Here is a 57,671-nt window from a genome sequence, read left to right as displayed (position 1 = left end):
ACTCGGGCCCATGCGGGCGGTGGGTCCGGGGTGTAGTCGGGATCGGATTCGCGCCATGACGTGGTGCACTGCCGACGAAACAGTCCCACCACGGTTCGGCAGGGTGGTCGTCTGGTGGGCCAGGGGGTCTGGCCGTCGGTCAGGATGACGAGGGCATCGGGACCTGGTTGGGTTCGCAGCGCCTTGGTTATGCCCGTACGCAGGTCCGTTCCCCCACCGCCGAGCAATGGTATTCCCTCGGCGCGGCACAGTGGGTGCACGATTCTGGCTGCCGCGTCACAGGACACTACGGTGACCAGGTCGCGGCGGCCGCCTACGGCACGGACGATAGCGGCCATTTCGAGCAGCGCGCTGCCCAGTTCGGTGTCACTGACCGAACCGGATGTGTCGATGAGCACCGCGACCCTTGGTGGCGTTCGCCGCAGACTCGCCAGCACCACACCGGGCACCCCGGCCGAGCGCCGGGCCGGTCGGCCATAGCGGTAGTCCTCGCCCGCACCGGCGCTGCAGACCGCCGAGCGGATGGCGGCGCCCAGTAGATTTCGCCATGGCTGTGGTGGGTGGAATACCTCTTCCGCCCAGCGCTTCCACCCTTCGGGGGTATCCCCAGGACGGCCGATGATGCCTTGCGCCACCCGGAAGCGGACGGCGTCGCGTTCCTGTTTGCTGAGTCCGTTCGCGTGGTCGGGTCCCAGCTCCCATTCGCGGTGCGATCCGTCGGCCCCGCTGCCGCAGTCGAGCCAGGCTATGTCCTGTGTATGCGGGCCAAGCCGGAACTGGCGCAGATAATCCTCCATGAGCTCGCCGTCGGGCAACCCCAGCGACTCGGGTGTGACAGCCCCGTCGGGCCGAGCCAAGCCGGCACCGAATATGTCGTCGTTGATTTCGCAGTCGGCGGCGATGTTCATCCGCAACCGTTCCGCCGGGTCGATCAGGCCGTGTCGCCGGGCGAATCGGTCACTGCGACTGTGATGGTCGCGCAGCAGATGTGATACTTCGTGCACCCATACTCCGGCCAGGTCCTCCACCGGGGTCCGGTCCACGAACGCAGGCGACACGTAGCACCGCCAGTACCGGTCGACACCCATCGTCGGTACTCGGCGCGATTCGACGACATACAGGGCGAACAGCGCGCTCGCCAGATAGGGCCGGACCCTGACTGCGTGTAGTCGGGCGGCGAAGAGCTTGTCGCGGTCCAGGGTCCCCGGTGTGTACGCGCTCATCGGCCTACCTTCGCGGCGGCACGATCGGCTACCCGGTCGGCTTCCTTGGACACCGAGATCACCCCGGCGAGTTCCTCGATCGCCACCGGCACGTCCCAGTCTTCCCGGCGCAGTGTGGCGAGAGTTGTTGCGGGAACGACGACCACATCCGGGGCTCCGGTTTCCATAGCTTTGACCAAAAGTGCCCATGCCGCATCCCAGCGGGATTTCTCCGGGTTTTTGCGGACTGCCGCCACAACGCCGTCGAGCACGGCTTGGCGCAGATCCCCGCGTTCGGGCAAGGCGGCGCCTTCCGGATCGGCGAGCAGCACTTCCGGATCCGGGAGGTCCATCCGACCCAAACTGGCGAGCAGTTCGAAGCCGGGACCATCACCTACAGCACCCCGGACCAGTAGGGAAAGCACATCTCGGGATGAACCGGCCGCAGTGGCGAAGGCGATCAGCCGCAGTGCCATCTCCCAGCTTCGCGGCGACGGCCAAGGACCACCTCGGCGTGTTTCCGTGCTCGGCAGTCGATGGACAAGAGCGGGACGAGCCGCGAGGAGCACACATACCGCGCGACGCGCGAAAGATACTGCCTCGCTCAGCTTCTCCGGAGCCAACCGCGGCAGTGTCGCGTGCGGCCAGATCCCGCTGAGGCCACGAACCACGACATCGTGATCGTGGGTCCATTGCAGATGCACGAACCGGTTGGCCAGCGGCGGGCTCAGCTCCCAGCCATCGGCGGCCGAGGACGGCGGGTTGGCCGCGGCCACGATCCGGACACCTGGTGGCAGCTGGATGGCGCCGATCCGCCGTTCCAGAACCAGACGGAGCAGGGCGGCTTGTACTGCGGGTGGCGCGGTGGACAGCTCGTCCAGGAACAGCAGTCCGCGCCCTGCCCGGACGAGTCGTACAGCCCAGTCCGGCGGAGCCATCGGGACTCCGTGTTCCGCGGGATCATCTCCGATGATGGGAAGGCCGGAGAAGTCCGATGGTTCATGCACACTCGCGATAACCGTGGTCAGTGGAAGGTCGAGGTCGGCGGCGAGCTGAGTCAGAGCCGCGGTTTTCCCGATTCCCGGTTCACCCCACAGCAGCACCGGCAGATCGGCGGCCACGGCCAGCGCCAAGGCCTCCAGCTGGGTATCGGGGCGTGGTTCGGTGGTTACCTCGCGCAGTAGAGTCAGCAACTCGCCTGCGACGTCGAGTTGGGACGGATGGGCTGGATCGGCGGACGTGCGGACAGCAGTAAGCATGGATGATCACCTCGAGGGGTTAGGATGGGCGACGAAGATCGCCGGGTCAGCGTGCGGTCGCGTTGCGTGGATGCGCGCGATGGTCGCGGGAACGCCGCACCGGAGGGATGCGGCCGATTCCTGGATCGGACAGGCCTGCTCGGAACAGTCCATAGATGATTCGCCGTCGCGTGGACGCGATGAGTTCGTCGCGCAGAGCACCGTCTCGAAGTAATGCGTCAGGACCGAGCAGATCACTGACGATTGCCATCGCGCCTGCGGTGTCACCATGGTTCAAACGTTCCCTGACACCGGTGAGGCAGTCCGGATGGCGGTGCGCCTCATCGATAGCCTGCAGGCAAGGCAACGGCGTACCGGTCAGGGCGGCCAGCAGTTCCTCCCGCCGGATCTCGGCCTGGTCGTGGTCCAGCGCGACCAGAACCCCGTCGACCACACCGATCCGGTGTTGCTCTCCCCTGCACTGCACGAGATGCGGTTGGCCCGCCGAGTCCTGGATGCGAGACGCGGCGGTCGGCCGGTGACCGGGTATCAGAGCCGAGGCAACCAGGGGATGTAGCCGATCGGCCGTTATCGCGCCTGCGCGGATCAGTTCCAGATCGGGCAGCACCCAGGTCGCCGCGTCGGGCAGAATCGGCAGCGCGGAGACGCCGCCGACCGGGTATCCGGACGCGATCCGCACCGTGGGCGGACCGGCACCGTTACCGTCCAGGTCGAGAACCAACCGTTGCCCTCCCCCCGGCCGCACGACAAACGCACTGCTACCTCGTGCCTCGGCATGGCACAGTATCTCCGCCTCGGCCGCCCATCGGTCGACAGCGCAACCCTGTGGCACCGTGGCGAGCAACTCGGGGTCCAGCCGCGAGTGGCTCGCTGCGTGTTGTTCAGCCCCACAACGTATCCCAAGCTCATCGGCCCTGCGTGCATCCCACAAGTGGCGATGCAGATCGAGGCGGAAACGTCGGTTGGGGCGAGGATGCGGATGGGGGCCTGCTCCGGCGGTGGCTCTGTCCCACAATGCGAGGCCGACCCGCTGACCAGCGTCCGCCCACGCAGGCGCGGTCCGAACGACAAGGTGCATAGGACGTGCGCCCCCACGCTTGTCCGGCGCCACATCGTACCGCGCCAAGGCAATGGTCAGCCCTGGTCGCAACAATCCGTCGGGAGCAACCCTAGGCAGATGCCAGCGCAGCAGGTCAGGAGCCAGATAGCGGAGATCGTCCCGGATTCGGGCCGCGAGTTCGTGCCCGTGGTTGCGTGCCACCGACCGCATACTGAAATCGACGTCGAAGCCTGCCGCGGCGCACGCGCCTGCCCAGTCCCCCGCGCGACGGCGGGCGGTAGCAGTTTCGATCATGGAAGGCGGCACGGCGAATTCACGCACACGCAGCCAGAAGGAAAGGCGGGAGTCGTCCCGATTCGCGATGTGAGTGATCATCAGCACTCACCTTGCACGAATCGAACCCCCAATCTTTGAACAGAATGAGTTGACATCGCCATGAGCATAGCGTCCCACACAGATATCGGCCAAGCGGGCGAGTCCGGCGGGTCTTCTCCGAGCCGCCGAGAGCGGCCGAGCTTGGTCACCACGAGTTGGTCTGTGGGACAGTACGGTCGAACGCCGACGACGAGAGCTGAGATCTGCAACTGGATCGAACCAACGCGGCGCAGCACTGCGATCAGTATTCGTCGGAGTAGCCCGTTGTGAATGCAGGGTCGATCCAGCCGACGCCGCCAGAAAGCGGCGACCATTGCCTCTTCGGCGGCAGCCCTCGCGCGAGTTCGCTGCTACGAAGGCAGTGGGTCGGATTCGGAATCTCGCTTTCATGGGGCCGATGAATTCGACACGATGATGGATGTGATGGGAAGGATGATTGCGAACCTAGAGAATCAGGTGTGACCATCGCATCCTGGGACTATCCGAGACGCAACGGGTTTCGTCCCCGACCAAGGTCCGGTGCGTTTGCACCCCCCGACCGAGAATAGCGGTCGGCTACCGCGAGAGCTTCGTCGAGAACACTCAGGCCATGACGGACGTCGTCGTCGCTGATGATGATCAGCGGCGGGCAGACATGCACCCGGTTGCCTACGACGAGCACTGCCACCCCCCGATCGAGGCACAGGCGCTCGAGTTCCTGCATAGGGTTCGCGTTTCCGCTCGGTGCGGACGAAGGTCCGAGCGGCGTCCGGCTCACGCGGTCCTCGACCAGTTCCAGTACCCAGAAACAGCCGATGCCGCGCACGTCGCCCACCGAAGGGTGGCGCTGTCCGAGTGTCCGTAACCCGGGTCCGATCACCTCGTCCCCGAGCCGACGGACATGCGCCAGGATCCCTTCGTCCTCGAAGGCGTGAATCGAAGCGACTGCCGTGGCGCACGCGAGAGGGTGTCCGTAGTACGTGCCGCCACCTCGGAGGGTGCCTCGGATCTCGGACGAGTCACCGGACTGCTCGAGCTCCGCGAAGCACCATACGTCCCCGTCGTCCGAAATGGATCCGTGGCACACGACTGCACCGATGCGCACCGGCAGCACTAGCTGCGAGCCGATCGACGACGGCTCGACGGCGGCACCCAAGACCTGCAGCGCCGAGTCGAGCACGCCCGGGTAGACAACATGGCCCGCCGGCGCACCTCGCGTATCGATACGGGCAAGTGCAGCGCGCTCGCCCCGGTAGAGTTCGCGAATCCTGCGAAACTCGGGACCGTACTCCAGACCTCGTTCATGCGCACCCCGGTAGAAGTCCTCGACGTCCACTGCACAGCTACATCGCGCACGGAGTTCTTCCAGGCCCTCGATCGGTGGTGAGATTTCGGACGCGACATCCACATGCATCCGAGCGTGCCGTCTCCACGCCGTACGCTCGTCTGCGGCGTCGCGGCGTCCGACGAACAGTTCGTCGCCGCATTGCGTCGACTGCACTTCGACCGCGTCGGTCAAGACCAGCGGAGCCTCGAACTGGATGTCCCGGAGGGCGATTGTCGCATCGTGCTCGGTGCCGTCGGAGTCCCCGTCGAGGCTTGCCGCGTGCAGGGCGAGTTCCACATAGCCGACTGCCGGAAAGATCGGTGCGCCCTCGACGCGGTGATCTGCCAGGTAGCTCGGCCGACCTGCGAAGATCACGTTCTCCCAGACCCGGCCGGGCGCCGCTGCCAGCGAATGTTCCACACCGAGCAACGGGTGCACGGTGGGGGCGCTACCTCGCGGGTCGTAGGTGCGCAGCCCACGAGGGCGGCTCGACCAACACCGCTGCTGCTCCCATGGATAGGAAGGGAGCGAGGTGAGGTGCCGCCCCTCCGGGAAGACCGTGTCCCAGTGCAGGTCTGCTCCGGCTTCGTAGAGCGCGGCTTGGCAGTCGCGGAGCGCGTGGAGCTCGTCGCCCCGGCGTATCGATGTGATCACCGCCCGCCGACCCGCGCGCGTGGGGTGTTCGACGATCTGGTGCATAGACGCAGTGAGCACGGGATGAGGAGCGATCTCCAGGAAAGTGTGGTATCCGAGCTCGAGCATCCGCTCGATGGTCGGGTGAAAACGCACCGGCTCCCTTAGATTGCGCCCCCAATAGTCGGGATCGAGCCTCTGCCCACCGAGCTCGTCGGCATCCACAGTGGAGAAGAAGGGAAGCGAGCCGGTAGCTGGAGTGAGTCCTTCGAGGAAGTCGACCAGCTCGTGCGCATAGGGTTCGACCTGAGCACAGTGCCCGGCGACGTCGACCTTCAGCCGCCTGAAGAAGAGCTCATCGGCCAGAACGTCGGCGCCGAGCCGGTCGAGCGCCGACACGTCGCCCGACACGATCGTCTCCTTCGGGCCGTTCACAGCCGCGATCGATAGACGCGACCCGTAGGGAGCGATCCGGCGGGTGGCGTCGGCGACCGATAGCTCCAAAGATGCCATGCCCCCGAGTCCCTTGGTCGCGTCGATGAGCTGACTGCGTCTGCAGATGATGCGCACCGCGTCGTCCAACTCGAGCGCTCCGGCAATATGCGCAGCTGCGATCTCGCCCATGCTGTGGCCGACGACTGCTGCGGCCTCGATCCCCCAACTCTGAATGAGCTTCGCCAACGCGATCTGGTAAGCGAACAGTACCGGCTGCACCACCGAGGTGACCTGCTCTAGTCGGACTCCACTCTCGACCGACAGTTCATCGAACAGCGACCAGCCCGCATGGCGCTCGATTGCGGCCGCGCACGCTTCCAGATGGTGGCCGAAGCCCGGCACACATTCCGCGAGTCGCCGCCCCATGCCCGCCCATTGGGAGCCCTGTCCGGAGAAGACGAACGCGATTCGCGGCGACCTGCCGACATCGACCGCCGCGCACTGCGTCGCATCATCGTTCAACCGGTGAAGCGCATCGAGCAAGCCGGCCTTCGAGCTGAACGGGACGGCGACCCGACAGGCGTGGTGGCTTCGCCGCGCGCCGGCGGTATAGCAGAGGTCGTCGGTGGCGATGCCCGGGTTCGCTTCCAGATACTCGCGATACCGTCCAGCCAGCGTGCGCAGGCCTTCTCTGGAGCGTGCAGACAGCGGCAACACCCCGGTGGCGGCTGGGCTGACACCATTCGGGAGGGATCGGATCTCACGGGACATGGGGTACTCCGACACCACGAGATGGGCGTTGGTGCCCCCGAATCCGAACGAGCTCACGCCGGCGATGCGAGGTCGATCCGATGACACCCAGTCGGCGTGCTGCGCCTGCACAACCAAACCGAGTGCCTCGAAATCTATGTGGGGGTTGGGAGATTCGAAATGCAGGCTTGCCGGGAGTTCGTGCCGATCGAGCGCGAGGACGAGCTTGATCAAGCCGGCCACCCCGGCTGCAGCCTCCAAGTGACCGAGGTTCGTCTTCACCGAGCCCAGCCGGCATCGGTCACCTGCCGGCCTCCCCTTCGACAGCACGCGACCGAGCGCCTCGCATTCGATCGGATCGCCGAGGGGGGTGCCCGTGCCATGCGCCTCGACGTAGCTGACATCCGCCGGAGACACGCCGGCATCACGATACGCGGCCTCGAGCACCGCGACCTGCGAACCGAGGCGTGGCGCGGTCAATCCGTTGGACCGCCCGTCTTGGTTGGTCGCCCCACCACGAACAAGTGCGTACACATGGTCGCCGTGTTCTATTGCGCGCGAGAGTGGTTCGAGCACCACGACACCGACCCCCTCGGAACGCACAATGCCGTTTGCTCGGGAGTCGAAAGCCTTGCAGCGGCCGTCGGGCGAAGTGATACCGGCACGAGAGAACGATGTGTTCACCGTCGGCGAGAGGATCACATTGACCCCCGCGGCGAGTGCGAGCTCGGATTCGCCGTGATGCAGGCTCTTACAGGCGAGATGCACCGCCACCAACGACGAGGAGCAGGCGGTGTCGACGGCCACGCTCGGTCCGACGAAATCGAGGAAGTACGACAGCCGGTTGGCGGCAATGCTTCCGGCATTGCCAGTGGCCACATAGGGGCTGTCGGCATCGCCCGTCATCGACAGCAGCAGCGCATAGTCATAACTCGAGATCCCCACGAAGACCCCTGTGGCCGACCGACTCAGTGACCGCGGAGGGATTCCAGCGTTGTCCAGCGCCTCCCAGCTCGTCTGTAAGAGCAGACGCTGTTGGGGGTCCATCTGCTCGGCTTCCCGCGGCGAGATACCGAAGAACTCGCGGTCGAATCGATCGACATCGGGGATGAAGCCACCCCATTTCGTATTCATCGCCCCTGGACGCCGACCTTCCGGATCGTAGAGCGCGTCGGCGTCCCACCGGTCCGACGGAACCTCCGAGATGGCATCCCCGCCGTCCCGCAGCAGCGTCCAAAACGCGTGCAGTCCGTCCGCGCCCGGAAACCGGCACGCCATCCCGACGACTGCAATGGGTTCGTCGGTCCCGATCATGCGCGCATTCGTCAGCTTCTGGGGCGCAGGGAGTTTCACGCTACCCACGTGTGTGGCAAGTTCGGCGATGCTCGGGAACTCGTAGGCGATCGTCGGCCGCAACTCGGTGCCGACGAAGGCGCTGAGGGCGGCAGCGAGTTCGACGGCGCGTATGGAATCCACGCCGTAATAGGCGAACGGCTGGCCCGGGTCGATCTCGCCGACAGCGATCCGAAGCTCACCGGCCAGGTACGACATCAGCCAGGCCTCGAGCTCACCGACCGTTGGCCGGGCAGCGGCCGGCCGACTCGCAGGCGGCACCGTTCCCGTCTCCCACGATTGTGGACGCGACCAGCCGGCGACCACCTCGTGTGTGCCGGCGACGAACTTCTCCCGGCAGGCGAAACGCTGCACCTTGCCGCTGGATGTGCTCGGCAGGCGGTAGGCACCCACGAGTAGCACGTCCGAGACGGCGACCTCGTACTCCTGCATAACGGTGGTCGCGACCTCTGCACATACCGAGATGAGGTCGGTGTCCGGTGGGACGTCTCGATCGACTTCCTGCACGATGACAAGATGCTCGCCGTCCGCGGCATCGACGGAGAACGCGGCGCCACGCCCACGCAGCAGCACCCGATGGATGCCCTGGACGGTTGCTTCGATATCGTCGGGGTAGAGGTTGCGCCCGCGAATGATGATGAGGTCTTTGAGGCGTGCAACGACGAACAGCTCATCGCCTTCGAGAAACCCGAGATCGCCGGTCCGTAGGTACTGTGCGCCGGTACCACCATCGATAGTTGCCTCGAAGGCGGCGGTCGTCGCGACGTCATTGTTCCAATACCCTTGGGCTACAGCATCACTGGTGATCCATATCTCGCCTACGACCCCGGCTGGGCACGGCCGTCGCGTATCAGGGTCCACGATGATCAGCGTGGTACCAGGCTGTGCGTGCCCGCAGGCGACCATCGCCGTAGCACTGTCGTCGTCCGGGTTCACCTCGACCACTCGGCGTTCATGAAGGTCGCGACGGCGCAACCACTTCGACAACGGTCCACCCGATCTCGCAGATCCGGTTACCAGCAGTGTGGCTTCGGCCAGGCCATACACCGGTCGAAGCGCGTCGGGGTCGAAACCGTTGGGCGCGAACACTTCGACGAACCGTTTCATGGTGTCGGGACGCACGAACTCCGCACCGCAGAGCGCAGCGCGCCATCCCGATAGGTCGAGCTCCGCGCGCTGTTGGGCAGTGGTGGCATCGATGCACAAATCGAAGGCGAAGTTCGGCGCCGAAGTGCAGACGTTGCGCCTGCTCGAGATGAGCTGCAACCACCGAATGGGTTGTAGCACAAACGATGCGGGCGACATCAAGTCCGCACTACCCCCGAAATAGACGGTGGCCAGCGCCACTCCGACCAGACCCATGTCGTGGTGCAGCGGCAGCCAAGAAACAGAGTTCAGATCGTCACCCGGGTAGGGCGAACCCAGAACGCCTCGAATGCTTTCGAGGTTGTGGAGGAAGTTGCGATGGCTGACCATGACCCCTTTGGGGTCACTCGTCGAGCCGGAGGTGTACTGGAGCAGCGCGAGCTGATCGGCAGCTATCTGCTCGGTGGCCGGGATGGTGGCCGTGGCCGGCAGGTTGTCGGAGGCGATCCAGATCATGGGCCGGGCGGGCCTGTCGGGCTCGATCGCGGTACGGGTCCGATTCAGCTCCGCGGCGGACATGAGCGCGCATTGTGCGCCGAATCGTCGACGATCCTGCCGATTCGCGCGATCTGCTTGCGTCCGACCGGCGAGTAGGCCGGCACCGCGACTGCTCCGGCGAAGGCACATCCGAACAGCCCGGCAATGAAATGCAACGGGTTTTCGTGGAGCAGCAGCACGCGCTCACCAGCAGCACCGCATTCTCGCAACGAATCTGCGACCGCACTGGCCTGCGACAACAACGTTGCGTAGGTCCAACTTTCCGTCACCGTCTCGCCGTTCGCCAAGTAGGAATACGCACGTTTTTCCGGATGACCAGCGGCACGCGCCACAAGGAGGTGTGCAAGCGTCGGCTCGGTAAAGCGTTCGTACGGCATGGTGGTCCCCACTCGGATTTGTCGCTGCTGGTACCGCAGTGCGGATACTGCGGTACATCCGCTGCGGTCTGTCGGTTGCTCGGGTCGTCGGTCGGGCGCGCCAGCGGGGCCCGAGCTCGACCGACATGGCCTCGACCGACGTGGCGGAGGCCATTCAGACCCTGCGCTTAGGACCCCGCTCCGAAGGCAGCCCGGGAGCGGTCGCTCTGTCCGTTCCGACGACCGCACCACGTGCACCGGCCTCGGGCGCGTACTTCTCGCGGTTCTTGTAGGCGTATATGGCGCTGTATACGATTCCGATGGTGGCGGACGGCGCGATGGTGAGAAAGATATTGTGTGTGTGCGCGATCATGTGCGCGGTGACCACCACGGTGAGCAGAACACCGTAGGGCACGAGCGTGCCGGCGACGACCCGTATTCCAGGGCTTCTCCACGGCCTGCCGAGCACCTGGTTGGCCAGTAGCAACAAGAAGCTGATCGAGCAGAGGCTCACGGTGCCCTGGACAACGGCGGACACTGTCGCCGAAGCCCAGCCCGCCTCCCAGTTGACGACGAGTGCCCAACTCCCCCACCCCAACGCGCCGAGGGCTGCTGTCACCCTCCAGTCCCAAAGGTTCATCGGAGCTGCCCGAGTAGTGCGGTCACCGGGCCGTCTCGCATGAGCAGTGTCCGTGCACTGTCGATCACCCGGTGCGCGGTCGGATCGTCGACGTAGAACGTCCATGCAGCTCGGCTCGGACCCCAGAACCGATACAACGTCTGAATGGCCAGGTGCTGACTCATTTCCGTTTCTACCGACTCGCGGCTGGCGGCATCGAAGTGCTCGAAGTAGTGATCGAGAAACACGCCGAATATCGGCGCCACCTCGCTTCCGGCGCCGAAGGTCTCCATGGAGATGAGCAGCTCACAGAGAATGTACGACAGGTCGTAGGCAGGGGTACCCAAGTGAGACTGCTCGAAGTCGATGACTCCGAGCGCGGCATCGGCAGCGATGATATTGCGTGAATTGATGTCACCGTGGGTGACGCAGTCGGTCCGGTCCTGGTAAGCCGCTCGGCACGCGAGAACTCGATCGGCCTCCACGGAATTCAGCCGAACGGCGATATCATCGTATTGCAGCCCGAGCTTGAAATCCCGAAACAGCGTATTGCCGAATAGGGAACCAGGTTCGAAACGTCCGAACGTCGACCGGTGGAGTTCGGCCAGTACACGAGGCAGCTTCTTCAGGAAGGACTCCGGCCGCTCGCCGCGGCTGAAATAGTCGTTCAACGGTTCGTCGCCCGCCGCTTCGGTCATGACGAACGCGCTGCGCTGTCGGTCGACATACATGATCTCGGGCACCACCGGCCAGTTGGTGCCTCGCATCGCCTGGACCGCCAGACGCTGCACCTCGCAGGCGAGTTCGCAGCGTCTGGCCGCTGGTATCGCGGGCGGATCGTAGGTCGGATTCGGGACGTCGTCGAGGTACTGCTTGAAGAAGTAGCTGCCCTGACGGGTCTCGATCCGCAGGAGATAGTTGAACAACCCTCCGTCCTGTGGATCGATCCGAAACACGTCTTTCAACTCCACGTCGAGACCAGTGGTTATCACGGCAAGACAGTCGTCCAGTCTCTCGGGGGCAATGGATGCGTCGAACATCGGACGGGCCTCGTTTCTCACGACTCACGGCTTCCAACGGCTCAGGGATGGGAGATCGATGTCGACATCGTGACAGAGCGACGCGATTCGCTGGTAGCTCCGGAGAAGCGGCACGTGGTCGGCTACATCGGGGGCGTTCTCGACGTCGGCGACGATCGCTGCCGCCTGGTCCACTCCGGCGAGCTCGAGCACGTCCTTCCAGACCACCCAGTCCTGTTGGGACAGGCTGGTCATCGCGTGTGGCAGAAAGTCCACGAAGCGGGCACGCTGCTGTGTGCCGAGCTCATGGAAGTGCCCACGCATCACCTGCGCAATGAGGCTGGCGTGTGCGGCTTCGTCACGTTCGTGCAACTCCAGCAGGACTCGGGCGCCGGGCTGAATACGCTCGTCGTTCGAGACGATGGTCAGGAACTCGTAGATGCTCAGCTCGCCTACCACCGCCCAGGTGAGGCGGGCGATATCACTCTCCCATGCCTCACGACTGTCCGCGGTCGCCGCGAGCAGGCTGCGATAGCTGTGTCCGGGCCGCCGCAAACGCGCGATGTCGGTCTCCCCGTTCATCAATGCCAGAAGCGCCCGACACACGACGAGCTCCTCGGTCTCGACCACCCGCCTATTCCATGCGACCCAGGCAAGCGCCTGCACTCGCCGATGGATCGGCTCGTCGAGCGCGACGTAGGTCGGATGGTCGTTGAATGGCAGCAGTTCCGGCGGGAAGTCATGGAGTTCGGGGACGAAGCGGGCCGCTGATTCGTCGTCATAGTTCGGATTGCGTACGGCAGCCCGAGTCAGCCACGTCTTGCAGAGTCGATCGAGCACGGAACTCGCGGCACGGGCTACGGTCTCGGGAGTGCGGCTGCTCAGGAAATCTCCTTCGGCAGCGCGATTCCGGGACGAAATGGTCATGTGCGGGAGTCTTTCTCGAAGATGTCGATATGCGTCGCGTCGCAGAAGGCAGCAGCGCTATCCGTTCACCAGGTGGTGAGTCCCGGCGATCATGTACTGCTGGTGTGGCTCGAGGTCGTCGACGTTGACTGTCTTGATGATCCACCTGGTACGCAGAGACTCCTCGTCATGGACCGCAACGACTTCCTTTGCATGCACCGCGTAGTTGTTACAGACGCATACGAAATCTCCCGGTGCAATGAACTGCCGGAACTTTACACGGTGAAGGATCTCGCACAGCCTCGTCACCACTCGCTCGGCAGCCGGAGTCAACCCCATCGTACGCTTCTCGAAGAAGCGTATGTCAGTGTCTCCGGAGAGTATAGGGTGCGTGCATGCATCACCCAATTTGCAGTTACGACTCGAGACGGTCAAATCATCGAATGGGGTATAGAAGTCACTGCGGCGCAGCAATTTTTTCTCGGGCTCGTCCAATGCTTCGAGTATGTCAATGTTACGAACGAGCGTGGTGTATACCTCGTTGATGGGATCGTTGCGCATGCCCAGCATGTAGACATGATCCGGCCGGACGAAATGGTTGGCCAGATCCTTGTGAAAATAGATCTCGTTGAGCGCCTTCTGTGACTGCGAGGCTGCCAACGCACGCTTCGGGTAGATATCCTGGAACACATCGCCGTCATTGACATTGATATAGCCGATCGCAGGCGTGCCCCGCATGATTCCGAACAAGGCAAGAAACGCTTCGGCGATGAACGTTGTCTTTGTCTCGTACTTCGATCTCACCGGCTCGTCGTGGTCGAAAACCGGTACATCCCGGTCGATCGGCGCGTTCCGGGCCAGAATCCACGGCTGCCGCCTACGATCACGGTCGGCCAGTGTGGCCACGAACTCGGAGAAGCGGGGCGGTACCCTATCGATGAGCGTGGCGACCTGGAACATGAATGCCTCGTAGAGGCGATACGGGCTCACACTGACCGCAGCCAGCGTCGCCGCAAGCTCTTCGCGCTCGGCGTCGGTGAACTCGAAATCTACCGGCAGTGAGTCGACCGGTGCAGAACCGGATACAGCACCTGAAGCAGTCATCGACCGAACCTCTCCATGGACATCAGACGAACACCGGCAGCACGATCGAGTACTGCCGACCACCGCATTCCCCGACGAATGAGGAATATTGAAAACCCGTGCGTCCGTAGCAGAATTGCGGAGATCTCCCCGCAGAGTGCGGGAAAACACAAAATGTTCTCCAAGTCAACTGCACGGCGCCAGGATATTTCCGAACAGTGGTCCCAACACAGGATTGGGATCCACCGAAGACGTTGTTGTGGCACAGCGGAATTACCGTATTCGCCTATTTCGGACGAAGTGATCGGTCGGCGGTGCACGGTCGATGAACCACTGCCGGGTACAGGATTTGCACATACCGACGATTTCGAGCAGTTGGCGTTCCGACCTACCGGACCCAGGTAGGACTGTTCGATCGGTATGCTTGTTATAGAGCGAGACGGCATGCCTCGTCGGCGGGTTGTCGGCTCCTTCGGTCACGACGTCCTGGACCGATCCCGTACAGCAACCAGATCCGACACCGACCAATAGGAGGAACACCCCATCAGCGTTCAGTTCCCAACCTCGTAGCAGAACCATCGGTGGCCGCCGCACCTACAACACGCCGCCGGACTCGACCCGCAGGGATGATATGGAGATCGAATCCACAATGTAGTTCCTACGCCACGAGTGATATTCGGTGAACCAACGATGAACAGCTTCGGATATACAAGCGCGGACACTTGGATCGGTTGAAATGAACTTGGATGACTACTCACGCGTTTGGGCGGCTCGAGCCGAAGAGACAGAACCCGACCTATCCCTCGTACAGGCTTGGTTGTCGACCATCCAGACAGTTCCCGTAGAATCCGTGGCGATACGGTCCATTCGCTCCGGCCCAGATCTGCGCACAGCGCACAGCCGGAGCACCGAGCACACCAGGCTCCTCATGGAGTCCGATGCCCAATTGCCACCCATCATCGTGCATCGCTCCACCCTGAAGCTGATCGACGGGGCCCACCGACTACGAGTAGCCATGGCACGCAAGCAAGACGTCGTACCCGCACGGTACTTCGATGGGTCCGAGGCCGATGCATTCGTGCTCGCCGTCCGGGCGAACGTCGCGCACGGCTTGCCGTTGTCGCTGAACGAGCGCAAGGCCGCCGCCCTGCGGCTGATCCTCGAGCATCCGTGCTGGTCGGATCGGATGATCGCCAGCGCGACAGGCGTTTCGCACACGACCGTCAGCACAGAGCGTCAGCGTGCAACCGGCCGAGCTGGACGGTTGCACAGTAGGGTCGGCAAGGACGGCAAAGTGCGACCGATGGCCACCGACAAAGGTAGACGGATTGCCGCGAAACTCATCCGAGACAGCCCGACCATGTCACTGCGTGAAATATCCAGAATGGCGGGAATCTCGACTGGAACCGTCAGAGATGTTCGTGACCGGCTCAACCGTGGTGTGGATCCGGTACCCGGTCATGCCGACCCGGCGGATACCCCCGGTAGTCCGAAGGTCTCGTCCGCCACGTCCATCGGCGCGGACAACGGAACCTCCTCCCACATCCAGCAGGCGATTCTTCGCTCGCTACAAAGAGATCCGGCGTTGAGATTCAGCGACAGAGGGCGCAGTGTCCTGCGACTGGTGTCGGGGATCGTCAACAGCCGCGCCGGAGCCGAGCAGACGCTTCTCGATGCTCCCAGCCATTGTCATTGCCACCTGGCAAAACTCGCCAGAGCCAACGCACAGTTCTGGAGCAACCTCGCCGACGAGTTGGAAGCCTGACCGCACGAACTGCGAGATCATTTCCTCTCGTACACGCGATACCTCACGGCGGCACACATTCGCGGCCACCTTCGGTGAGACGCTCGACGCTCGGTCACCTCCGAGATAAAGTATGTCAGCACTCCTGCGCCCCGTTCGGCGCATGAAAGACCCATGTCGAACGTTATTACCCCACACGCGTGTTGGAGGGGGCGAACAAGAATGAAGACAGTTCCTCACAGGAACGCTGTGAGAATGTACAGACCGCAGGTGGAACGGTCTTCGATGGAACGCCTACGACAGGTGCTGGAATCCGGTTGGATAGGACTCGGGCCAGTAACGGAACAATTCGAGCAGGAATTGTCACGACCCGATCTCATAGGGAAATATCCGGTTGCTCTCAATTCGGGCACAGCGGCACTGCATCTTGCGTTGGTCGTCGCCGACGTACCGCAAGGCAGTACCGTCATGGTCCCAGCCAACACATTCATCTCTACAGCGTCGGTAGCACTACAACACCACTGCCGTGTGATACTCGCCGACATCGAACGCACGACGGGAAACATCGATCTGAATTCGGTGCGTGACATCCTGGCAACCGAGCCGGATGTGAGCGCCGTCATCGCCGTGCACTACTCGGGGATCCCGTGCGACATCGAGGCGCTGAGCGATATCGCGAACAGGCATGGAGTCACCGTCATCGAAGATTGCGCACATGCCATTGGTTCTCAGTGGCGTGGGCGGCCGATGAGCGAGTCCCCGAACATCCAGGCCTACTCGTTCCACGCGACGAAGGCCCTCGCTATCGGTGAGGGTGGTTGCGCTACCTTCCCCGATGCCGTGTCCGCGGAGCGGGCAAAACGACTACGCCGGCTCGGAATCGATACGAGAGCGCGTACCTGGGGGAATCCGTACGATATCCCCGAGATCGGTTTCAAATACAATATGGGCGATATCGCTGCGGCGGTTGGATTGGCGCAGATCGAAGGGCTTCGGGACAAACTCGACAAGCGTCGGTCGATCATGTGCCGCTACCGAGAACGTCTGGCCGATTCACCGGTCGAACTCGTGCGCGAAACGGACCCAACCGATCGTTCCGGAGGTTTCGCAATGCCGGTACTGGTCAGAAACCGAGAACGCGTGAGAAAAGAACTCGACGCCGCGGGAATCGAGTCCGAGATATACTTCAAACCACTGGGCACATTTCCGCTGGGCGCTACCCGCCCAACCCCTGTCGCAGATCGTTTCGCTCAGGATGTCATCTGCCTCCCGGTCCACCCGCTGATCGACCTCGATGAAATCGACTACATATGCGACCGGTTGATCGAATGTATGGCATGAATGTGATTCTCCACGAAGGCCATGAGGCGGTGCGCTATGGATACGACGAACCCAGCGAACGAAAACATCGCTGGAATCGTTCTCGCTGGAGGAACCGGATCACGCCTCTTTCCCACCACTCGCGTCGTCAACAAACATCTTCTGCCGGTGTACGACAAGCCGGCTATCGCGTTTTCCATGGATGTGATGAGAGAGTGCGGTATCGGATCCGTCGTCCTTGTGTGCAATGCGGCAGACGAGGAAGTATTCAACACGATCCACGCATGGCTCGGATACTCCGAAATGGAGATCCGAACTGCGGTTCAGAAGAGGCCGAACGGCATTGTTGGTTCCATCGCCGCAGCTGGAGGGCTGCTCGAGCACGAGCAGTACGATCGCGTCGTCGTCTCTCTCGGAGACACGATATACGTTTCTGGCGCGCCGTGGTCGGGTGAGATGATACGAAAACCGCAGGCCACCGCCAGCGGCGCTGCCGTCGCGGTCTACGAGCATCCCGACCCGAAAGATTTCGGAATAGTCGAATGTTCCGCGTGCGGAGCGGTTGTCACTGTCAGAGAAAAACCCGATGTAGCCGAGCCCGCACAGGTGTGCACCGGCCTCTACTCTTTCGACAATTCGATGTGGGACAGGCTGGGGTCGATAGTTCCGTCGGGTCGAGGTGAACTGGAAATCACCTCTCTACTCGAGTCGTACATTGCCAATGGCGGTCTGGTGGCGGTAAAGGTCCCGGCAGAATCCGGGTGGTTCGACGTGGGTACGCCCGACCGACTGATCGATGCCGCAGTGGCTCGGCGGCGGCTACTCGCCTAGACCGGAAGGATTCAGCAGGCGGTGAACATCCTTTACATGTGCAGCGACTATTGGCCCCTTACCGGCGGGAACCAGGATCCGATCGATCAGTTCGGAGTCGAACTCACCAACCGAGGGCACAACGTAGACGTCGTGACCCGGCATGTACCGGACACCACACCGAAGGAAGAGGTACGCAACGGGATTCGCATACACCGGTTCGTCAACGCTGTGCTGCCATCGGATTTCAAAGCCATGTCCGACCAGCTGAAGGATGCCGTCCAACGGATACGAAAACCGGACGTCGTGCATGTAATGGGTCTGCGGCGACCGCTGCCCATGGTCGCGGAGATACTGAGCTGCCTGTGGCAGGTGCCGGTTGTTCAGACCGTCGGCGGCTATGACATTCCCGACGTGGCCGACCCCGATCCCCGGCTCGTGTGGCTGACCGGGCGCGACCTCGTCCTTCCCGCTATGCGGCGAGCGGATCTGCTGAATGCGGCCTCCGATGATCTGGCCAGGCAGACCGAACTGCTGGTCGGCGAACGGGCCCCGATATCGACTCTCTACGTGGGTATCGACCACGAACTGTTCACCTCCGCAGAACCCCATGCGAATGCAGCCGAGTGGCGGCCCTACGTGCTGTCGCTGCGGCGGCTCGAGCCTGCCAAGTCCGTCGACAAGACGATCGACGCTGTGCATCTGGTCGGAGAAGAAATCCCGGAACTACGGCTGGTCATCGCGGGCGATGGAAGCGAGCGCACGAACCTGGTGAATCAAGTCGAGCGACTCGGCATGGCGTCACGAGTGCACTTCCTCGGCGAAGTGCCGATCGAAGAGGCCGCTTCCTTGTTGAAGGGCGCGTTCACCACGGTCGTGGCCTCGAAATCCGAGGGTGGGGGCCTGGTGAACGTCGAGGCACAGGCTGCCGGTTGCCCCGTCATCGCCACGCGCGCCGGGGGGATCAGCGAATACCTCGGTGGCGAATCGGGCGCAATGTTCATCGACGCACCGGACGGCTCGATGATCGCGCAGGCGATCCGATCGCTGTGGGTGAACCCCGAGGCCAGAGGCACGCTCGTCGCGACAGCACGCCAACTGTCCCAACGATTGTCGACACACTCGCTCGCCGCCGACTACGCAACCGTCTATTCGGATCTGATCGCAACATATCGGCCTCGGCAGTTCTCCCCGTGGGACATGCTCACCTCCGCCTTGTGGGAGGAACTGTCCCCTCTCGCGGGTCGAATGCCTGTGTTGGACGACCCGTGGCGAGCACCGCTGGCGGTAGAGGACCTCGTGTTGTCGACGGCGCCCACGGAATTCCGCGCGCTCGGTCGAGGTGCTCGAGCCTTCTATTACCTGGCCTGGTCGAGCGGGGTACCGATCGATCGATTGACCGAGGTGTGCACATTCGTGTTGCGAGCCACCGAGCAGTTGCCGAAGCAGAGCGTTGCCGCGGGCCTCGAGCACGCAGCGGACTGGGGACGCTTCGATGTCGACAGTTGCCTCACATACATCCGACAGTAGGAGGAGCATGTCGAAGGGTTCCAAAGCTGCGCCGACCGCAGTGACCTCGCAAAGATTCTACGACGCGTATTCGCATGGCTACGTCACGTATCTCGAGCAGCACAGCGGCTACTTCCAGGCCGTCGAAAGAGTGATCTTCGCTGCCGCGGCAGACCGGCGAGGAATCGCTGTGCTCGACGTGGGTACCGGTACCGGCGAGAGGCTGCAGCGCGTGGTATCCGTAATCCGCCCCGATCGAGTCGTTGCCATCGACGAGAGCCCGGAGATGGCCGCACTCGCCCAACGCAACTGTCCCACCGCCGAGGTACACGCAGTGGCACTCGGGTCGCCCGACCTTCCGGCGGCCATTCCTGGCACGTTCGACCTGGTGATCTGTCTGTCCAATGTGTTGGGACACGTCCCGCGCACGCAGTTGGTTCCGGGGTTGAACCAGATCAGGAACATGCTGAAGCCCGGCGGCGCATTCGTCTTCGATGTCAACAACCGGTACAACGCCGTCAGATACGGCGTCTTCCAGACGATGCGAAACATGGTGCGCGATGGCCTACTACCCGGCGGAGGAGACTTTGTGGCGGCATATCGCGACGGTGACACCCTGTTGCAGACTCCCGTTCACCTGTTCAGTCGAGCCGAAGTGGTCCGATTGGTCCGAAGTTCCGGCTTCGAAATCGTCGACCTCGAATTCCGGGACTACGCCACTGGGCGCGAGCGCAACCGGTTCGGCGGAAGTATCGTTGTCGAGGCGGACGTCCCATGAGCGGTTCGGTCATCGACCCCCGCGGGTCCTACCGGCAACCAGCATCAGCAAAAGGCAGTAGGACCAGCGCCGAAGCCATGAACAACGCCGGAGTCGACGGATCCCGCGAACCGACTGCCACGATCAGGCCGAGCACCTTCACCAACGGGTTGTAGGTCGGTAGGTCCGATCTGCTCATGTAGCATCTCACCGCCCCTCGAATCATCTCCTCCTATGGGTGGCAGGTCGTCGGTCCTTCTTCCAACGCCTGCAGCGACCGAAGCCGTTGAACTCGGCACGCCCAGAGAACATCGCAGCGCATCACGCCACCTGCGCCACGAAACTGTTGTCGGTACCGCGTGTTATCCATACCGACAGCACAAGCAGACGTCGCTGGTGCGATGTGACCGTCAGCCGTTGGTCTTGTGTAGCAGCGGCTTACGGCGTTCGACGACAGAGGAGTGAACAATGCCAGGTGCACGACTTCGAGGTGTGACTGTGGACTGCGCCGACCCACACACACTCGCAGGCTTCTATGGGGCACTGACCGGGATGCGCGAAATGTTCAGCTCGGAGGAGTTCGTCGCTCTGACCGACGACTCCGGTTGCGACCTCGGATTCCAGCGGGTCGAGGGATATCGGGCGCCGCAATGGCCGGGGCAGGACATTCCGCAACAGCTCCACCTGGACCTACGGGTAGACGACCTGGATGAGATGGAGGCCTCGGCGCTGGAACTCGGTGCGGCCAAACCGGACCATCAGCCCGACGAGAAGCGTTGGCGAGTACTCCTGGATCCGTCCGGGCACCCGTTCTGCTTGACGACTTTCTGACGAGGTGAACCAGCATAAACGGTCACGTGACCCGCCCGCTCAGCCGGCGACATATTCCGCGAGGTGCTGGCCGGTGAGAGTCGACCGGGTGGCGACCAGGTCGGCGGGTGTGCCTTCGAAGACGATCCGCCCGCCGTCGTGGCCCGCCCCGGGGCCGAGGTCGATGATCCAATCGGCGTGTGCCATGACCGCCTGGTGATGTTCGATGACGATCACCGACTTGCCGGAGTCGACCAATCGGTCGAGCAGACCCAGTAGCTTCTCGACATCGGCCAGGTGCATGCCGGTGGTGGGCTCATCGAGGATGTAGACGCTGGCCTTCTCGGCCATGTACGTGGCCAACTCGAGGCGCTGCCGTTCGCCGCCGGACAACGTGGTGAGTGGCTGACCGATGGTGAGATAGCCGAGTCCGACGTCGACCAGGCGCTTCACAATCTTGTGGGCCGCAGCGATCTTCGATTCACCGGAGCCCACGAACTGCTCGATTTCGGTGACCGACATCGCGAGCACCTCACTGATGTCCCGCCCGCCCAGTCGGTAATCCAAGACCGAGGAGTCGAACCGCTTGCCCTCGCAGACCTCGCACACGGTGGCCACCCCGGCCATCACCGCCAGATCGGTGTAGACGACACCGGCGCCGCGGCACTCGGGGCACGCGCCCTCGGAGTTCGAGCTGAACAACGCCGGTTTCACTCCGTTGGCCTTCGCGAACGCCTTGCGAAGATGATCGAGCAATCCGGTGTAGGTCGCTGGGCTACTGCGCCGGGAGCTCTTGGTCGACCCCTGACCGATCGAGACCACATCCTCACCGAGCGGGATCGACCCGTGCACGAGCGAACTCTTGCCGGAACCGGCCACACCGGTGATCGCCACGAGCACTCCGAGCGGGATGTCCACGTCGACCTCACGCAGATTGTTCGCATTCGCACCACGAATACTCATCTTGCCGTTGGGCTTTCGTACGGTGCGCTTGATCGCGCAGCGGTCGTCGAAATGACGTCCGGTGATGGTGTCGCTGGTACGCAGCCCCTCGACAGTGCCCTCGAAACAGATCGTGCCGCCATCGGAACCGGCACCGGGACCGAGATCGACCAGGTGATCGGCAATCTCGATCGTCTCCGGCTTGTGCTCCACCACCAGTACCGTGTTGCCCTTGTCCCGCAGCCGCAGCAGCAGATCGTTCATTCGCCGGATGTCGTGCGGGTGCAGTCCCGCGGTGGGTTCATCGAATACATAGGTGATGTCGGTGAGCGAGGAGCCCAGATGCTGAACCATCTTGGTTCGCTGCGCTTCACCGCCCGACAGGGTGCCCGAGGGGCGGTCCAGACCGAGGTAGCCGAGCCCGATCTCCACGAAGGAATCGAGAGTCTTCTGCAGTGATTCGAGCAACGGCCCAACAGACGGTTCGTTCAGCCCTCGTACCCATTCGGCAAGGTCGCTGATCTGCATCGCGCAGGCGTCAGCGATGCTGATGTTCTCGATCTTCGACGACCGGGCCGTCTCGTTGAGCCGAGTGCCGTCGCAGTCGGGACAGACGGTGAACGTCACCGCCCGCTCCACGAAGGCGCGGATATGTGGTTGCAGAGCGTCGACGTCCTTGGACAACATCGACTTCTGAATGCGCGGGATCAACCCCTCGTAGGTAATGTTGATACCGTCGATCTTGATCTTGGTTGGCTCCTTGTACAGCAGATCCTCGAGCTCGCGTTTGGTGAACTTCGCGATCGGCTTGTCCGGGTCGAAGAATCCGCTACCACTGAAGATCTTGGTGTACCAACCGTTCACGGTGTACCCGGGGATCGTGAGCGCACCCTCGTTGATCGACTTCGTGCCGTCGTAGAGCTGCGTCAGGTCGACGTCGTTGACCGAACCGCGCCCCTCGCAGCGTGGGCACATGCCGCCTGTGATGCTGAAGCTGCGCTGCTCCCGCACGGTCTGCCCGGCACGCTCGACGTTGACCACGCCGCCGCCGCTGACCGAGGCGACATTGAAGGAAAAAGCCTGCGCCGAGCCGATGTGCGGCTTACCCAATCGGCTGAACAGGATGCGCAACATGGCATTCGCGTCGGTGGCGGTACCGACCGTGGACCGCGGATCGGCGCCCATCCGTCGCTGGTCGACCACGATCGCGGTGGTCAGCCCTTCCAAGACATCCACATCGGGCCGCGCCATGCTGGGCATGAAGCCCTGCACGAAGGCGCTGTAGGTTGCATTGATCAGTCGCTGTGACTCAGCGGCGATCGTGCCGAACACCAGTGAGCTCTTGCCCGAGCCGGAGACACCGGTGAATACCGTCAGCCGGCGCTTCGGGATTTCGATGCTGATATCTTCGAGATTGTTCACCCGCGCGCCGTGCACACGGATCAGATCGTGGCTGTCGGCACGGTGCGTTGCCGCTGACTCGGTACTTTCTTCGCTGGCCATGGGTATCTCCATCCGTTGGGCGGGCCGCTTGGAGTCGACCACCGAGTGGGCAACGTATCAGCGGCGGGCGACAGATCATCTGTTCCTCCCGGAGAACTACTCCGATGAACGAACCTCGCTGTGCCGGTGCCGGGCCACGTTGCCACGCTGATGTCGGATTCGACGCGGTGAACTTCCCCGGGGCGACCCTACAGGAAGCCGAGAACCTGCAGGTGAAGGGTCTTCGGAGTTGCAAAGGACGCAGTTCACCTGTCGATACAGAGAATTAAGTCGTAAGATGCGCATATCTAGGTTTCCATATGCAAATAGCGCATTGCAGGTACACAGCGACCATGCCAGCGGCAAAGCCTATGCGTCGCCGTCCGACTGCGCGTTGCACAGTCGTGCGAATTCGGTTGCGCAGTGTGCAGAGAATACGTTCACCGGGGTGTCGGGCTCACGCACCAGGTCCCGCAGTCGGTGCTGATTCTCGGCTCGCTGCCGGCGGTGGGTGTCCATCGTCTGCTCGAAAACCCGACCCAATAAAGGCATTCTCGGTGGATCTGCCATTTGACCATGATGGGTGTACGCGTCCCCAGCATGGAGAAACCAACCTCTCGCTGTGCGCACCGCGACTCCGATGTGGCCTCGCGTATGTCCGGCCAGAGGAACGATCAGCAGTTCCGACGACAGGCCGCGCACCTGCTCCACCGACTGGAAACCGAACCAGTCTTTGCTGCTGTCGCACTCGGCGTAGACGCTCCACGTCGGTCCGTGCGCGAGCTGAACCGGACGGTAGCGAAACCGCTCACGCCAACCATACGTTTCTGTGAATGCCGCCAACTCCGCCTGGTGCACGTGCACGGTCGCGTGGGGAAAATCCACCAGGCCACCTGCATGATCCAGATCCAGATGCGTCACAACGATGTCGCGCACATCCGCGCGGGAGAAGCCGAGTGTCTCGACCTGCCGAACGATCGGCTTGTCCAATACCGGATTCGTGCGCCGCACGACCTGGCGCCCCACCCACTCGTTCGGGCGCAACAGCGCCTGCTCTCCGTAGCCCGTGTCTATAAGAACCAGGCGGGTTTCCAACTCGATCAGCACGCAGTGGTTCACAGTGTCGCCCCGGCGAAAGAGGCCCGGTCGCCCATCGACCAAGCGTCCGCCGAACGGACGCGTCCCACCACCGTCCAGGTGATGAATTCGCACTGGTGGGCTCCCTCCATGTCATCGACCAGTCCAGGACACTACCTGTTCTCACCGGTGCGTGCGGTGCAAGCGCGCTTCGCAGGGACCGATACGTCATGGTGGGGTGACCGCAGCGGCGGCGCTACTGTCGGTGCCATGTGCTATCCCATCCCGTGGTGCACGATTCGAATCCGATGTCTGTGAGGTCTGCCAAGGATGCCGCGTGAACTCGACGACCTGCCATACGCCCGCTTCCTCGAAGCGTTCGACGGCGAGGTGGAGCTCGAAGGTGATTACGACTGCGCCCGTATTCGAGATCTCGAGTTCACCGAACTCGACGCGCGAAGCTCCCGGTTCAACGAATCGGCGTTGTCCGACCTCGCTTTCACCGGCGGCACGCTGAGCTACACCCGCTTCGCCAGCGTATGGCTGCGTCGCGTCACCATGACCGGTACCTCGCTGTCGGACACCTCCTGGATGGATGCGGAGATCATCGACAGTGCCTGGGCAGGGGTCGAACTGGCCGGCGCCGGCCTACGCCGCGTCACGTTCCACGACTGCAAGTTCGACGCGGTGAACTTCCGCGGAGCTGCACTGCGCGAGGTCACCTTCCACGACTGTGTGCTCCGCGAGGCCGATTTCGGCGGAGCCCGGTTGAGATCGGTGGCGTTCCCCGGCTCACGGATCGATCGCTTGGCGGTGCACCGGACCACGATGACCGAGGTCGACTTCCGACAGGCCGCGACCTTCACCGTAGCGGAGGGTATCGAGGCACTCCGTGGCGCGATCATCAACAGAGTGCAGCTGATGGAGCTCGCGCCCGCGCTCGCGGCAGCAGTGGGACTTCAAGTGCCCGATTGAGCACCTGCTGCTACCCGTGGTCGGTGGCCACCCGGACGATCACCGACCGCCAGGATTCGATGGGGGCGACGTCGAGGCCCGGGATCTTGCCGGCATCGTCGGCGCGACGCAGGGCGAGGGCGGCAGCGAACTCCGGATCTGCCTCGAATGCCATGGCTTCCGCGGGTGTCATGGGACCGCCCTGTGCTACCAAGGTGCGTTGGCTGGCGGCGGACAGAGCGGCCGCATGCGCCGGATCGGCTGCGGCCAGATAGCGTTTCGCGGTCACGTGCAGTTCCACCAGCCGTGCAACTCGCGGTCCCAACAGAGCACGCACCGCATCCGCAGCATGCCGGCCGTGTCCGGCGACGTCACCGGGAACGAGCTTGTGACCGATATCGTGCACCAAACCGGCGACCTGCAATTGTTCGTCGTCCGGGTAGCCGCGACGCAGCAGTTCGGCGCATTGGCGATCGTGGTCGAGAATGTCGACCGGGTCACCGCTGCGATCGGGCATATCCCATGCGTCCGCACAGTCGGTCAGAAGAAGCATGAGATCGTCCACGGTTTCGAGCAGTGCGATTGTCGCCATGTGTCAGCACACTAGTCCGTTTCGGTCGGCGACTCCCGGCAGCTGCGGCAGAGCCGACTGTCTGCCGGTCGACCGATGACCGGTCCCGGATGATGCGTCCGCCACATCGACGGCCGCAACGAATCGCCCCTGCCGCTGGACGGTCGCTCATCGCCCGCCGTGGTCGAGGTCGTTCACTCGCTCCTGTATCCGGTCGAGGGCCGACCGGATGGCATCGATCTGTGCGTTGAGCTCGGCGATCGTCGCACTGTCCACCACAGGTGCGCTGTCCGACGGCGCCGACGGTGTTCCCGGCGGCGGCCTTTGGCCTGGCGGCGGAGGCGCCCCGGGGCCACCGCCGGGCGGTGTGGCGAGCGCGCCGGTTTCGGCGCCGAACACCTGTTCGAGCGCCTCGGCGAGGGTCGGGGCGTAGCCCACCAGCACGCCACCCGTACGCGGTTCCCGGTAGCTGACCAAGACCCGGGCCAACTGGGGAAACGTCGATCCGTTCGGTGTCGTGGAGATCCGCTCGGTGAACAGCGGCTCGACATACAGCACACCGCCCGAGGCGATCGGCAGTGTGAGCAGATTGCCGTACTGAATCCGATTCGACCGCTCGAGCAGGGTTCGCTCCGACGCCACTCTCGTGTCGGAGATCATGGAGTTCTGAATCTGCTGCGGCCCCTGGGTGAGGGTATCGGTCGGCAGTTGCAACACGCTGATCTTGCCGTAGTTCTCCGGGTCGGAGTGCACCGAGACATAGGCGGACAGAAATTCCCGGTTGAATCCGACCATTGCGCTGGCCAGTCGGAAGGACGGCTGCGCCGTGCCCGCATCGCCGAGCAGAACATAGAACGGGGGCTGATGTGGGTTGACGTCGACGGTCGGATCACTGGGTACCGACCAGAAAGCATTGGTGGTGAAGAATTCTCGCGGCTCGTTCACATGGTATCGGGCGAGCATCTCGCGTTGGATCGTGAACAGGTCTTCGGGATAGCGGAAGTGGGCACGCAGTTCCGGGGTGATCGACTCCTCGGGCTCCACGGTGCCGGGGAAGACGCTCATCCATGCGGCCAGGACCGGGTCGTGGCGGTCGACTTGGTACAAGGTGACCGTGCCGTCGTAGGCATCCACCGTTGCCTTGATCGAATTGCGCACGTAGGAGATCTCTCGCGGAGATCGCGTCCGGACGTCCCTGCCGAGTGCGAGCGCTTCGAGCGAACTGCGCTTGGCGTACGGGTAGCCGTCGACCGTGGTGTATGCGTCGACGATCCAGACGATCCGACCGGACACAACCGCTGGGTAAGGGTTGTTGTCGGTGGTCAACCACGGTGCGACGAGTTCCACCCGGTGGCGCGGATCGCGATTGAAGATGATCTTCGAGTCGGGGCCGATCGCTCTGGAGAAGATGATGTTGCGCTCGGTGTAGTTCGCCGCGAAGGCCAGGCGATCGATCCAGTTCCCGATCGGGACGCCTCCGGAACCGGTGTAGGTGTAGGTGGTGGCATCGGTGTCGTACTCGCGCGGCTGTTGGCCGCCGCCGACAATGGCGTAGTCCGGTGTGGCCTGGGCGATCACTTCACCGAAGTAGATGCGGGGCTGATCGACCGGAATCAGCTGGCGGCCGGATGCCTGGGAGGCGATATCGCTGACCGAATAGATCGGATATCCGCTGTTGCTGCTGGCGACGTCACCGACCGATTCGCGCACTGCGGCATTGACCCGATTGGCTGGTGCAGCCACGAACCCGTCACCATGGGTGTATACGGTGTGCCGATTGACCCAGTGGCGCTGGTTGCCGCTCAGCGCGGTCGGGGTCAGTTCGCGGGCGGCGACCACATAGTCGCGCAACTGCCCGCCGATGCGGTAGCGGTCCAGGTCCAACTGCGCCGGAAAGCTGTAGAAGTTCTTCAATTGCTGTTGCTGGGTGAACGTCTGCGACAGCACGTTCGGGTCCAGCAAGCGGGCGTTGGCAATGGTGGTGGCATCCGCGGGAACCTCGGTCGGCGGCGTGGTGCCGACCCCCGGGTAGGTCTGGTAGTCGACCCGATCGCTGCCGATTCCGTAGGCCTGCCGCGTCGCGGCAATATTGCGCTCGATGTAGGCCCGCTCCATGTCGGCGGCGTTCGGACGCACCGACAGCTGCTCGACAGCCAGCGGCCACACTGCGCCCACCAGGATCGACGACAACAGCAGCAACACCGCGGCCATTGCCGGGATTCGCAGGTCACGAACAACGACGGCGGCGAACACTGCTGCTGCGCAGATGACTGCGATCGCGAAGAGAATGAGCCGGGCGGGCAGGACGGCGTTGATGTCGGTGTAGCCCGCGCCGGCGAAGGTGGGTTCATTGCTTCGGCTCGACAGCAGCGAGTAGCGGTCGAGCCAGTAGGCCACCGCCTTCAATACGATGAAGGCGCCCGCGAACACCGCGAGTTGGACGCGAGCCGCGCGAGTGGGGCCGATCACCGAACCGGACAGCCGTAGCCCGCCGAGGAGGTAGTGGGCTGCGAGGCTCGCCACCAACGCACAGACGACCGCGGCGAACAGCAGGTTCACCACCAGCCGATAGAACGGTAGATCGAAGACGAAAAACCCGACGTCGTGCCCGAACTCGGGATCGGACACCCCGAACGACCCGCCGTGCACGAACAGTTGGATGGTCACCCAACTCGACTGGGCGATCAGGCCGCCGATGAGTCCCAGGGACGCGGCGATGCCCACCGCGAACCGCAGCGGCCGCCGAATCACCATCTGGCTGTACTGCCGGAGAGTGTCTTGTGCAAAACCCGGCGCGAAGGGCGGGCGGAACCGAAACGCCAACCACATCGCAGCGAAGACAACGCCGCCCAGCAGTAGCGCGACCACGGTGAACAGCGACAAGCGGGTGACCAACACGGTGAACCAGACCCTGCGGAATCCGACCTCACCGAACCACAGCCAACCGATGTAGGCGCCGACCACGCGGGGAAAGATCAGCAATGACACGACGAATACGGTGGCGGCGATCAGCAGTACTCGAGTGCTGCGATGCAACCGCCCCAGGCCGGGACCGTCGCGTGCGGTCATTTCCCACTCCCGTGGCTACTCCCAACCGGACACTGCCCACTGGAACGATGTCCGACCGACGAGGACCATCTGGCACGATACTACCGGCGACGGTCCCCGACGGACGGCCGATCCACTACGCGCTGGGGAGTTCGCTCACGCTCTGCGGCTGGTTCATCGTGTTGTGGAATTTGACCGCGGCGGCAATTCCCACCGGAATGCCGAGCACGGCGGCGCCGACGATGCCGCCCAATCCGCCGAGCACTCCAGCTCCGGCCAGGCATCCGGCGATGACGGTCAGACCACCGGCATCGAGGATCGGCGCACCGAAGACCGCGCCGGCCACGGCGCCGACCCCGCAGCCGACCGCGGCGCCGATGGTTCCGCCAGCCAGGGTTCCGACCCCGACCGCCAGGTCGAATTCGTTGATCGCGGCCTGGATTCCGGCGTCGAACTGCTCGGTCCCGGGTTCGCCGGCGATCTCGTCGAGCCGCAACGCCGGCGTAGCGGCTCGGATGTCGGCCTGCACGTCTTGCGGGGCCTGGACGGCCTGCCATGCTAGCGGTTCGACCGCGAAAGCGGTGACGCCGGCGACCGGATCGCCCGCCGCGTCGCGCACCTGAAACTGCCCGTCGCGACCGATGAGAGTCGCGACGCCGGTCTCGATGACCACCGACCGATCCACGGTGTCGGCGGTATAGCGCACCCCCGGCAGGATTTCGGTGCTCAGCGTGGTCGCCTCTGGCTCGGGCGGCGAAGCCACTGCTGTCGCCGACCCCACGCTCATGGCACTCGCAGCCGCCACAGTCGCAACGACGGTGCGAATGATGCTGTTCATATCTGCCCTTGTCTGTAACACACATCGACACGGTCGGGCAGGTCGCAACGGTGTCGGGCACCGTCGACGAGTACGGATCGTCACAGCGCCACGACGAGACTCCCTGCCGTCACCGTCCCTGAACTCGTCGCCAGGGACTTCGCAGAGTAATGATAATAGTTTTCATTATCAAATTGGCAGGTGAGGTGTGGTCCGCGGCGCGTGCGTCGTCCGCGGGCGCAGACAGCGGCCGGTTTCGGTCCGCCCCGCTCAGCCGATGGATGCCGACAGCTCAGGAAGCATTCGAAAGACCTGGTCCTGCCAGGTGGTCCAGGCATGAATGCCGTAGGCAGGGAAGTCGTAGGTGATGTTGTCGGCGCGACGCGCTGCCATGCTGACCTGGAAGGCGCGAGTGTTCACCAACGCCAGAGCTTCCAACCCCATCCCCGTCAGTGTGTTGAAGCTGGGCCGATCCGCAGCGGTGGGGCGACCACTGGCAGCCGACACCCACACGCGAGTGTTGTTCTCGATCAACCTCGGCGCAAAGACGAACGGATCCATCCGCAGCCACTTGGAATCCCATGGCGCGGCCATGCTGTCCACGTTGTAGCCTCCCGCGTCGATCATCGCGACGCGAATCGCCTCGCGCATCCCAGGGGCGGAGATGTTCAGATACCCGGAGAACGATCCCGCAAAGCTGAACTGATCGGGGTGGTAGGCGGCCAGGGTGAGTGCGGCGCTACCACCCATCGACAGGCCGAAGACTCCATTGCGGTTCGGATTGAAACCGAGACGATCACGCAGCGCGTAGCGCAGATCCTGGGTCAGGAAGGTTTCCCACATGTATGTGTAGGACTTCCCGGGGCCTGCAGAGAAGACCTGAAGCCCGCCGGAGCCCGACGATGAACCGGATGCCGAGCCAGAAGCCGAACCGGAACCGGAGCCCGAACCCGAGCCCGAGGAGGATCCGGACGAAGAGCCGGGCTCGATACCCAGGAAACGCGACGGCTTGTTCCAATCGGCATAGAAACTGGACTGACCGCCGACCGGCATCACCACATTGATGTTCCACTTGGTGAGTTCCCGCGCGACATCCGTTTCCAACTCCCAGCCGTTCAAGTCTTCCCGGGCGCGCATTCCGTCCAGCGCGTAGACGACGCGATTGGTATTCCCGTCTGCCGCGCGAAACACGCGCGACTTGATCGGCCCCATACTCGAATCGACCCAGAAGTCGAAACCTGCGGGATCGAACGCCGCCGAAGCCGCCGGGCCGAAACCGACGACAACACTGCCCGCCGTCACTACGACCGCCACGATCGGTGCGAGCATTGTGCGGATGATCCCGCCGAGGGACGCCTGGGATCGGACGCGGGAACGCCGCATCTGTGACACCTTTCATCGAGAAATCGCCATCGCGCAGCAGCGACACCCGTGCGCCCCCGTGGCACTCTCGATCGGTCACTGCGCGTACCGTCGATAGCTTGTCGGAATTCGCGCGTCAACCGTTACCGTTTTGTGATATTCGCCTCGTCTGCGCGTCCGCCGTATAACACCGGGCTGAGATGCCGCCGCATCGAGGAAACCCGGAACCGCTCGAAGCGCAGCGCGATCATCGCCGTGATCGGCACATCGAGCCAGTGCTGTGACCCCGACTCCGGTGCGGTATGACTGATGCATTCGACCGACGAAGGGATGCGCTCATGGGCGAGCGAGTTGCAGTGGTGTCCGGCGCCGCACGAGGGATCGGTGCGGCTATCGCCAAGCGGTTGGCATCGGACGGACTCCGAGTCGGCGTATTGGATCTCGATGCAGACGCCTGCGCCGACACCGTCGCGGCGATCACCGAGGCGGGCGGGCAGGCCATCGCCTTGGGCGCCGACGTGTCGAACGAGGAGTCGGTTGCTGCGGCGATCCACCACCTCGACAGCACGCTGGGCGCGCCGACCGTGGTCGTGAACAATGCCGGCGTCCTGCGCGACAACCTGCTGTTCAAGATGAGTGTCGATGACTGGGACACGGTCATGAACGTGCACCTGCGCGGCGCCTTCCTGCTCACCCGGGCAACGCAGAAGTACATGGTCGAGCAGAAGTGGGGACGCGTGGTCATGATGTCGAGCACATCGGCGGTCGGCAATCGCGGACAGGTCAACTACTCGGCAGCCAAGGCCGGGTTGCAAGGCTTCACCAAAACCCTTGCGCTCGAGTTGGGCAAATACGGCGTTACGGCCAATGCCATTGCGCCCGGATTCATCGTGACCGATATGACCGCCGCTACCGCCGCCCGCGTCGGCGTCTCGTTCGAGGATTTCCAGAAGGCCGCCGCTGCCGAGATTCCGGTGCGGCGCGTCGGCACCCCAGCCGACATCGCGCACACGGCGTCGTACCTGGTCAGTGATGGCGCAGGCTTCGTATCGGGCCAGGTGATCTACGTGGCGGGCGGGCCGAAGGACTGACGAGCACGGGTTGCTGCTGCGCCGATCAGGCCGATCCTCGGCGGGGTCGGCGCACACGCCGGCGAGTACCGCCCGGCTAGTCCCACAATGTTCCGCACGGTAACGGCGGCAGGTTCTCGTCGACATCGTCATCGATCGTGACCACGAGATCCGCCATCCCATGGCCATTGGCCAGCGCCTCGGCGACATGCGCGGCTTGTTCCGCCGAGGCCCGGTAGCCCATTTTCAGTGCGCCGGACTCTATGCGGATTCGCCGGATTCGCCGCGCTGGACCGGCGGTCATGAACACGCTCCGAGGTCTCGACGGACGCCGACTACATGGCGGTGTCCGCGGGGACGGAGGCGAAACGGAGCCGATTGCTCCGTCAGACGCGGAGCAATCGGCTCCATTGGACGCGGAGCCGATCGCTCCATGATCCGAAACACTCTCGACACCAGGGGTATTGGTCATCCAATTTCCTCGGACGGGCGAAATCGACCCCCCGTGTCGACAGAGGCGAACCGGCGATCCGGCTGCATGTCGGTGCAATCGCTGGCGCGGCGCGGCGTCATGACGGCGCCGGGAAATGTGCGCGCCTCGGATCGCAGCCGGACTCCTGCTGTCGCAGTCATCGTCATGCCTCCTGAACCTCGCGCTGTGCGCGTGTACCTACTATGGACCACGCCAACGGTAGGTGCCGGCGGTGACCACAAAGTGTTCAAGAAATGGACAACCCGCCATCGGTGATGCGCAACGCCTTCAACCGTGCGTACAGCGTGGTGCGGCTGATTCCGAGATCACGAGCGGCCTGAAGTTTGTTGCCGTCGTGGCGGCGCAGGGCCTCGATGATGGCATCGCGTTCGGCGCGTTCACGGCCCGACAAGCGCCGCACCCGCGACACCAGCCGATAGGCGGCGGGCAGGTCGCCAACGGTCACGTCGCCCACGCGCCGACGCTGAAGGACATAGGACACAACAGCCTTCAGCTCGTGCAGATTGCCGGGCCACGGTTGGGCGGCCAAGACTTCGATCACGCTCGGGAGCAACCGTATCCCGGCAGTGGGATCCAACTCTCGCACCATCCGCTGCGCAATCGTGGCCAGCTCGGGTCCACGCTCACGCAGCGGCGGGAGTTCTACCCGGCGCAGGCAGACCGCGGCCAATGCGGCGTGCGCGCCGTCCAATTCCGACAAGGGCAGCGAGGTGAGGTACAGCCGAGGACCCCCGCCATTGGAAATCGCTTCGGCGAGCACATCGATCAGCGCGGCCGGCAGGAGGTCGATATGCTCCACGCAAACGGCCCCGCCGGGTCGCTCGAGCCGCTCACGGAGGCGCTTGCCCCACGCGCTCTCCCCCTCGACCGCAACATCGGCACAGTTGCGGAACTCCACGGTGTTCGGGCGCGCGAGCCTGCGTACTTCGGCGCTCCGTCCGGTACCGCGTGCCCCGGCCACCATGACCGGCCCGGCCGATGAGGTGGTCTCGACCTCGTGCGGCCGGGAGGGCAGTACTGGACGAGCCGACGGCATGGCGATCGGGTCGAAGTGGAACAGCGTGCCGCCATCGGCTCCCGCGATACGCGTCAAGTGCACTCGCACCGCGATCCCGGAGTCGAGCGTCAGGTCGATGCTGCGCGTGCCCCGGTCCAGATCCTCGGTCAGCATGCGCATCACGGCGTAGTCGGCTGGACCGAGCAGGTCCAACGCGGTCCGGTTGGTCAACACGATGTCCTCGCCGACGGCGGCGATCGCACGACGCTGTCGTGCGACGGACTGGAAGGCGGCGAGCAGAACTCGCTCGGAGGTCTTTGCCTGGTCGAGCAATCGCTGTTGAATGTCCTGCGCGGCCCGCGCGAGGAACGGCGCCAGCAGCGGATTCGATACATCGGACGAACCGGTGATATCGAGCACCCCCTCCAGGCGTCGCGTCACCGGATGCCGAATCGGGTGTCCGTAGCAGGTGAACGTCTTGAACGGCTCGATGTAGTGTTCGGCGCCGTGGATTATGATCCCCTTACGGGTCTCGAACGTCGTGCCCACCGCATTGGTTCCGACCGTTCCCTCGGCCAGGTCGGCGCCATCCCGAATGCCCAGCTCGTCCAACGTGGATTCGAATCGTGGGTCATCGAACCACCGGTACACCAGACGGCAGTCTCGATCGGCGAGCACCACGCTGAACGACGAGCCGGCCAGCTCGTCGCCCATCCGGTCGAGCACACTCGCCGCCGCATCGTAGAGCCGACTGTTCGGGTCGAATTCGGCCACGGGAACGTCGCCCCCGCTGAACTCGGGCGGCACGCCACTGAGTTTCGAACGCATCCACGACAGTTCGATCTCGTGACGCCGTACTGACGCTCTGGGTGCCGGGTCGGGCATCGGCGACAACCCACTCCTCGTACTACTGCGCTGCCGCGCGACCCGATCCGTCCTCGGACCGACAAGTCGTCACGGCGGCGATTCTCGTCTGCGATTCGAGACTACTCACCCTGTCCACATTCGCACGGATCCGTTCCTCGAGACTTTTCGATCACATGTCCAACTATCTCCACAATGCCACCGTCGGACGCATCGCCGCCGCCGAGGTGACGCGATTCATCCCGCCTACAGCACCCTGTGCGCCGTTCGAGCGCAGCAGCCGATGGTCACCGAGTGGTCGACACCCGGGGTATCGACCAACGACAGCGGACGCGCCCCGCACACATCCACCGGACACGCCACGCAGCCGCTACAACGGCGCGGTCGTCGAATTCGAGTGACCGACCCGCTCGTCATTGATTCGGTGATAGGCACGCCCCAGGTCGTCGAGCGCCTGTACCCATCGGGTGTCCGCGTCGTTGCCACGCGGGTTTCGGGTCAGCACCAGGAGCGCTTCGGCTGCCTCTGCGGCGCGAGCGGCAGCATCCAGCAACGCGGGCACCGGGTCGACGGTGCGGCCCGCGGCCAACGCACCGATCTGGTCGTGCAACCATCGCGCGTCGAAACGTACTTGCTCCATCGGATCGACTCCATCGACCTTCCGGAGGCTCACCGCAGCGACACGAGCGGCCTGCTCGTCGTTCATCGTCGACGTGACGGCCTGCCGTAGTTCACTGCTGGCTACTCGATGCAGCAAACCAGCCAATAGGACCCGGTCCACGTTCGGCCCGTGCAGAACTCGGTCGTTCGCCCACATGTCGACCGTGCTCGGATCGATCCGCAGAATCGATAGAACCGCTCGCAACTGCGCAATCGTCACCATTTGCTCCGCCCCTCCTCATCGTTGCTTGCCCGGCAGCGCATCTGGGCGACAGCCTGCCAAACACGAAGCGAGTTTGCCTCCTAGTAGCCTCATTACGCATTCGGCGTGTCGTCGATCACAGTGTGATGATCGTCCGCTGCAGTTTGCGGCCCAGGTCACTCTCGGCCGCAGGGTAGAGCGGCCCGGGAGTTGGGTACCCCGGTGGCTATGACAGCGATACCGGGGCCGGTCACTGACGACTCGACCACGCCGGCAGTGCGCGAGCCCGAGCACAGCGGTGCGATCACGGGCACGAAATGGCTGCGGATCAGAGAGGTGATCGCCACCCGCACCGTTGCCGACGCGACGCGACAGGTGTCGATCGAGGTCGGTAAACCGCAGATGGCGCCCGGTGCGACCGGGGTGGTCTGTGGGTTCCGTATCGAGGGTGTCGGCGAAGGTTGGGCCCACGGCGCCGATTCCATCGCCGCGTTGTACCACGCGTTTCAAGAAATCGCCGCCGTGTTGCGCGAAGCCAACGACCAGGGCGCGCGGTTCGAGGTGGTCGATCCGACCGATGCCCGATTCCCCGTCGCGGCCAGCCGACCGTCGCGGGCCGCCGGAACAGCCGAACTCGAGCCTCAGGCTCTCATCGCAGCGCGCACGCTGCGCAGCGACGACAGTTCGCTGTCGATCATCATCGGCAGGCCCTATCTGGCAACAGACCACCGCAGCCACCTGTGTCGATTCCACATCAGCGAGCGCGGCTCCTCGGTAGCCACCGGGCTGGACGAGATCCAGGCGCTACACACCGCGATCATCATGATCGGCCAACAGCTCGGGTTGCCACACGATTGGCCGGTCAGCCGCCTGTGCTGAGACCCTTCGAGGACAATCCGCCACCCGGAGGCGAACCAGCCGGCATTCGGCGTCGAATTCTCGGTTGGTGGATTGTTGGTCGACCGGCGCAGTTTCCCCCACTGCGTCTGTGGGTGTCCCCGCCTGCGTCGCCGACATTCCCCGGTACGAACCACATCGAGGCGACGCGCAGCGCCACCGGAAGGCGCAGCGCGAGCGCTGAAGGGAACTGCCCATGGACTTCATCGCGCCGGCGGACGCATTGTTCTTGATCGCGGAATCACGCGAACACCCGATGCACGTCGGCCTGCTACAAGTCTTCGACCCCGTCGACGGCGCCGGCGCCGAGTTCGCCCGGCGCGCCCATGCGACGCTGACCTCCGACCAGCACTTCCACCCCACCTTCCGCAAACGTCCAGCGCGGCTGTTCGGTACCCCGCAGCTGGCGTGGACGGTCGACAGTTCCATCGAACTCGACTATCACATTCAACGGCATGCGCTCCCCGAATGCGGCGGGCTGGACGCGCTGGTGGACCGCGCTTCCGGACTACACGGCGCACTTCTGGACCGCCATCGGCCACTGTGGGAAGCGCACCTGATCGAGGGTCTGGCCGGCGATCGTGTCGGCTTGTACGCGAAAATTCACCACGCTCTGATCGATGGCGTCGCCGCGCAGCGACTGCTGCAGCGCATGCTCACCAACGACCCGGAATCCGGCGCGCCGGCGCTGGTTCCCTGGCACCTGCCGCCCCGCGGGGCGCGCACGATCGTTCCTGGCCGGCCGCGCAGTTTACCGGCTGCCGCGCGCATGATATTCGCGGCGGCGGGTTCTGCGCCGGCGACCCTGCGCCTGGCCCGTACTGTCCTGCTGGAGCAGCAGCTGACCTTGCCCTTCGCCGCGCCCCGCACCGTGTTCAATGTTCCGATCGGCGGAGCGCGCCGGTGCGCAGCACGCTCCTGGCCAGTGGAACGTATCCGCCAGATCAAGAAGACGACCGGCGCCACATTCAACGACGTGGTGCTGGCCATGACGGCGGGCGCACTGCGTTCCTACCTGATCGCCCGCAGCGCGCTACCGGACAAACCGCTCATCGCGATGGTGCCGGTGTCCTTGCGTTCGGACTCCGACGATGGCGAGGGGGGCGGCAATTCCACCGCGGCGCTGTTGTGCACTCTGGCGACCGATCTGGCCGACCCGAGTGCACGGCTGGCCGCGATCAGTTCCTCGATGCGCCGCAGCAAGGACGTCGTTCGTGCGCTTTCTCCCGCGCAGGCGGTGTCGTTGTCGGCACTGACACTGAGCCCACTGGCCCTGTCACTGCTCGTGCCTGCCACCGTTGCGCTGACCAGCCCACCGTTCAATATCGTCATCTCCACGATTCCCGGACCGCGGGAGCCGCAGTTCTGGAACGGGGCGCGACTCGACGCCAGCTACCCGCTGTCGATCCCACTCGACGGCCAAGCCATGAACATCACCATGACCAGCAACGCCGAGAGCCTCGACATCGGCATCGTCGCCTGTCGCCGGACCGTGCCGAATGTCGCCACCGTGCTCGACCACCTCGAGCGGGCACTGGGCGATCTGGAAGAAGCGGTCTACTGACGGTCCCCTCGATTGCACTGCACCTGCCGCGGACGACTCGGCGAGGACGACCCACGCGCCACGGTCGCGAGACGGCGGGTCACCGCGCGGTGACCCGGGCGACTGCACGCGAATCCGCCGCGACGGCAAACCAGACATCGAGGCTCGAATCGGTGCGCCGGGCAACCAATGAGACATCCTCGCAGGACCGCACCGGCTTGCCGTACTCGATCACGACCCGATGCGGACCGGACTTCAATTCGGCGTGCTCGCTGAGCACCTCCTCGAGCGCGGTCAGATAGACCGCGTTGTTCACGTGATCGAGCAGGTCGATATCCGTTACCCGCAGCGGGAACGACCTCGTCCGCACATCGGGATCGGGGTCGACCGGCATCGGATCGGTCAGTGCCGCTTTCCAGCGGATCCGGTGTTCGGTGGTGCACGCCATCATCGGCTCCATGAAGCGGTCGCTCATCCGGGTCGGGACGCCGGATTCGGTGTCGAAGTGGATCAAGAAGCCCTCGGTGTCCACCAAACCACCGCCGCTCCCGAAAACCTGCACGCGCATCGTGCACCATCGGGTGGACATCGCCGACGGCCAGCGTCGCAAGACGACCCGCTCTCCGAACTGGATGGGTTTCAGCACGTCGATCACCGTCCTGCGGACCACCCACACTCGGTGGATATCACCGTCGTCGAGAACTTCGAGGTGGTCGTAGCCGACGTCTTGGAGGTAGCGGGCAACGCCATCGAGTCGCAGACGTTGGTCGCCGTCGGTGTCGGCGAGGCGCACCAACCATCCGGTCTCGAACGGTGTGACCCGCGCAGGGCATTCCGGCAACACGCTGGGAATCACCATTACCGGATAATGCCAGGAATTTGCTGACTGCGCGCGGGCGGAGGGCGAATTGTGGCCGAGCGGCGCCATGCCGCCCTCCCAGAAGGCCGACTACCTCGTGCGGTCGCGCTTCTCTCGCACCCGCACCGAGATGCGGACCGGCGAGCCGGCGAAGCCGAACTCCTCGCGCAACCTGCGCTCCAGGAATCGGCGGTAGCCTGCCTCCAAGAACCCGGTGGTGAACAGAACGAAGGTCGGTGGCCGCGTGGTCGCCTGCGTGGCGAACAGGACACGAGGCAACCTGCCACCCCGCATCGGTGGTGGAGTAGCGGCGACCACCTCCTTCAGCCACGTGTTCAGCCGGCCGGTCGGGATGCGCTTGTCCCAGGAGGCGAGTGCGGTCTCCATGGCCGGAACCAGTTTCTGCACCGCGCGCCCGGTGTGTGCGGAAATATTCACTCGCTGCGCCCACGGCACCCGAACGAGGTCCCGGTCGATCTCACGAGTCAACTGCACGCGGCGGTCTTCGTCGACCAGATCCCACTTGTTGAACGCCAACACCAGCGCACGCCCGGAGTCGGCGACCATGCTGATCACCCGGAGATCTTGTTCGGTGATCGGCTGGGCTGCGTCGATCAGCATGATTGCCACTTCCGAGGCCTCCAGTGCGGACTTCGTGCGCAACGACGCGTAGAACTCGGTGCCACTGGCATGGGCGACCTTGCGACGCAGCCCGGCGGTATCGACGAATTTCCAGACCTTGCCACCCACTTCGACCAGAGAATCGACCGGGTCGACCGTGGTGCCCGCGACATCGTGCACCACCGACCGTTCGTCACTGGACAGCTTGTTGAGCAGGCTCGACTTACCGACGTTGGGTTTGCCCACCAGAGCGACGCGGCGCGGGCCCTGGCCACCGGATCCCTCGCGCGGCGTCTGGGGAAGCGTTTCCAGCACGTCGTCGAGCAGATCACCGGTTCCACGACCGTGCGCAGCACTGACCATACGCGGTTCGCCCAGACCCAGCGACCACAGCGCGGCCGCCTCGGCTTCGACACGTTGGTCGTCGACTTTGTTGGCGACCAGAATGACGGGGACCGTGGAACGACGCAGTCGTTTCGCTGCGGCCTCGTCGGTAGCGGTGGCTCCGACCACGGCGTCGACCACGAGCACGATCGCATCGGCGGTATGCATCGCCAGTTCCGCCTGCCCGGCCACCGCTCGCTGCAACCCCTTTGCATCCGGCTCCCAGCCGCCGGTGTCCTGGACCAGGAATCGGCGTCCCGCCCACTGGGCCTCGTAGGACACTCGATCACGGGTAACACCAGGGATGTCCTCGACGACCGCCTCTCGGCGACCCAGGATCCTGTTCACCAGGGTCGACTTGCCGACATTCGGCCGGCCGACAACCGCAACCGTCGGCATCGGCACGGGCGCGCGATCGTCGTCTGCGCCGCCGTGCTCGGCGACCTCCCAGTCCGCCTCGTCACGCCAGACCCCGTCGCTCCAAACCTGGTCGTCGGAGATCCCGTCACCGGCCAGCACGTCCCCGCTCACCGGCCGCCCCCCGCCGAAGAGGCCGAGGCCTGTTGCGCGACGACACCGTACAGCGCGTCGATGACCTCGTCCATGCCCAGTTCGCTGGTGTCCACCAGCGTCGCATCCTCGGCAGGACGCAGCGGTGACACCGTGCGCGTGGAATCCAAGGAGTCGCGCCGCTGGACATCTGCGAGCACGCCCGCGTAGTCGTCGCCTCGCCCCTCGGCGATGTTCTGCTGATTTCGCCGGTATGCACGCGCTTGCGGCGACGCGGTCAGATAGATCTTGACGTCCGCCGCCGGTAGCACCACAGTGCCGATGTCGCGGCCCTCCACCACGATCCGGCGCGCACCCATGGCAATGGCCCGCTGCATAGCGACCAGCAGTTCCCGGACTTCCGGAACCGCCGAGACCGCGGACACCGCCTTGGTGACGGCGTCGCCCCGGATCTCCGAGGCGACGTTCTCACCATCGAGTTCGATCAACTCGCGACTGGGTTCGGTGCCGATGACCAAGGGCAGCTCTTTGACCGCGGCAGCAATGGCCGCGATATCGGTGAGCCCGACACCCGCGCGCAGCACTCGCAGCGTCGCAGCTCGATACATCGCACCGGTATCGAGATACCGCGCGCCCAACCGCGTGGCCAGACGTCGAGATACGCTCGACTTCCCGGTGCCCGACGGTCCGTCCATGGCCACGACCAGCGAACTCGAACCGGTCAGCCGGTCAGCCGCCGGCACCGAGATCCCCACACCGCTCACAACGACACCGCCTCGTAGAGTTTGCCGACTTCGTCGCGGCCGAGCACACGCAGCGTGCCGGGCCGCTGATTGCCCAGCGCGACCGGACCGATGTCGGTTCGTACCAGCCGAACCACCGGATGCCCTACCGCGCTCAGCAGGCGACGCACGATGTGTTTGCGGCCCTCGTGCAGCACGATCTTCACCAACGAACGCCCCTCCCCCAGTTCGAGCACTTGGAAGCGATCGACCACGGCCGGACCATCGTCCAACTCGACGCCTTCTCGCAAGCGTTTGCCGACCGCGCGGTCGACCACTCCGCGTACCGTCGCCAGATAGGTCTTGGCGACCTCGTAGGACGGATGCGTGAGCCGGTGGGCGACCTCTCCGTCGTTGGTGAGCAACAGCAGACCCTCGGTGTCCGCGTCGAGTCGTCCCACATGAAACAAACGCTGACCGGCAGCGACCCGCTCGGCCACGATGTCGCCGACACACGGACGGCCGAGATCGTCGGACATGGTGGACTGCCATCCCTTGGGTTTGTTCAGCGCGAGGTGCACCAACTCCTCGCGCACCACGACGCGAGTGCCATCGACCCGTACCACCGCGTGCCGAGGGTCGATTCGCAGGCCCTGGCCACGCACCACCAGGCCGTCGACCTCGACGCGCCCCTGCGCGATCAATTCCTCCGCAGCCCGGCGCGAAGCGACCCCTGCTCGAGCGAGGACCTTCTGCAGGCGTTCACCCTCGCCCCACGGGAGTTTGGGATGGTTTCCGGACTCGGCGGATGCCACATTCTGCCGTCGTGCGGGTTTCGCATTGCTCACCACCGGAGGTTGGGCAACCTGCCGCGGCGGCGTGGCCTTCTGTGCACCGGGAGACTTCTTACCGATTCGCACGCCCCGCGACGTGTTCCCGCGTTCGGCCGACTGCGCCGCGCGCGCGCGAACCGCGCGGTCCACGCTTCCGCCTCGGGCGGGTTTCCTACGATCCGGTGTGCCATCTCGGCGAGCGGGCGTACTCATCGTTTCCTGTCATACGTCGGCACCGAGGTCCAGGTGGCTCTCGGTGGTCTTCTTCATCCTGGTGTACCGAGGGTCCGTCTCCAGACTCTCGCTGATCTCGTCGATCAGGTCGACACCCGGCAGCAGGGGCGCCAGCGGCGGCAGATCGCTCAACGAGGCGAGTCCGATCCGTTCCAGGAAGAGTTCGGTTGTACGGTACAACGTCGCGTTGGTCTCCCGATCGACGCCTGCCTCGGCGATCAATCCTCGGGCGAGCAGAGTGCGCATGACCCCGTCGACATTGACACCGCGGACCGCGCCGACTCTGGTTCTGGTCACCGGCTGACGGTAGGCCACGACCGCCAGAGTTTCCAACGCCGCCCGCGTCAGTTTCGATCGCGAACCATCGAGCAGCATGCGCTCTACGTACGGCGCGTACTCGGTGCGAGTATAGAAACGCCAGCCATCACCGACGAACCGAAGCTCGATGCCGCTGGAGCGGGCGGAGAGTTCGGCCGACATCGCATGCAGCGCACGTTCCACCCGCGCGGTCGTATCGCCGAGTGCGGCGGCGAGGTGGTCGGCCGGCGCCGGGGTGTCGACGACGAGCAGCATGGCCTCCAACGCGGAACGGAATTCCGCATCCTCGAGCGGCGGCGAGACCAGGTCCACCACCGCCTCGCTCATGACGACACCTCGGAGCTCGGCGTATTCGGACCCGAGCTCATCGCGTGTCGGCTCTGTCCTGATCGGCGCTGTCCTGATCGGCTCTGTCCTGATCGGCCTCTGTGCACGGCGCTGTGCTGGCTCACCCGTAGTCCTCCTCGATCGTCATCGTGCCCGTCCGGTCGGCAGTCTCGTCACCGATCCAGCTGACCAACAGCGGACCGAGTGGGTCCGGTTGCTCGAACTCGACCGCTTTGCCGCGATACAGCTCGAGCAAAGCGAGGAACCGCGCGACGATCTGGATCGGAACCTCGCAGTCCGCGACCAGATCGGCGAAACAGACCCACTCACCGGCACCGCGCTGTTCGAGCCGGTCCAATATCAGCGCTGCCTGCTCGGCCACCGAAATCGCCGGGACATGCAAGTGGTCGAGACCCACCTGCGGGGTCGGGCGAGGTCGGAAGGCTGCCGCCGCGATCTCGGCGAACTCGGCCGCCTCGACACCCAGCGTAACCTCGGGCAGCAGCTCGACGTAGCGCTGCTCCAATCCGACCGCACGCGGATAGCGTCGTAGCGCGGCGGCCTCCAACTCGCCGAGCAGCTCGGCGACTTGCTTGAACGCGCGGTACTGCAGCAATCGCGCGAACAGCAGGTCACGCGCCTCGAGCAGTTCGAGGTCCTCGGCGTCGGTCATCTCCCCGGACGGCAACAGCCGCGCGGCCTTCAGGTCGAGCAAGGTGGCAGCGACGACCAGGAATTCGGTGCTCTGGTCGAGGATTCTGTCCGCACGCACGGTGTCCGGCCGGGTCGGCAGGGTCGCGGTCAGCGCCTTCGTGTACGCGATGAACTCATCGGTGACCTTGGCCAAGGCCACCTCGGTGACATCCAATTTGCGTGAACTGATCAAGGTGAGCAGCAGGTCGAACGGCCCCTCGAAATTGCTCAGGCGCAGTCGGAATCCGGTCGGTTCCTGCTCGGCTGCCCGCGCGTGTTCTGATGGCAAAGCGCTCGCTGCGGCCTCGACGGTGTGCGGGGGACCAGCTGGTCGGTTGGTATCCCCAGCAGTCGTCGCGGCACGCTGCGCGGACGGGCGGGGCGATGGGTCCTCCACCGCACCCGCGCGACCCCTGCGAGTGGTGGTCGCGCGTCGACGTGCCCGAGCCGGGTCCTGGGCGTGCGCGCCGCCCGACCGGCGTGCCGGCGCCGTACGGCCCGCGGCAACGTACGCAGCTGCTGCGTCACCGAGTGTGGGCGGCGCGGGGAGGCGAGCATGCTCGCCTCGAACATCGGTGACTTCGGCCGAGTCGGCCGCGCACGCCCGATCGTCCGGCACGGAGATCGCATTCGTTGGGAAAGGCCCGTGGTCGGTCGGGTCGCTGGCCGCAGACGACTGGTCGTCGCTACCGCTCACAGGTTCGACCGGTGGATGACTTCCCGTGCCATCGATCGATACGCCTCGGCACCGCCGGACTTCGGCGCCCAGGTCGTAATGGGTTCACCCGCGACGCTGGCGTCCGGGAATCGGACAGTGCGTGCGATCGCGGTGTCGTAGACCAGGTCACCGAACACCTCGACCACTCGCGCCATGACCTGGCGGGAGTGCAACAGCCGAGCATCGAACATGGTGACCACTATTCCGTACAGTCGCAACCTGGGGTTGAGCCGGTCGCGCACCTTGTCCAAGGTGTCGTTGAGCAGTGCGAGTCCACGCAACGAGAAGTACTCGCACTCCATCGGAATGATCACACCGTCGGAGCAGGCCAAGGCGTTGACGGTGAGCAAGCCCAGCGAAGGCTGGCAGTCGATGAGGATGTAGTCGTACTGGCTGCGCAACGGCTCGAGCGCGCGACCGAGGCTCTGCTCTCGACCCACTTCGTTGACGAGCTGGATCTCCGCCGCCGACAGGTCGATGTTGCTCGGTAACAGGTCCAGATTCTCGATGCGGGTCTGGAGCAGCACGTCGTCGACGACGACCTTGGAGCCGATGAGCAGGTTGTGCACGGTCAGCTCGAGGTCGTGATGCGCCACACCGAGACCCGCCGACAACGCACCCTGCGGATCCAGATCGACCAGCAGCACCCGCCGCCCGTATTCGGCCAGCGCGGCGCCCAGATTGATCGTGGAGGTGGTCTTGCCGACCCCACCCTTCTGGTTGCACATGGCAATGACCAAGGCATCGCCGTGCCGCTGCAACGGCGGCGGGTCGGGCACCAACCGCAACGGCCGCCCGGTCGGGCCGAGCGTCGCGTCCTCCGGTACCGGCTCTACATTGCCCCACAGTGTTTCCGCCGGGGTGTCCGAGTACCGGCTCGTCTGCGGCTGTGCCCCAGCACCCGTCGGTGGCTCTGCCGCGCCGGCTGTCGTCACGATCCGCTCCTTATATGTTCCTACCCGTTGCCTCGCCGAGCGTAGCGAGGTCGATCCGCGTCCGACCTCGCTGTCATGCGGTCCAACTCTGGATAGACGCTACCGCCTGACGGCGCTGGAGCGGCGCGCCGCCGCGCGGCGTGTTCGCCACCCGTGGATCGGCGCCGAGCACAATCCCCTGCGCCACCACCGTCGCAGCCTGGCACGGATCACAGCGCTCGAGGATGGGCACCGGCCCAAACTTCACGCATCGTGGTGATCGTGACCAGCGTATAGATCTGTGTCGTGGTCACCGACGAGTGACCGAGCAATTCTTGGACCACGCGAATATCGGCGCCACCATCGAGCAAATGGGTCGCGAAACAGTGCCGCAGTGTGTGCGGCGACACTGCGGCGCCGATGCCCGCCCGAGCAGCGGCGGTGCGCAGAATCTGCCATGCACTCTGCCGGGACAACCGCGTGCCGCGAACGTTCACGAACAGCGCCGCGGTGTCGCCCGCCGTGCGGGCGGCAAGCAGCGGTCGCCCCCGCACGAGGTAGGCGTCCACTGCGGCGAGGGCCGGCCGGCCTATCGGTACGACCCGCTGCTGGCCACCCTTTCCACACAGCACCACCGACCGTTGCGCAGTATCGAGATCATCGACATCCAGCGCCACCATCTCCGAGATGCGGGCGCCTGTGGAATACAACAACTCCAACAGCGCCCGATCGCGCAGCGCACGCGAGGGCCCATCCGCACCGGCAGCCGAGTCGGCGCCCGCAGCCTCCAGCAACTTCACTACCTGGTCATAGGGCAGAGCTTTGGGCAATCGGCGACCCGGCGCCGGCGGCTTGACCGCGTGCGCAACATCGGCTGTGACCTGCCCCTCCGCGGCGGCGAAACGATGCCAGCCACGCACCGCGATCAGGGCGCGGGCCACCGAACTCGCTCCCAACGACGGATGCCCGTCGTCTCCCGAACGCAGCGCCATGACGAAATCCACCACATCGGATTCGGCGACCTCGTCGAGCGAACCGATCCCACGCGCCATCGCGAAGTCGAGGTAGCGGCCGAGATCACGCCGATAGGCAGCGAGGGTATTGATCGCGACCCCGCGCTCGACCGCAATGTGGTCGAGGTAGGCGTCGAGTTCGCGGGCGAGCACCTAGCGGCGGCCCTCGGTCCGCCGGGCCTGCTGGCGACGCAACAGAGCGAATGGCTGCTGCGACCATGCGGCCTGCGCAAGGCGCAGCTCGACTCCGCCCGACCGGGCGGCCGCCACCGCGAGCACACCCGCTACCGCGGTGGCATTGACGATCCGCCCGCTCAGCGCAGCCCGAACAGCCTCGTCGACCGGCATCCGAATCACTTCGAGGTCGGCCTCCTCATGCTCCGGTTCGGGCCGGTGGACCTCGGTCAGGCCACGCGCCAGATAGACCCGCAGCGCCTCGTCGGTGAACCCGGGCGACAACACCACATCCACCAACACCGCCCACTCGCGCGCGGCGAGGCCGGTTTCCTCGGCCAGCTCACGCTGGGCGGCCAGAAGCGGGTCTTCGTCGGGCAGATCGAGCAGGCCCGCGGGCAATTCGAGTAGCCGTTTACCGATGGGATGACGGTATTGGTCGACCAACACCACATTGTCCTCGTCATCGATCGCGGCGACGGCGACGGCCCCGTGGTGCTCGATCACCTCACGCTCGACCACTCGGCCGCCGGGCATCGACACCTGGTCGAGGCGCAGCGCCACAATGGCTCCGCTGTAGACGGTCTCACTGGATTCGACGGTGAACTCGTGCCTGCCCGGCTCGGTCACGTCCGCGTCGGTCATGTCAATACACCTGTTCGGCCGCACCTGCGAATTCGTCCCCCGGGATGTCGACCGGGAGTCGTTCGGACGCTTTTCCCCGCAACGCCGCCGATATCAGTGCTGCGAACAGCGGATGCGGGCGGGTGGGGCGGCTCTTCAGCTCTGGGTGCGCTTGGGTGGCGACGAAGAAGGGATGTACATCGGCGGGCAACTCGACGAACTCGACCAGATTGCCGTCCGGTGAGGTACCGCTGAAGGTCAAACCACTCTCGGCGATCTTGTCTCGGTAGGCGTTGTTCACCTCGTACCGGTGTCGATGCCGCTCGGAGACGAACGCGCTGCCGTAGGCCCGGGCCACCACCGAATCGTTCGCCAGCCTCGCCGGATAGGCACCCAGGCGCATGGTGCCGCCGAGATCGGCCTCACCGGCCACGGCTTGCTCCTGGTCGACCATCGTCGAGATGACGGGATGCGGCGTGGTGGGCTCGAATTCGGTGGAGTTGGCCTCGACCAGGCCCACCGAACGCGCGGCCTCGATCACCACGCATTGCAATCCCAGGCACAGGCCGAGCAGCGGAATCCCCCGCGTGCGTGCGTAGTGCACTGCACCGACCTTCCCTTCGATGCCGCGGATACCGAAACCACCGGGAACCAGCACCGCGTCGACGTCGCGCAAGGCCTGCTGAGCGCCCGCGGTCGTTTCGCATTCATCGGAGGGAACCCACCGCACACGCACCTTGGCGCGCGAGGCGAATCCGCCCGCACGCAACGCCTCGGTGACCGAGAGGTAGGCATCGGGCAGGTCGACGTACTTGCCGACCAACGCGACCTCGACGGTCTCGCGCGGCGAGTGCACCCGGTCGAGCAGGTCTCCCCACACGGTCCAATCGACGTCCCGGAACGGCAGGCCGAGTCGGCGCACCACATAGGCGTCCAGGCCTTCGCTGTGTAGAACCTTGGGAATGTCGTAGATGGACGGCGCGTCCGGAGTGGAAATGCACGCGTCGACCTCGACATCGCACATCAGGGCGATCTTGCCCTTCAGCGGCTGCGGGACTTCCCGGTCGCACCGCAGGATCAGCGCGTCGGGCTGGATGCCGATATTGCGCAACGCCGCCACGGAATGCTGGGTCGGTTTGGTCTTCAACTCACCAGAGGGGGCGAGATACGGCACCAACGACACATGCAGGAAGAACACATTGTCACGGCCGACATCGTGGCGAATCTGTCGGGCAGCCTCGAGGAACGGCTGGGACTCGATGTCGCCGACCGTGCCACCGATCTCGGTGATCACCACGTCAGGAGTCTGCCCCTGCAGATCGGCGCCGCGCATCGCGAGGATCCGGCTCTTGATCTCGTCGGTGATGTGCGGAATCACCTGCACGGTGTCACCGAGATATTCGCCCCGACGTTCCTTGGCGATGACCGACGAGTAGACCTGCCCGGTCGTCACGTTCGCATCGCGCGACAAGTCCCGGTCGAGAAACCGCTCGTAGTGACCGACGTCCAGGTCGGTCTCCGCGCCGTCCTCGGTCACGAACACCTCGCCGTGCTGGAAGGGGTTCATGGTCCCGGGATCGACGTTCAGATACGGGTCGAGTTTCTGCATCGTCACCCGCAGCCCACGCGCAGTGAGCAGCTGTCCGAGGCTGGAGGCAGTAAGACCCTTACCCAATGAGGAGGCGACGCCGCCGCTGACGAAAATGTGCTTCGTGGCCGTTCGCGTCTGAATCCGTGTTTGACCCACGGGTCTTCACGGTAACACGAATCCATTCGCCTACTCGCATGCCGGGCACCGTTGCCAGCGAGCGGCAGCTCATTCGCCGAGCGCCAGAACGGTCCGGACCCGGCCGATGTCTCGTTCCACATTGTCGACGATGGCGATCCGGGCGGCGAGGGCATCGTCGGCCCGGACGACGGCGATCGGGCCGGAACCCTGTGCGGCGCCAGGGCGGCCTGCGAGCACCACGCCGGAGCCGTGACTGCTCAGCGCACCCGTGAAGTGGGCGATGGTCGAGCCCATGAAATCTGCGTCCACCCCCACGTCGGTGTCCGCATCGGCGCCGTTCCCGGTAACGACCACGGCGAACTGCGCTGGATGTACCGTTTGGCCACCGTCGACGAGGTCACCGTCGACCAGGCCACCGACGACCAGAAAGCCGCCCGCGCGCAGCGTCTCCAGGACCAGTCCCAGCTCCTGCGGTGTGCTGCGAGTTCGCCCATTGATCGGGTCCAGCAGCAGGACCTGGCCCAGCAGGTCGCCCGCCAGACTGCCTTGATCGACGGCGCTGGTGGCCAAGCGCGCACCCGCTGGGAGCACGTTCGTGATCGCGGTCCGTACGCGGTCACCCTCGGCAGCGTCGCTGAATGCGTCGGTGAGCGTGATCCGACCGGCGAGGGTCGCTCCGGATACCTCGAGCGCGTGGGCTACCGCCGCGACATCGTCGGCGTCGGCGTCGGCGGTGGTGAACACCACCACACTGCGATCGCTGAGGGTACCGCCGAGAATCCGGCTCGAAGTCTGCTCGATGAATCGATCGGCGGCCGTGAGCTGCGCGCCGAGCTGGTCGTTGTGTTCGGTGAGCTGGTCGACGCGCCGCTGCAGATCGGTCCTGTCCGACCGCAGGCCCGAGAGCAGGTCGGCCGCGAGCGTCTGTGATCCGAGCAGCACTCCGATCGCGAGCGCGAGAAAGATCGCGGCAATCGAGACGGCGTGCTGACGCAGCGAAATCATCGTGGTCCCCGCATTCCGCTACGCGCCGAACTGCTCCCGCGACCAGCGTGCGAGCTGATCGAACAGTTCGACGGACCAATCCATGACATCCCCGCCACGATCGGAGGCCACCAGGACGACGACCACCGCGACCAGTGCGGCGAGTACGACCAGGGCTACCGCGATCCCCGATACGCGGTTGCGGTACAACGTGGCCACGGCCTTCGCATCCACCAGCTTGGTGCCGACCTCGAGTCGAGTGAGGAAGGTCGCCGGATTGCTGTCGCGCCGGCCGCGATCGAAGAAGTCGTCGAGCGAGGCTGGCGCGCCCACGGTGACGATCAGAGCCGCGCCGTGGTGATCGGCCAGCAGCAGCGCCAAATCGGCGGCCGAACACGAGGAGGGAAAGGTGGTCGCGCCGATACCGAGGTCCTGGATACGCTCGAGCCCTTTGGCGTGACCGTCGATATCAGCGGGCAGAATCACCTCGGCGCCGCACTTCATGGTCGCCGAAGTGATCTCTTCCGGGTCACCGACGATGATGTCGGGTCGATAGCCCCGCCTGCGCAGGGTATCCGCGCCACGACCCACGCCGATCAGAATCGGGGTGTATTCCTTGATGAACGGTTTGATTCGCTGCAGATCCTCGACATGATCCGGCCCGTCGGCGACGACGACGACATGCCGGCGATCCAGATCCAGCTCCAGCTCGGGCACCCCGAAGCCATCGATGAGCAGTGCGCTTTCCGTGCGGATGAACTCGATGGTGTTGCCTGCGAACGCCTCCAGATGATCGGCCAGCCCGTTGCGCGCCTCGATCATGCGCTCGTGCACGGCACTTCTGGTGAGCTCGATGCCTTCGACCAGAACGTCGGGTTCCTTCTTGATTCGTTTGTCCGCATACACCACACCCCCGGCGATGCGGACCTTGACGCCGTCTTTGATCCTGCTGAACGCATCCGAACTCACCGTGTCCAACAACAGAATTCCATTGGCCACAAGCGCTTCCGGTCCCAGATTCGGGTAGCGGCCGGAAATGGACGGCGACGTATTGACCACAGCACCCACGCGGGCCTCGACCAGCCGATCGGCGGTCATCCGATCGAGGTCCATCTCATCGAGGACCACGACATCGCCAGGGCCGATCCGCCCGAGCAGCCGCCGAGTGTTGCGATCGACCCGGGCGGTTCCCGTCAGGCCGGGCAGCGTTTCGACAGTCCTCGACAACAACGCCGGCATCTTCATGGCGCCGATCATCGCGGCAAACTCCCGACCAGGGGTGGAGGCGCGCCGTGGCTTCCATGACATTCGTCACCGAATACCCGGCGCCGGCGGTGCACCTGTCTGCGTCGCGATGTACTGACGCACACGCCCAGTTACCCAGGGCGGTCGCCGCGGCCGGATATGATTCACCGCACAGCACATCGAAGAGGAGACCCATGGCCAGCGCCACCGTCAACGCCACTGTCGCCGCCCCACGGGAGGTCGTGTACCGGCTGTTCGCCGACCGCGAAAGCATGAACCCCTACCTGCGGGTTCCGATCACACTGACCAAGCCGGGCGCGACCGAACGGGAAGGCGTCGGCGCTCAGCATCGGATCGGCAAAGGTCCACTGGCCATCACCGAGGAGATCACCGCATTGGTCCCCGGTGAGCGGATGGAGTACACGATCGTCAAGGGCGCACCGGTGAAACGGCATATGGGCACCATCACCTTCGCCGACGCCGGAAACGCCACCCAGGTCTCCTACACCATCGAAGCCGAACCCACGCTGCCGGTTCCCGCCGCGATCATGCAGTTCGTCCTGCGGAACTTGATCGGCCAGCTGATCAAAGGGGCGCAACACGCCGTGCGCTGACCGGCGCTCTCAGCGCGCCGCCGGCTGGGTGTCGGATTGCTCGGCACGAGCGGTGTCGGACTGCTCGGCACGAGCTCTATCGGACTGCTCGGCACGAGCGGTAGCCAACAGTTCCTCCGCATGTGCGCGACCGGTCTCGGTGTCGTCCAGACCGGCCAGCATCCGAGCCAGTTCGACGACGCGCTCCTGCGTGGTGAGTACTCGCACGTCGCTGTCGACCGCTTTGTTTGCGGTATCGGACCTGTCGACGACGAGATGTGTATCGGCGAATGCGGCGACCTGCGGCAAATGGGTGACCACGATGACCTGATGCGTACGCGCCAGCCGGGCCAGCCGGCGCCCGATCTCGACCGCCGCTCGGCCGCCGACGCCGGCATCGACCTCGTCGAACACCAATGTCGCTCCGTGATCGGAGCTGGCAAGCACCACTTCCAGCGCCAACATCACCCGCGACAGCTCGCCTCCGGAAGCGCTCTTGCTCAGCGGCAACGACTGTGCACCCGAATGTGCCGACAGCCGGAACTCGACCTCGTCCACACCCAACGGACCTGCATGCACCTGCTGTCCACCGACGGTGAGCGGGGCGGAATCCTGGGCGCCTTGCACCAGCTGTCGCACCGCGACCTCGAAGCGAGCCTTGCCCATCGCCAAGCCGCCCAGCTCGGCGCTCACGGCCGTGGCCAACTTGGCTGCCGCCGCCGTGCGGGCCGCACTCAGTTTCGTCGCCGCCGCCCGCACCCGTTCGGCGGCGATGTCCACTTCAGCGGCCAACTCCGCCAGCGCATCCTCCGAGATATCGACCGAGCCCAGCCGGTCACGGGCCGCCTGAGCCCACGCCAATACGCCATCGACATCCGCCGCATACTTGCGGGTGAGTGTCTTCAGTTCTGCCTGCCGCGTGAGCAACGCGTCCAACTCCGCGGGATCCGACGGCAGATCCGACAGATAGCCGCTCAACTCCGCCGCCACATCGACAACCACGGCGAGCGCGTCGGCCAAGCGCGGCGCGAGGGTGTGCAATGCGGGGTCGTCGGCCGCCTCGATCCGGGTACGAGCGCCACCGAGCAAGTCCAATACACCGACCCCGTTCTCGGGCGATTCCGCGGATCCGACCAAGGCGGCGTGCGCGGCTTCCGCGGCCGCACGCAACGAATCCAGCTCGCTGAGTCGGCGAACCCGGTCGATGATGCGCGCATCCTCACCAGGTTCGGGCGCGACGGCATCGATTTCGTGCAACGAGTGGGTGAGCCGATCGGCTTCGAGCGCCAACTCCCGACTCAGCGCTTTTCGTTCGAGCAACTGCGTCCGCGCAGCGAGCCACGATCGGCGCCGCGTCTGGTACTTCCGTAGCAGCGCACCCACCGCGTCGGCAGCGAAGCGGTCCAGCGCAGCCAGCTGCTGATCCGGGCGCCGCAAGCGCAGCTGATCGTTCTGCCCGTGCACGGTCAGCAACGGTGCGGCGAAATCGCCCAACACCGAGGCGGGGACGCTGCGCCCGCCCAGATGCGCCCGCGACCGGCCGTCACGGCCGACGGTACGAATCGCAATGATGCTGCCGTCATCGTCCGGCGCACCCGCCGCCGCCTCCACGACCTGTGTGACCTCGGCACGCGCCGCCACATTGACGTCATCGACGGCGAAGCGACCCTCCACCACGGCGCGAGCGGCGCCGAGCCGAATTCGTCCGGTGTCCGCACGAGCGCCGCTGAGCAGGTGCAGGCTGGTCACCACCATGGTCTTGCCCGCGCCCGTCTCTCCGGTCAGGCAGGTCAATCCGGCATGGAACTGTGCGGTCGCCGTGGAAATGACACCGAGGCCTTCAATCCTGATCTCTGTCAGCACGTGTGTTCTCCGTTCGCCGTCGGCCACGCCAGCCGGTCACGGGCAACTGGAACTTGCGCACCAACCGATCGGCGAACGGCGCGGAATCCAATCGCACCCACGACACCGGTTCGGAACTGCGCACCGCTTCCACGCGGCCACCCTTGGGCAGTGCGAGCATGCGTCTGCCGTCCAGGAAAACTATCGCATCGTGGCCGGTCGCCACAGTTTCGACCGCGATCCGCGAATCCGGACCGGTCACCAGGGGCCGCGCGAACAGGGCATGTGCATTGCTCGGCACCACCAGCAGTGCTTCGAGTTGCGGCCACAACACCGGCCCACCGGCGGAAAAGGCATACGCCGTCGATCCGGTCGGTGTGGCGATCAAGATACCGTCACAACCGAACGCCGAAACCGGCCGACCATCGACCTCCAGCACCACTTCCAACACACCGGTGCGTGAGTTGCTTTCGATACTCGCCTCGTTCAATGCCCAACCACGTTCGACCACCTCGTCATCGACACGCACCGTCAGATCGATCGTCATCCGATGCTCGATCCGGTAGTCGCGACGCAGCACCTGGGCCAGCGCCTCGTCCAAGTGGTCGGCCTCGGCCTCGGTGAGGAACCCGACCCGGCCGAGGTTGATCCCGAGCACGGGTACCGCTGCCGGCCGCGCCATCTCGGCGGCCCGAAGAAAGGTCCCGTCACCGCCGAGCACCAGTACCATTTCGCACCCGAGTGCAGCCTGTGCGTTGTGCTCGACCACGCGCACCGGGTAGCCGGCCGGCTCGGCCCCGAATCGGGTGCTGTCCACTTCGTCCGCGAGCACTCTGAGACCGATACCGGCATTCGCAAAGATCTTCACGGCCCGATGGGCGGTCTCGGTGATCTCTGCTCGGCCTGGATGAGACACCAGCAGGATCTCTCGACCACAGGACTGAGCCGGCACGTTCACCGTGGACCCTCCTCGACCGCACGCTCGACCAGTGCCGCCACTCGCTCGCTGTCGTAGTCGAATCGCCCAGTGTTGCGCAACCACAGGAAATATTCGACATTGCCGGAGGGACCCGGCAACGGGCTCGCGACCGCACCGAGGGTGCGCAGGCCCGCTTCCGCGGCCGCTGCCGCTACCGTACGCACTGCTTCGGCCCGTAATGCCGGATCGCGCACCACTCCTCCGGAGCCTACTCGCTCTCGGCCGACCTCGAACTGTGGCTTCACCATCGGCAAGAGATCCGCGCCGGGGGCTGCGCACGCGGCCAGCGCTGGCAACACCAGAGCCAGCGAGATGAACGACAGGTCACCGACGACCACCTCGACCCGACCGCCGATCATCTCGGGCGTCACAGTGCGCACATTGGTGCGGTCGAGCACGCGCACACGCTCGTCGGTGCGCAGCCGCCAGAGCAACTGGCCGTAGCCGACATCGACGGCAACCACTTCCCGCGCGGCTCGCGCCAGCAGGACATCGGTGAATCCGCCGGTGGACGCGCCTGCGTCCATGCAGCGCTTCCCCGAGATGGACAGTCCATCCGGTTCGAAGCGATCCAACGCCCCCAGCAATTTGTGTGCTCCGCGCGATGCCCACGCGACCTCGTCGGCCGCCTCTCGGACCACCAGGGGTGTGCCTGCGTCGACGGCGGTCGCGGCTTTCACTGCGACGGATCCGGCGATGAGGACGCGGCCCGCGCCGATCAGTTCGACCGCATGCTCGCGCGATCTCGCCAATCCGCGGCGAACCAGTTCCGCGTCCACCCGTGCGCGTCTGGCCACGTCAGATCTTGTCCACCGTGGCCAGTGCCCGCACGAGCACTTCGTGCGCCTGCTCGAGAATATGCGCTCGGCGGGTGAGATCGACACCCGTTTCGGTTCCCTCGTCCGCAGCGACACCGTCCAATTCGGCGAGCAGATCGTCCACGTCGCCCCGGATGCGATCCGGGTCGGCCGGCTGCACCGTCAGATGCTGGCCGGGCAGCGGGATCTTCGGGGCGGATCCCTGTGTACCGGCAGGGTTTCGAGGACCGTTCGAATGAGGCATAGGGGTAGTCATCGTAGCGCCAACGCTAGCCGATTTTCGAACCGAACGTGCGTACCACTATTGCTCGCCCCGGGTTACGCCGCAGCGCTTCGTCGAGATCGACGCCGGGTCCGGGATCCAACGGCGGATGATTGAGCGCCGCCAACGAATCGGATACGTAGGTGGGGATCTGCTCGGTCGGGGCCCGCCGCACTTCGTCCATGGTGCTGACTCCGGTCAGCACCAGCAATGCGTCGAGGCCGACCCGCGAGGCTCCTTCGATATCGGTGTCGAGACGGTCACCGACCACCAGCGCATCGCGGGAATTCGCTCGACGTAGCGCGTCTTCCAGCAGTGGCGCGAACGGTTTGCCGGCCACGATGGGTTCCTGGTCGGATGCCGCGCGCAACGCAGCGACCATTGCACCGTTGCCGGGCGCGAGGCCGCGCTCGTTCGGTAGCGTCCTGTCGGTGTTCGCCGCCACCCACACCGCGCCCGAACGCAGGGCATAGGCGGCTTCGGCCAGGTCCGACCACGCCGTGTCCGGCGAGTGCCCTTGCACCACTGCGTCCGGCGCGACGCCATCGAAACGGCGGATCGGCGCCAACCCGACGGCCTCCACCTCAGCTGCGAGATCGTCGGTGCCGACGACCAACACGCGCGCATTCCGGTCGAGCCGCTCGGCGAGCACGCGCGCTGCCGCTTGGGCACTGGTCACCACATCGTCGGTGGTGGCCGGAAAGCCGAGTTCGGCCAGGTGCTGCGCCACGACCTCCGGACCACGGCTGGCGTTGTTGGTGACATACACCAGCCGTTGAAGCGCCTCTCGGCAAACCAACGCTTCCGGAGCGCCCGTGATCACCTCGTGGCCGCGATACAGCGTGCCATCCAGATCCAACAGGAGGGCTCGGTAGCGATCTCGTAGTCGCTTCACACCACTCTCTCACTCTGGGTCACCCGACCGGCTTCGGTGTCGTCCAGTACGCCGGTCACGTCGGTGGGATCGGCTACACCTCGAAGTCCCCGGTCAACTCGGCGGCACGTTCTTCGGCATCCGTCTCGCCATCCAGATCCGCCGATGCGGCATTCAGGAACCAGGTCAAGCCCTCGTCGGTGCGGCCAGCCGCCACCAGAGCGTCGGCATAGGCATAGAAGAGGCGCGCGGCGGCGGAACCGCTTCGGGACGGGTCGAGCTCCGGGCTCTGCAGGGTCACGATCGCTTGGTCGTACTGACCCAGGTCCATGCGCGCGCCCGCGACGACGATACGCAATTCCGTCGCGTCATCACCGCGCAGCGCCCGCGCCTCGGTGCTGCGCCCGAGTTCGATCGCACGTTCGGGTCGGCCGAGACCACGTTCACAGTCGGCCATCACCGGCAGCAGACCGGAGCCGCCGGACATTCGCCGCGCAGTTCGCAGTTCCGACAACGCCTCTGCCCATTCACCGGCGTGATACGCGACGACTCCGGAGGTCTCCCGCACCACGGCAATCCGCCCGGCCCGCCGGCGGGCGGCACGGGCATGTGCGAGCGCCTGAGCCGGATCGTCCTCGACCAATCGAACTGCCATCACCAGATGCCGAGCAACGGTGTCCGCATTGCGTCGGTCCAGGCTGAGGAGATCACGCCAGACCGCAGCGTCCAGGTCGGAGGCCTGGACATCGTCGGGTATATCGGGTTCGTCCGGGCGGGGAGGACGCCGGTCACCTGCCCGATCCCCACCTGCGCGTCCACCCCGCCCACCGTGGTGGCGCGAGGCCGAGTCGCTGTCTCGGAACGTGCGGTCGGCACGCGCACCGCGCCGACCCGGAGCAGCAGAATGCTCGCCGGTCTCGTCTCCACGGCGGGAGTCGGATTCATCACGCCGTCCGGCTCGAAATCCCTTGCGCGGCCGATCCGCACGACGGTCGAACCCTCCCCGTCCGGAGGCACCACCTGCAGCGGCGGGCCGCTGCCCGCGTCCCGGCTGGGGGGCACCGCGCCGGAAGGGCTTCGGATCGTTGTCGGGTTCCGGCACGATATTGCCTTCCTGGGGCCGACGGATCGGTGGGGTGGTGTCCGGTGGTGGAAATGGTGATAGGGGACCCGGTTGTGGGTCCCCTATCGGTGGTGTGTTTCGGCGGTGTCCTACTCTCCCACACTCTGTCGGGTGCAGTACCATCGGCGCTGGTAGGCTTAGCTTCCGGGTTCGGGATGGGTCCGGGCGTTTCCCTGCCGCTATGGCCGCCGTAACGTTGTGAAACTGTGCACACGGTTGTGTGTTGTGTGTTGTTTCAGATGCTGCACAGTGGACGCGGGGTGTGTTTTTGTGGGTAAGTTTTCGGCCGGTTAGTACCGGTCACCTTCACACGTTGCCGTGCTTCCAGTTCCGGCCTATCAACCCCATG

General features: G+C 64.9%; 49 protein-coding genes and 1 rRNA gene (1 of these 50 running past the window's edge). 12 read left to right on the top strand and 38 right to left on the bottom strand.

Annotation, left to right across the window (positions count from 1 at the left end; genetic code table 11):
- From K940_RS0126205 to K940_RS0126165, 9 genes are all read right to left on the bottom strand, one after another.
- On the bottom strand, positions 1-1,223 hold the 5' portion of the coding sequence (locus tag K940_RS0126205) for a VWA-like domain-containing protein (RefSeq protein ID WP_028479894.1). Its footprint begins 16 nt before the window's first position; the window shows 1,223 of its 1,239 coding nt (coding positions 1-1,223); the start codon lies at positions 1,221-1,223; its stop codon lies beyond the left edge, outside the window.
- Positions 1,220-2,461, bottom strand: coding sequence for an AAA family ATPase (locus K940_RS0126200; protein WP_028479893.1), 1,242 nt, complete (start codon positions 2,459-2,461; stop codon positions 1,220-1,222). Before K940_RS0126200 ends, K940_RS0126205 begins: the two co-directional genes overlap by 4 nt.
- Positions 2,462-2,507: 46 nt before the next feature.
- Entirely contained in the window at positions 2,508-3,896 is a 1,389-nt protein-coding gene (locus tag K940_RS0126195; protein WP_028479892.1) for a hypothetical protein, read from the bottom strand.
- 478 nt (positions 3,897-4,374) lie between these two features.
- Positions 4,375-10,038, bottom strand: coding sequence for a type I polyketide synthase (locus K940_RS30550; RefSeq protein ID WP_051407570.1), 5,664 nt, complete (start codon positions 10,036-10,038; stop codon positions 4,375-4,377).
- The gene (locus K940_RS31285; RefSeq protein WP_081706708.1) at positions 10,020-10,394 is read right to left on the bottom strand and encodes an AMP-binding protein; all 375 of its coding nucleotides are present in this window, start codon (positions 10,392-10,394) and stop codon (positions 10,020-10,022) included. The genes K940_RS30550 and K940_RS31285 overlap by 19 nt, the downstream gene beginning before the upstream one ends.
- A gap of 154 nt (positions 10,395-10,548) precedes the next feature.
- Positions 10,549-10,992 (bottom strand): hypothetical protein, encoded by a 444-nt coding sequence (locus K940_RS0126180; protein WP_028479890.1) that lies wholly within the window; start codon positions 10,990-10,992, stop codon positions 10,549-10,551.
- 17 nt (positions 10,993-11,009) lie between these two features.
- On the bottom strand, positions 11,010-12,053 hold the full coding sequence (locus K940_RS0126175) for a phosphotransferase family protein (RefSeq protein ID WP_028479889.1): 1,044 nt from the start codon (positions 12,051-12,053) through the stop codon (positions 11,010-11,012).
- A gap of 3 nt (positions 12,054-12,056) precedes the next feature.
- Positions 12,057-12,938: a diiron oxygenase gene (locus K940_RS0126170; protein WP_028479888.1), complete on the bottom strand. Its 882-nt coding sequence runs from the start codon at positions 12,936-12,938 to the stop codon at positions 12,057-12,059.
- A gap of 57 nt (positions 12,939-12,995) precedes the next feature.
- On the bottom strand, positions 12,996-14,021 hold the full coding sequence (locus K940_RS0126165) for a hypothetical protein (RefSeq protein WP_028479887.1): 1,026 nt from the start codon (positions 14,019-14,021) through the stop codon (positions 12,996-12,998).
- A gap of 829 nt (positions 14,022-14,850) precedes the next feature.
- Here K940_RS0126165 and K940_RS0126155 point away from each other — a divergent pair.
- The 5 genes from K940_RS0126155 (at position 14,851) to K940_RS30545 (ending at position 20,161) form a co-directional block, all read left to right on the top strand.
- Positions 14,851-15,765, top strand: a complete 915-nt coding sequence (locus tag K940_RS0126155; protein ID WP_196812386.1) for a ParB/RepB/Spo0J family partition protein — start codon at positions 14,851-14,853, stop codon at positions 15,763-15,765.
- Positions 15,766-16,014: 249 nt separating this feature from the next.
- Positions 16,015-17,085: a DegT/DnrJ/EryC1/StrS aminotransferase family protein gene (locus tag K940_RS0126150; protein WP_196812385.1), complete on the top strand. Its 1,071-nt coding sequence runs from the start codon at positions 16,015-16,017 to the stop codon at positions 17,083-17,085.
- A gap of 36 nt (positions 17,086-17,121) precedes the next feature.
- Entirely contained in the window at positions 17,122-17,895 is a 774-nt protein-coding gene (locus tag K940_RS0126145; protein WP_028479883.1) for a sugar phosphate nucleotidyltransferase, read from the top strand.
- Between the two features lie 21 nt (positions 17,896-17,916).
- Positions 17,917-19,404: a glycosyltransferase family 4 protein gene (locus K940_RS0126140; protein WP_155981132.1), complete on the top strand. Its 1,488-nt coding sequence runs from the start codon at positions 17,917-17,919 to the stop codon at positions 19,402-19,404.
- 7 nt (positions 19,405-19,411) lie between these two features.
- Entirely contained in the window at positions 19,412-20,161 is a 750-nt protein-coding gene (locus tag K940_RS30545; RefSeq protein ID WP_036530477.1) for a class I SAM-dependent methyltransferase, read from the top strand.
- A 28-nt stretch (positions 20,162-20,189) separates the two neighbouring features.
- Here K940_RS30545 and K940_RS32770 read toward each other — a convergent pair whose 3' ends face one another.
- Positions 20,190-20,339, bottom strand: coding sequence for a hypothetical protein (locus K940_RS32770; protein WP_155981131.1), 150 nt, complete (start codon positions 20,337-20,339; stop codon positions 20,190-20,192).
- Between the two features lie 269 nt (positions 20,340-20,608).
- Between K940_RS32770 and K940_RS0126125 the strand changes: the two genes are divergently transcribed.
- Positions 20,609-20,971, top strand: coding sequence for a VOC family protein (locus tag K940_RS0126125; RefSeq protein WP_028479881.1), 363 nt, complete (start codon positions 20,609-20,611; stop codon positions 20,969-20,971).
- Between the two features lie 39 nt (positions 20,972-21,010).
- On the opposite strand, the gene K940_RS0126120 is transcribed toward K940_RS0126125, so the two are convergent.
- Positions 21,011-23,395, bottom strand: coding sequence for an excinuclease ABC subunit UvrA (locus tag K940_RS0126120; RefSeq protein ID WP_028479880.1), 2,385 nt, complete (start codon positions 23,393-23,395; stop codon positions 21,011-21,013).
- Between K940_RS0126120 and K940_RS33380 the strand changes: the two genes are divergently transcribed.
- Positions 23,394-23,546, top strand: coding sequence for a hypothetical protein (locus tag K940_RS33380; RefSeq protein WP_196812384.1), 153 nt, complete (start codon positions 23,394-23,396; stop codon positions 23,544-23,546). The two genes, K940_RS0126120 and K940_RS33380, sit on opposite strands and share 2 nt — an antisense overlap.
- 197 nt (positions 23,547-23,743) lie before the next feature.
- Here K940_RS33380 and K940_RS0126115 read toward each other — a convergent pair whose 3' ends face one another.
- Complete coding sequence (locus K940_RS0126115; protein WP_028479879.1) at positions 23,744-24,586, bottom strand: MBL fold metallo-hydrolase; 843 nt, start codon at positions 24,584-24,586, stop codon at positions 23,744-23,746.
- A gap of 195 nt (positions 24,587-24,781) precedes the next feature.
- On the opposite strand from K940_RS0126115, the gene K940_RS0126110 reads away from it, so the two are divergent.
- A complete protein-coding gene (locus tag K940_RS0126110; RefSeq protein ID WP_036530475.1) occupies positions 24,782-25,426 on the top strand; it encodes a pentapeptide repeat-containing protein in 645 nt (214 codons plus the stop codon).
- A gap of 10 nt (positions 25,427-25,436) precedes the next feature.
- Here K940_RS0126110 and K940_RS0126105 read toward each other — a convergent pair whose 3' ends face one another.
- From K940_RS0126105 to K940_RS0126090, 4 genes are all read right to left on the bottom strand, one after another.
- Entirely contained in the window at positions 25,437-25,997 is a 561-nt protein-coding gene (locus tag K940_RS0126105) for an HD domain-containing protein (protein WP_036530473.1), read from the bottom strand.
- A 147-nt stretch (positions 25,998-26,144) separates the two neighbouring features.
- Complete coding sequence (locus K940_RS0126100) at positions 26,145-29,045, bottom strand: UPF0182 family protein (RefSeq protein WP_028479876.1); 2,901 nt, start codon at positions 29,043-29,045, stop codon at positions 26,145-26,147.
- 115 nt (positions 29,046-29,160) lie between these two features.
- Positions 29,161-29,862, bottom strand: a complete 702-nt coding sequence (locus K940_RS31280; protein ID WP_028479875.1) for a hypothetical protein — start codon at positions 29,860-29,862, stop codon at positions 29,161-29,163.
- Positions 29,863-30,111: 249 nt separating this feature from the next.
- Positions 30,112-31,170 (bottom strand): alpha/beta hydrolase family protein, encoded by a 1,059-nt coding sequence (locus K940_RS0126090; RefSeq protein ID WP_028479874.1) that lies wholly within the window; start codon positions 31,168-31,170, stop codon positions 30,112-30,114.
- 371 nt (positions 31,171-31,541) lie between these two features.
- Here K940_RS0126090 and fabG point away from each other — a divergent pair, with 371 nt between their 5' ends.
- On the top strand, positions 31,542-32,294 hold the full coding sequence (gene fabG, locus K940_RS0126080) for a 3-oxoacyl-ACP reductase FabG (protein ID WP_028479873.1): 753 nt from the start codon (positions 31,542-31,544) through the stop codon (positions 32,292-32,294).
- A gap of 76 nt (positions 32,295-32,370) precedes the next feature.
- Here fabG and K940_RS0126075 read toward each other — a convergent pair whose 3' ends face one another.
- The 3 genes from K940_RS0126075 to K940_RS0126060 form a co-directional block, all read right to left on the bottom strand.
- Entirely contained in the window at positions 32,371-32,577 is a 207-nt protein-coding gene (locus K940_RS0126075) for a hypothetical protein (RefSeq protein ID WP_028479872.1), read from the bottom strand.
- Between the two features lie 415 nt (positions 32,578-32,992).
- Complete coding sequence (locus tag K940_RS0126070) at positions 32,993-34,591, bottom strand: sigma-54-dependent Fis family transcriptional regulator (protein ID WP_196812383.1); 1,599 nt, start codon at positions 34,589-34,591, stop codon at positions 32,993-32,995.
- 406 nt (positions 34,592-34,997) lie between these two features.
- Positions 34,998-35,510: a hypothetical protein gene (locus K940_RS0126060; RefSeq protein ID WP_028479869.1), complete on the bottom strand. Its 513-nt coding sequence runs from the start codon at positions 35,508-35,510 to the stop codon at positions 34,998-35,000.
- 207 nt (positions 35,511-35,717) lie between these two features.
- Between K940_RS0126060 and K940_RS0126055 the strand changes: the two genes are divergently transcribed.
- Together K940_RS0126055 and K940_RS0126050 are read left to right on the top strand one after the other, a co-directional pair.
- Positions 35,718-36,368, top strand: coding sequence for a hypothetical protein (locus tag K940_RS0126055; protein WP_028479868.1), 651 nt, complete (start codon positions 35,718-35,720; stop codon positions 36,366-36,368).
- 214 nt (positions 36,369-36,582) lie between these two features.
- A complete protein-coding gene (locus K940_RS0126050; protein WP_028479867.1) occupies positions 36,583-37,950 on the top strand; it encodes a wax ester/triacylglycerol synthase family O-acyltransferase in 1,368 nt (455 codons plus the stop codon).
- A 79-nt stretch (positions 37,951-38,029) separates the two neighbouring features.
- Here K940_RS0126050 and K940_RS0126045 read toward each other — a convergent pair whose 3' ends face one another.
- The 12 genes from K940_RS0126045 to steA all read right to left on the bottom strand — a co-directional run bounded on the left by K940_RS0126045 (position 38,030) and on the right by steA (position 50,831).
- Positions 38,030-38,788: an acyl-[acyl-carrier-protein] thioesterase gene (locus K940_RS0126045; RefSeq protein WP_028479866.1), complete on the bottom strand. Its 759-nt coding sequence runs from the start codon at positions 38,786-38,788 to the stop codon at positions 38,030-38,032.
- Positions 38,789-38,878: 90 nt separating this feature from the next.
- The gene (gene der / locus K940_RS0126040; RefSeq protein ID WP_369797543.1) at positions 38,879-40,324 is read right to left on the bottom strand and encodes a ribosome biogenesis GTPase Der; all 1,446 of its coding nucleotides are present in this window, start codon (positions 40,322-40,324) and stop codon (positions 38,879-38,881) included.
- Positions 40,321-40,998, bottom strand: a complete 678-nt coding sequence (cmk, locus tag K940_RS0126035) for a (d)CMP kinase (RefSeq protein ID WP_081706715.1) — start codon at positions 40,996-40,998, stop codon at positions 40,321-40,323. The genes der and cmk overlap by 4 nt, the downstream gene beginning before the upstream one ends.
- A 65-nt stretch (positions 40,999-41,063) precedes the next feature.
- A complete protein-coding gene (locus K940_RS0126030; RefSeq protein WP_081706704.1) occupies positions 41,064-42,071 on the bottom strand; it encodes a pseudouridine synthase in 1,008 nt (335 codons plus the stop codon).
- A gap of 9 nt (positions 42,072-42,080) precedes the next feature.
- Positions 42,081-42,737 carry an SMC-Scp complex subunit ScpB gene (gene scpB / locus K940_RS0126025; RefSeq protein WP_028479862.1) on the bottom strand — a complete coding sequence of 219 codons (657 nt, stop codon included), beginning with the start codon at positions 42,735-42,737 and terminating at the stop codon, positions 42,081-42,083.
- 121 nt (positions 42,738-42,858) lie between these two features.
- Positions 42,859-43,719 (bottom strand): ScpA family protein, encoded by an 861-nt coding sequence (locus K940_RS0126020; RefSeq protein ID WP_028479861.1) that lies wholly within the window; start codon positions 43,717-43,719, stop codon positions 42,859-42,861.
- A gap of 404 nt (positions 43,720-44,123) precedes the next feature.
- Positions 44,124-45,083 (bottom strand): ParA family protein, encoded by a 960-nt coding sequence (locus tag K940_RS0126015; protein ID WP_028479860.1) that lies wholly within the window; start codon positions 45,081-45,083, stop codon positions 44,124-44,126.
- A 209-nt stretch (positions 45,084-45,292) separates the two neighbouring features.
- The gene (locus K940_RS0126010; RefSeq protein WP_028479859.1) at positions 45,293-46,228 is read right to left on the bottom strand and encodes a site-specific tyrosine recombinase XerD; all 936 of its coding nucleotides are present in this window, start codon (positions 46,226-46,228) and stop codon (positions 45,293-45,295) included.
- The gene (locus K940_RS0126005; RefSeq protein WP_028479858.1) at positions 46,229-46,879 is read right to left on the bottom strand and encodes an NUDIX hydrolase; all 651 of its coding nucleotides are present in this window, start codon (positions 46,877-46,879) and stop codon (positions 46,229-46,231) included.
- Positions 46,880-46,895: 16 nt separating this feature from the next.
- On the bottom strand, positions 46,896-48,620 hold the full coding sequence (locus tag K940_RS0126000) for a CTP synthase (protein ID WP_028479857.1): 1,725 nt from the start codon (positions 48,618-48,620) through the stop codon (positions 46,896-46,898).
- Positions 48,621-48,689: 69 nt separating this feature from the next.
- Positions 48,690-49,607 carry a copper transporter gene (locus tag K940_RS30535; protein WP_036530489.1) on the bottom strand — a complete coding sequence of 306 codons (918 nt, stop codon included), beginning with the start codon at positions 49,605-49,607 and terminating at the stop codon, positions 48,690-48,692.
- Positions 49,608-49,625: 18 nt separating this feature from the next.
- Positions 49,626-50,831, bottom strand: coding sequence for a putative cytokinetic ring protein SteA (gene steA, locus K940_RS0125990; RefSeq protein ID WP_028479856.1), 1,206 nt, complete (start codon positions 50,829-50,831; stop codon positions 49,626-49,628).
- A 194-nt stretch (positions 50,832-51,025) separates the two neighbouring features.
- Here steA and K940_RS0125985 point away from each other — a divergent pair, with 194 nt between their 5' ends.
- A complete protein-coding gene (locus K940_RS0125985) occupies positions 51,026-51,445 on the top strand; it encodes an SRPBCC family protein (RefSeq protein WP_028479855.1) in 420 nt (139 codons plus the stop codon).
- 9 nt (positions 51,446-51,454) lie between these two features.
- Here the strand turns inward: K940_RS0125985 and recN are convergent, their stop codons facing one another.
- The 7 genes from recN to rrf form a co-directional block, all read right to left on the bottom strand.
- Entirely contained in the window at positions 51,455-53,287 is a 1,833-nt protein-coding gene (recN, locus tag K940_RS30530) for a DNA repair protein RecN (RefSeq protein ID WP_051407566.1), read from the bottom strand.
- The gene (locus tag K940_RS0125975; protein WP_028479915.1) at positions 53,265-54,224 is read right to left on the bottom strand and encodes an NAD kinase; all 960 of its coding nucleotides are present in this window, start codon (positions 54,222-54,224) and stop codon (positions 53,265-53,267) included. Before K940_RS0125975 ends, recN begins: the two co-directional genes overlap by 23 nt.
- On the bottom strand, positions 54,221-55,042 hold the full coding sequence (locus K940_RS0125970; protein WP_028479854.1) for a TlyA family RNA methyltransferase: 822 nt from the start codon (positions 55,040-55,042) through the stop codon (positions 54,221-54,223). Before K940_RS0125970 ends, K940_RS0125975 begins: the two co-directional genes overlap by 4 nt.
- Before the next feature lies 1 nt (position 55,043).
- The gene (locus tag K940_RS0125965) at positions 55,044-55,307 is read right to left on the bottom strand and encodes a hypothetical protein (RefSeq protein WP_051407565.1); all 264 of its coding nucleotides are present in this window, start codon (positions 55,305-55,307) and stop codon (positions 55,044-55,046) included.
- 25 nt (positions 55,308-55,332) lie between these two features.
- The gene (locus K940_RS0125960; RefSeq protein ID WP_028479852.1) at positions 55,333-56,220 is read right to left on the bottom strand and encodes an HAD-IIA family hydrolase; all 888 of its coding nucleotides are present in this window, start codon (positions 56,218-56,220) and stop codon (positions 55,333-55,335) included.
- A 73-nt stretch (positions 56,221-56,293) separates the two neighbouring features.
- Positions 56,294-57,301, bottom strand: coding sequence for a hypothetical protein (locus K940_RS32125; RefSeq protein ID WP_081706703.1), 1,008 nt, complete (start codon positions 57,299-57,301; stop codon positions 56,294-56,296).
- Between the two features lie 97 nt (positions 57,302-57,398).
- Positions 57,399-57,515: ribosomal RNA gene (gene rrf, locus K940_RS0125945) — 5S ribosomal RNA — on the bottom strand.
- Positions 57,516-57,671 lie beyond the last annotated feature (156 nt).

The sequence above is a fragment of the Nocardia sp. CNY236 genome (assembly GCF_000482385.1).
Lineage (GTDB): Bacteria > Actinomycetota > Actinomycetes > Mycobacteriales > Mycobacteriaceae > Nocardia.
Note: the sequence above shows the minus strand (reverse complement) of the source record. Positions and strands in the feature narration are given on the sequence as shown.

Excerpts from the sequence above, each read along its gene's own strand:
- K940_RS0126045 (WP_028479866.1), bottom strand. The coding sequence starts at position 38,788 with ATGGTGATTCCCAGCGTGTTGCCGGAATGCCCTGCGCGGGTCACACCG.
- K940_RS30535 (WP_036530489.1), bottom strand. The coding sequence starts at position 49,607 with ATGATTTCGCTGCGTCAGCACGCCGTCTCGATTGCCGCGATCTTTCTC.
- K940_RS0126195 (WP_028479892.1), bottom strand. The coding sequence starts at position 3,896 with ATGATCACTCACATCGCGAATCGGGACGACTCCCGCCTTTCCTTCTGG.
- K940_RS0126170 (WP_028479888.1), bottom strand. The coding sequence starts at position 12,938 with ATGACCATTTCGTCCCGGAATCGCGCTGCCGAAGGAGATTTCCTGAGC.
- K940_RS31280 (WP_028479875.1), bottom strand. The coding sequence starts at position 29,862 with ATGAACAGCATCATTCGCACCGTCGTTGCGACTGTGGCGGCTGCGAGT.
- K940_RS0126030 (WP_081706704.1), bottom strand. The coding sequence starts at position 42,071 with ATGAGTACGCCCGCTCGCCGAGATGGCACACCGGATCGTAGGAAACCC.
- K940_RS0126145 (WP_028479883.1), top strand. The coding sequence starts at position 17,122 with ATGGATACGACGAACCCAGCGAACGAAAACATCGCTGGAATCGTTCTC.
- K940_RS31285 (WP_081706708.1), bottom strand. The coding sequence starts at position 10,394 with ATGCCGTACGAACGCTTTACCGAGCCGACGCTTGCACACCTCCTTGTG.
- K940_RS0126110 (WP_036530475.1), top strand. The coding sequence starts at position 24,782 with ATGCCGCGTGAACTCGACGACCTGCCATACGCCCGCTTCCTCGAAGCG.
- K940_RS0126075 (WP_028479872.1), bottom strand. The coding sequence starts at position 32,577 with ATGACCGCCGGTCCAGCGCGGCGAATCCGGCGAATCCGCATAGAGTCC.
- K940_RS0126200 (WP_028479893.1), bottom strand. The coding sequence starts at position 2,461 with ATGCTTACTGCTGTCCGCACGTCCGCCGATCCAGCCCATCCGTCCCAA.
- fabG (WP_028479873.1), top strand. The coding sequence starts at position 31,542 with ATGGGCGAGCGAGTTGCAGTGGTGTCCGGCGCCGCACGAGGGATCGGT.
- K940_RS0126070 (WP_196812383.1), bottom strand. The coding sequence starts at position 34,591 with ATGCGTTCGAAACTCAGTGGCGTGCCGCCCGAGTTCAGCGGGGGCGAC.
- K940_RS0126120 (WP_028479880.1), bottom strand. The coding sequence starts at position 23,395 with ATGGCCAGCGAAGAAAGTACCGAGTCAGCGGCAACGCACCGTGCCGAC.
- K940_RS0125965 (WP_051407565.1), bottom strand. The coding sequence starts at position 55,307 with ATGCCTCATTCGAACGGTCCTCGAAACCCTGCCGGTACACAGGGATCC.
- cmk (WP_081706715.1), bottom strand. The coding sequence starts at position 40,998 with ATGGACGGACCGTCGGGCACCGGGAAGTCGAGCGTATCTCGACGTCTG.
- K940_RS0125985 (WP_028479855.1), top strand. The coding sequence starts at position 51,026 with ATGGCCAGCGCCACCGTCAACGCCACTGTCGCCGCCCCACGGGAGGTC.
- scpB (WP_028479862.1), bottom strand. The coding sequence starts at position 42,737 with ATGAGCGAGGCGGTGGTGGACCTGGTCTCGCCGCCGCTCGAGGATGCG.
- K940_RS30550 (WP_051407570.1), bottom strand. The coding sequence starts at position 10,038 with ATGTCCGCCGCGGAGCTGAATCGGACCCGTACCGCGATCGAGCCCGAC.
- K940_RS33380 (WP_196812384.1), top strand. The coding sequence starts at position 23,394 with ATGGGTATCTCCATCCGTTGGGCGGGCCGCTTGGAGTCGACCACCGAG.
- K940_RS0126060 (WP_028479869.1), bottom strand. The coding sequence starts at position 35,510 with ATGGTGACGATTGCGCAGTTGCGAGCGGTTCTATCGATTCTGCGGATC.
- K940_RS0126100 (WP_028479876.1), bottom strand. The coding sequence starts at position 29,045 with ATGACCGCACGCGACGGTCCCGGCCTGGGGCGGTTGCATCGCAGCACT.
- K940_RS30545 (WP_036530477.1), top strand. The coding sequence starts at position 19,412 with ATGTCGAAGGGTTCCAAAGCTGCGCCGACCGCAGTGACCTCGCAAAGA.
- K940_RS32770 (WP_155981131.1), bottom strand. The coding sequence starts at position 20,339 with ATGAGCAGATCGGACCTACCGACCTACAACCCGTTGGTGAAGGTGCTC.
- K940_RS0126105 (WP_036530473.1), bottom strand. The coding sequence starts at position 25,997 with ATGGCGACAATCGCACTGCTCGAAACCGTGGACGATCTCATGCTTCTT.
- steA (WP_028479856.1), bottom strand. The coding sequence starts at position 50,831 with ATGAAGATGCCGGCGTTGTTGTCGAGGACTGTCGAAACGCTGCCCGGC.
- K940_RS0126055 (WP_028479868.1), top strand. The coding sequence starts at position 35,718 with ATGACAGCGATACCGGGGCCGGTCACTGACGACTCGACCACGCCGGCA.
- K940_RS0126125 (WP_028479881.1), top strand. The coding sequence starts at position 20,609 with ATGCCAGGTGCACGACTTCGAGGTGTGACTGTGGACTGCGCCGACCCA.
- K940_RS0126050 (WP_028479867.1), top strand. The coding sequence starts at position 36,583 with ATGGACTTCATCGCGCCGGCGGACGCATTGTTCTTGATCGCGGAATCA.
- K940_RS0126165 (WP_028479887.1), bottom strand. The coding sequence starts at position 14,021 with ATGACTGCTTCAGGTGCTGTATCCGGTTCTGCACCGGTCGACTCACTG.
- K940_RS0126090 (WP_028479874.1), bottom strand. The coding sequence starts at position 31,170 with ATGCTCGCACCGATCGTGGCGGTCGTAGTGACGGCGGGCAGTGTTGTC.